Origin of the sequence: Companilactobacillus tucceti DSM 20183 (assembly GCF_001434665.1) — a bacterium.
Classification (GTDB): Bacteria; Bacillota; Bacilli; order Lactobacillales; family Lactobacillaceae; genus Companilactobacillus; species Companilactobacillus tucceti.
Genome location: NZ_AZDG01000008.1, coordinates 1 through 43,697 on the forward strand (window position 1 = coordinate 1; position 43,697 = coordinate 43,697).

The 43,697-nt window shown below is 33.2% G+C and carries 40 protein-coding genes and 1 pseudogene; 37 read left to right on the forward strand and 4 right to left on the reverse strand.

Annotated features, from left to right (window positions below; all coding sequences use genetic code 11):
* Nucleotides 1-104 precede the first annotated feature (104 nt).
* Nucleotides 105-1,514 (reverse strand): C69 family dipeptidase, encoded by a 1,410-nt coding sequence (locus FC72_RS04655; protein ID WP_057765270.1) that lies wholly within the window; start codon nt 1,512-1,514, stop codon nt 105-107.
* Nucleotides 1,515-1,613: 99 nt separating this feature from the next.
* Entirely contained in the window at nt 1,614-2,123 is a 510-nt protein-coding gene (locus FC72_RS04660) for an aminoacyl-tRNA deacylase (RefSeq protein WP_057765271.1), read from the reverse strand.
* A gap of 183 nt (nt 2,124-2,306) precedes the next feature.
* On the opposite strand from FC72_RS04660, the gene FC72_RS10895 reads away from it, so the two are divergent.
* From FC72_RS10895 to FC72_RS04720, 12 genes are all read left to right on the forward strand, one after another.
* The gene (locus FC72_RS10895) at nt 2,307-2,483 is read left to right on the forward strand and encodes a hypothetical protein (RefSeq protein ID WP_164477887.1); all 177 of its coding nucleotides are present in this window, start codon (nt 2,307-2,309) and stop codon (nt 2,481-2,483) included.
* A 147-nt stretch (nt 2,484-2,630) separates the two neighbouring features.
* Entirely contained in the window at nt 2,631-3,032 is a 402-nt protein-coding gene (locus tag FC72_RS04665; RefSeq protein ID WP_057765274.1) for a hypothetical protein, read from the forward strand.
* A 69-nt stretch (nt 3,033-3,101) separates the two neighbouring features.
* A complete protein-coding gene (prmA, locus tag FC72_RS04670) occupies nt 3,102-4,019 on the forward strand; it encodes a 50S ribosomal protein L11 methyltransferase (protein ID WP_057765276.1) in 918 nt (305 codons plus the stop codon).
* Nucleotides 4,000-4,752 carry an RsmE family RNA methyltransferase gene (locus tag FC72_RS04675; RefSeq protein ID WP_057765278.1) on the forward strand — a complete coding sequence of 251 codons (753 nt, stop codon included), beginning with the start codon at nt 4,000-4,002 and terminating at the stop codon, nt 4,750-4,752. Before prmA ends, FC72_RS04675 begins: the two co-directional genes overlap by 20 nt.
* A gap of 494 nt (nt 4,753-5,246) precedes the next feature.
* A complete protein-coding gene (locus FC72_RS04685) occupies nt 5,247-7,418 on the forward strand; it encodes a RelA/SpoT family protein (RefSeq protein ID WP_157051113.1) in 2,172 nt (723 codons plus the stop codon).
* A gap of 1 nt (nt 7,419) precedes the next feature.
* Nucleotides 7,420-7,857, forward strand: coding sequence for a D-aminoacyl-tRNA deacylase (gene dtd, locus FC72_RS04690; protein ID WP_057765284.1), 438 nt, complete (start codon nt 7,420-7,422; stop codon nt 7,855-7,857).
* 1 nt (nt 7,858) lies between these two features.
* Nucleotides 7,859-8,482, forward strand: a complete 624-nt coding sequence (locus tag FC72_RS04695) for an HAD-IA family hydrolase (RefSeq protein WP_057765286.1) — start codon at nt 7,859-7,861, stop codon at nt 8,480-8,482.
* Nucleotides 8,483-8,673: 191 nt separating this feature from the next.
* Entirely contained in the window at nt 8,674-10,299 is a 1,626-nt protein-coding gene (locus FC72_RS04700) for an APC family permease (RefSeq protein WP_057765289.1), read from the forward strand.
* 89 nt (nt 10,300-10,388) lie between these two features.
* Nucleotides 10,389-10,691, forward strand: coding sequence for a hypothetical protein (locus FC72_RS04705; protein WP_057765291.1), 303 nt, complete (start codon nt 10,389-10,391; stop codon nt 10,689-10,691).
* Nucleotides 10,692-10,852: 161 nt separating this feature from the next.
* A complete protein-coding gene (locus FC72_RS04710) occupies nt 10,853-11,392 on the forward strand; it encodes a DUF1836 domain-containing protein (RefSeq protein ID WP_057765293.1) in 540 nt (179 codons plus the stop codon).
* Nucleotides 11,392-12,246: a DegV family protein gene (locus FC72_RS04715; RefSeq protein ID WP_057765295.1), complete on the forward strand. Its 855-nt coding sequence runs from the start codon at nt 11,392-11,394 to the stop codon at nt 12,244-12,246. Before FC72_RS04710 ends, FC72_RS04715 begins: the two co-directional genes overlap by 1 nt.
* 143 nt (nt 12,247-12,389) lie before the next feature.
* Entirely contained in the window at nt 12,390-14,042 is a 1,653-nt protein-coding gene (locus FC72_RS04720; RefSeq protein WP_057765297.1) for an alpha,alpha-phosphotrehalase, read from the forward strand.
* 29 nt (nt 14,043-14,071) lie between these two features.
* On the opposite strand, the gene FC72_RS04725 is transcribed toward FC72_RS04720, so the two are convergent.
* Nucleotides 14,072-15,370, reverse strand: coding sequence for an N-acetylmuramoyl-L-alanine amidase family protein (locus FC72_RS04725; RefSeq protein WP_057765298.1), 1,299 nt, complete (start codon nt 15,368-15,370; stop codon nt 14,072-14,074).
* A gap of 439 nt (nt 15,371-15,809) precedes the next feature.
* On the opposite strand from FC72_RS04725, the gene hisS reads away from it, so the two are divergent.
* From hisS to FC72_RS04755, 6 genes are all read left to right on the forward strand, one after another.
* Nucleotides 15,810-17,081, forward strand: coding sequence for a histidine--tRNA ligase (gene hisS / locus FC72_RS04730; RefSeq protein ID WP_057765300.1), 1,272 nt, complete (start codon nt 15,810-15,812; stop codon nt 17,079-17,081).
* 2 nt (nt 17,082-17,083) lie between these two features.
* Nucleotides 17,084-18,853 carry an aspartate--tRNA ligase gene (aspS, locus tag FC72_RS04735; RefSeq protein ID WP_057765302.1) on the forward strand — a complete coding sequence of 590 codons (1,770 nt, stop codon included), beginning with the start codon at nt 17,084-17,086 and terminating at the stop codon, nt 18,851-18,853.
* Between the two features lie 143 nt (nt 18,854-18,996).
* Nucleotides 18,997-19,437 (forward strand): peptide-methionine (R)-S-oxide reductase MsrB, encoded by a 441-nt coding sequence (msrB, locus tag FC72_RS04740; protein WP_057765305.1) that lies wholly within the window; start codon nt 18,997-18,999, stop codon nt 19,435-19,437.
* On the forward strand, nt 19,437-19,955 hold the full coding sequence (gene msrA, locus FC72_RS04745) for a peptide-methionine (S)-S-oxide reductase MsrA (RefSeq protein ID WP_057765307.1): 519 nt from the start codon (nt 19,437-19,439) through the stop codon (nt 19,953-19,955). Before msrB ends, msrA begins: the two co-directional genes overlap by 1 nt.
* 70 nt (nt 19,956-20,025) lie before the next feature.
* The gene (locus FC72_RS04750) at nt 20,026-20,904 is read left to right on the forward strand and encodes a YitT family protein (RefSeq protein WP_057765309.1); all 879 of its coding nucleotides are present in this window, start codon (nt 20,026-20,028) and stop codon (nt 20,902-20,904) included.
* Nucleotides 20,905-20,980: 76 nt separating this feature from the next.
* A complete protein-coding gene (locus tag FC72_RS04755) occupies nt 20,981-21,877 on the forward strand; it encodes a deoxyribonuclease IV (RefSeq protein ID WP_057765311.1) in 897 nt (298 codons plus the stop codon).
* Between the two features lie 7 nt (nt 21,878-21,884).
* Here the strand turns inward: FC72_RS04755 and FC72_RS04760 are convergent, their stop codons facing one another.
* Nucleotides 21,885-22,706, reverse strand: coding sequence for a pyruvate, water dikinase regulatory protein (locus tag FC72_RS04760; protein ID WP_057765313.1), 822 nt, complete (start codon nt 22,704-22,706; stop codon nt 21,885-21,887).
* Between the two features lie 124 nt (nt 22,707-22,830).
* Here FC72_RS04760 and rpsU point away from each other — a divergent pair, with 124 nt between their 5' ends.
* The 19 genes and pseudogenes from rpsU to FC72_RS10750 all read left to right on the forward strand — a co-directional run.
* Entirely contained in the window at nt 22,831-23,013 is a 183-nt protein-coding gene (gene rpsU / locus FC72_RS04765) for a 30S ribosomal protein S21 (RefSeq protein ID WP_057765315.1), read from the forward strand.
* 99 nt (nt 23,014-23,112) lie between these two features.
* Nucleotides 23,113-24,087 carry a PhoH family protein gene (locus tag FC72_RS04770; RefSeq protein ID WP_057765317.1) on the forward strand — a complete coding sequence of 325 codons (975 nt, stop codon included), beginning with the start codon at nt 23,113-23,115 and terminating at the stop codon, nt 24,085-24,087.
* A 16-nt stretch (nt 24,088-24,103) separates the two neighbouring features.
* On the forward strand, nt 24,104-24,574 hold the full coding sequence (gene ybeY, locus FC72_RS04775; RefSeq protein ID WP_057765319.1) for an rRNA maturation RNase YbeY: 471 nt from the start codon (nt 24,104-24,106) through the stop codon (nt 24,572-24,574).
* 17 nt (nt 24,575-24,591) lie between these two features.
* A complete protein-coding gene (locus FC72_RS04780) occupies nt 24,592-24,987 on the forward strand; it encodes a cytidine deaminase (protein WP_083480752.1) in 396 nt (131 codons plus the stop codon).
* Between the two features lies 1 nt (nt 24,988).
* On the forward strand, nt 24,989-25,897 hold the full coding sequence (era, locus tag FC72_RS04785) for a GTPase Era (protein ID WP_057765321.1): 909 nt from the start codon (nt 24,989-24,991) through the stop codon (nt 25,895-25,897).
* Nucleotides 25,897-26,652 carry a DNA repair protein RecO gene (recO, locus tag FC72_RS04790; protein WP_057765323.1) on the forward strand — a complete coding sequence of 252 codons (756 nt, stop codon included), beginning with the start codon at nt 25,897-25,899 and terminating at the stop codon, nt 26,650-26,652. Before era ends, recO begins: the two co-directional genes overlap by 1 nt.
* A 221-nt stretch (nt 26,653-26,873) precedes the next feature.
* Entirely contained in the window at nt 26,874-27,782 is a 909-nt protein-coding gene (gene glyQ, locus FC72_RS04795) for a glycine--tRNA ligase subunit alpha (RefSeq protein ID WP_057765326.1), read from the forward strand.
* Nucleotides 27,775-29,841, forward strand: a complete 2,067-nt coding sequence (gene glyS / locus FC72_RS04800) for a glycine--tRNA ligase subunit beta (protein ID WP_057765328.1) — start codon at nt 27,775-27,777, stop codon at nt 29,839-29,841. The genes glyQ and glyS overlap by 8 nt, the downstream gene beginning before the upstream one ends.
* Before the next feature lie 81 nt (nt 29,842-29,922).
* Nucleotides 29,923-31,743, forward strand: a complete 1,821-nt coding sequence (dnaG, locus tag FC72_RS04805; RefSeq protein ID WP_057765329.1) for a DNA primase — start codon at nt 29,923-29,925, stop codon at nt 31,741-31,743.
* Between the two features lie 21 nt (nt 31,744-31,764).
* Nucleotides 31,765-32,877: an RNA polymerase sigma factor RpoD gene (rpoD, locus tag FC72_RS04810; RefSeq protein ID WP_057765331.1), complete on the forward strand. Its 1,113-nt coding sequence runs from the start codon at nt 31,765-31,767 to the stop codon at nt 32,875-32,877.
* Nucleotides 32,878-33,002: 125 nt separating this feature from the next.
* Nucleotides 33,003-34,199: pseudogene (locus tag FC72_RS04815) on the forward strand (class I SAM-dependent methyltransferase).
* Nucleotides 34,200-34,208: 9 nt separating this feature from the next.
* Entirely contained in the window at nt 34,209-34,898 is a 690-nt protein-coding gene (locus FC72_RS04820; RefSeq protein ID WP_057765333.1) for a tRNA (adenine(22)-N(1))-methyltransferase, read from the forward strand.
* Complete coding sequence (locus FC72_RS04825; protein ID WP_057765335.1) at nt 34,898-35,689, forward strand: Nif3-like dinuclear metal center hexameric protein; 792 nt, start codon at nt 34,898-34,900, stop codon at nt 35,687-35,689. Before FC72_RS04820 ends, FC72_RS04825 begins: the two co-directional genes overlap by 1 nt.
* Before the next feature lie 12 nt (nt 35,690-35,701).
* Nucleotides 35,702-36,946: a peptidase T gene (pepT, locus tag FC72_RS04830; protein WP_057765337.1), complete on the forward strand. Its 1,245-nt coding sequence runs from the start codon at nt 35,702-35,704 to the stop codon at nt 36,944-36,946.
* Between the two features lie 144 nt (nt 36,947-37,090).
* Nucleotides 37,091-39,445: an L-type lectin family protein gene (locus FC72_RS04835; protein ID WP_057765339.1), complete on the forward strand. Its 2,355-nt coding sequence runs from the start codon at nt 37,091-37,093 to the stop codon at nt 39,443-39,445.
* Between the two features lie 188 nt (nt 39,446-39,633).
* Nucleotides 39,634-40,986, forward strand: coding sequence for a hypothetical protein (locus FC72_RS04840; RefSeq protein ID WP_057765341.1), 1,353 nt, complete (start codon nt 39,634-39,636; stop codon nt 40,984-40,986).
* Nucleotides 40,987-40,995: 9 nt separating this feature from the next.
* Complete coding sequence (locus tag FC72_RS04845; RefSeq protein WP_057765343.1) at nt 40,996-42,369, forward strand: hypothetical protein; 1,374 nt, start codon at nt 40,996-40,998, stop codon at nt 42,367-42,369.
* Between the two features lie 274 nt (nt 42,370-42,643).
* Nucleotides 42,644-42,778 (forward strand): hypothetical protein, encoded by a 135-nt coding sequence (locus tag FC72_RS11075; RefSeq protein WP_268871655.1) that lies wholly within the window; start codon nt 42,644-42,646, stop codon nt 42,776-42,778.
* A gap of 72 nt (nt 42,779-42,850) precedes the next feature.
* On the forward strand, nt 42,851-43,697 hold an 847-nt coding region (locus FC72_RS10750; protein ID WP_201781796.1), incomplete at its 3' end, for a MucBP domain-containing protein.

Below are 43,697 nucleotides of genomic sequence, written 5' to 3' on the forward strand. Positions count from 1 at the left end.
AAATCTTACGATTTCCACGTTCTGATCTTTTTTCTTAGGACTTTTGTCACAGCCTCTCTTTATTTACCTAATGTTCGAAAGCTGACAATGTGTTGTCACACTCTCTAGTCATTTAAATTGTATCTTAACTTCATTTGTTCAGATCCAGAGATAACCATGTTACCAAGCAAAGCTGTTTGACGTTCAAATGCTTCATTGGCTAATTTTTCATTAGCTGATGTTAAATATTCATTTACGTTGTCATGGTTATCAATGTCTTTATCAGTTTCGTTTTGGATCTTATGATAGGCACTCATTGCCTGTAGTTCGTAATCGTTTCTCATATCAACATAGAAATCATAATTAGTATCGCCAAGTAAGGCAGTTGTACAACTTAACCAATACATATTATTCATGTTAAATTTACCAGTAGCATTTTTGAATGAAGCAGGTGTATCAGTTACATTGCTGTAGAAAGGTACAACAGTATTAAATGTATTTGCTCCATAAGCTAACCAATGGATACCTGCGATTGAATCAGGTACGTTATTTCTGATTTGTAAAATATGAACGTTATGGTTTCTGTTTATACCGATTGGACGGAATAATTTCTTTTCTGATTCTGTACCATTTCCATAAACATCATATTTTGTATTTTCAAAGTGTGAGCTCAAAACAAATTTTACATCTTCAATTGAGATTTTACGATTTGCATGGCAGATAAATGGTAAATCTTGATCCATTGGATCTTCAGGTGTGGTACCAGGACTGAAGAATTTTTGACCGTACCAAGCACGTGGGTTGTTATATACAGTATCTTTGACTGAAGAACTACCAAGAATATGTCTCAAATTATATTTATCAAAATCTGGGTTCAAATTATTTTCATCAATCAATGATTTAAGATCATCTGAACACATAGTGTCATCAGAACTAAAGTCAAAATTATCGATGTTCATGCGATTTGGAGCTACTACATAAGCATCATCAGGGATGCGGACCGCAGCCCAGTGATGACCACCGATTGTTTCTAACCACCAAACTTCTTCATTATCAGAAAATGAAATACCATTTGGTTCATAAGTTCCGTATTTTTCTAATAGGGAGCCTAGTCTTTTAACACCCTCACGAGCACTTGAAACATATGGAAGAACCACTGTAACTAAATCTTCTTCACCTAATCCACCGTCAATAAGTGGATCCAATCCTAAAACTCGAGGATTAGTTGTGATAGTTTCGGTAGCTGACATAGCAACATTTTTACTATTGATTCCTGCAGCAGGCCAAATTCCATTAGTTAAAATTGAATTAGGAATTGATGTATAACTAAGTGGTTTGTCAGGAAGATCAATTTCAAGTTTACTTATAACTGAAGTATATTCTCTTGGTTGATCTTCTGGTTTTACAACTACAAAACGTTGTGGGTCAAGAGCTTCATGACCATCATCATTACGTGAAATAATTGTTGAACCATCGATAGAAGCATCCTTACCAACTAAAATCGATGTACATGAGCCCTGAATGCGTTTTTCCATTTTAATAATCTCCTTCTTTTTGTTAAATATTATTTAATTCTATCTTTTTTTATTAAATAATCCAAATAAGAGTAAGCACAAAATGATATGATGTGTCGTCTATTCTGGGTCATCAACAGCAAAGTCACCAAATTTTGCATCGACAACTTTTGCCAAATCATGTGGTTCAATTAGAAGTGACTGACCTAATTTTCCCGCTGAGACGATTATTTTCTCAGATCGTTCAGCCTCATTATCAAAATAAATAGGGTAATTATGTAATGAGCGAATACCTACCGGACTATTAGCTCCATGCTCAAAGCCACTTGTTTTTATCAGGTCTTTTAAAGGAACCATACCAACTTTTTTATTTCCAGATATTTTAGCTAACTTTTTGTAACTAAGATGTTTATCTAAGGGAATCATGCCGACTAATGGTCCGGTTTTATTTCCAGTCAAAACTAACGTTTTATATATTTTGTATCCATCTTGCATACTTCCGTCATGAACTAATTCTTGAGTATCGCCTTCGGCTTTTGTTGGGAATGTCATTGCTTTATATTCAACATTTTCCTTATCAAGAATTTTTTCTACTAAAGTTTTTGAAATCTTTTTCTTTTTCTTACTCATTTTCCTCACCAGACTAATAGATTACTTTCTTCATCATAACAAATAATATAAACTTTTAATAATCTGAGAAAGGAATAAGCATTTATTGCTTATTATTATTTTTGACTTTAATTAAAAAAATGAGTAATTTTCTAATGACTTGTTATATAATAACAACGTTTAATAGTTGAAGGAGCGAAAAGAATGAGTTTTTTTAAACGCAATAAAAAGGATAATGATCCTATTAAAAATGATTTCAGTAAAATTTCTCAAGAAATCAAAAAAAGCCCAGAAAAGTTATCAGAAGCACAAAAGCTATTTAAGGATAATGAATCTTTAAGAAAAGTCGCTGCTAAAGAAAAACTTAAACAAGAAGAATAGTCATCAAAAGACTGTTATATAAGACGTATTGATCAAAAATGGTCAGTACGTCTTTTTTTACAAATATTTTTATTTTATTTATAACTTATAGTTTGCATAAGTAAAAATGTATGATATATTATAAAAAACAGAAATGAGGTGTTTTAAATGGGAAAAACAATTGCTAGAGGTCAATTATTGGAAACTAATGTATTCGTGGAAAGATTCTTAACATATCGTGAGGTATTCGTTGAATATTTCAAGACAATGAATCTAATTGAACGAGGAGAAGCTTTGACACATGAAAATTATTCTCGTTTAACTTACAATTATGTAATCAATGTTAAAAGGTTCAGCCAACTTTGCAATTCGTACATTACTAAGTACCATCTTGAGAGTTCTAAATTGGATCAAACATTAAATAGCTATTTTATTGAGTTGATCAATGGTTTAGATTGTATGGATCAAAAACATAATGTATTAAATAGGGAATTGTCTATTGAAGCACAACAAAAAATTAAGAATTGTGAATCGAAATTTATGGAAACAATCGGTAAATATATCGGCTAAGACGTGAAAAACGTCTTTTTTTTATACCCAATTTTTAGTAACCTTAATAGTAATTACGGAGGAATTTTTATGATTTGGAAAAAATTAAGTGTTTCAATTCCTAATGATTTTGATCAAGAAATCATTTCTGATGTTTTCATGAAAATTGGTGCTAACGGTACTGAGCTAGTTGATGATGAAGATGAATCAGTTTCAACAAAGATAAATTCATATTTTAATGAAGATAGTTATCGAGATGGATTAAAAGATGAATTAATAAATGAAATAAAAAAATTATCCAATTTTGGATTTGACATTTCAGATGTAGAAGTTTCGGAAAGTGATGTTGATGATAGTAGTTGGGTCGATGAATGGAAACAATACTACCATCCAGTTCATATTAGCCGTTATTTAACTGTTGTTCCTAATTGGGTAGATTACAAACCCAAATATAAAGATGAACATTTAATAGTTATGGATCCTGGTAAATCATTTGGAACAGGGACCCATCCAACTACCTATTCTTGTATGCAGGCGCTAGAACTTATCTTAGGAGATGCCGACTCATTATATGACGTTGGTACTGGTTCAGGAATACTCTCTATTCAGGCGCGCCAACTTGGAGTTTCTAAGATAAAGGCTTTTGATTTAGACCCTGAAGCTGTTGAAGCCGCAAAAATGAATTTAGAACTAAATGATGGTTGTGACGACATTGAAGTTTATGAAAATTCATTATTAGATGGTGTAGATGGTAAAGTCGATGTAATAGTAGCTAATATTTTGGCGGATGTTATTATGAAATTTATTCCTGATATTGACAGTCACTTAAACAATAATGGATTTGTAGTTTTATCAGGTATAATTAATGAGAAAGAAACCTTAATAACATCTGAAATGGAAAAACATGGATTTACAGTATTAGAGGCCTTTCATCTTAAGGGATGGTCAACTTTGATCTGTAAAAGAGTAAAGGACGCTGAATTACAAGATGGAGCAATACTTCGTTAATCAAACATTTACAACTAATTTAGTTACAATTGATGACACTGAAATTTTTAAGCATGTTGTTACAGTTTTACGTCATAAAGTATCAGATCAAATTTATTTTGTTGATAAACTTAAGGAATTATACTTAGCAACTATTCAAGAAATAGACAAAGATAATAAGACCATCAAATTTGAGTTAGTTAAAAGTGACAAACCCTCCACAGAACTTCCGGTTGAAGTTACAGTTGCTTGCTCACTTTCTAAAAAAGATAAAGTCGAATGGATCACACAAAAAGCAACGGAATTAGGAGCTACTAAGCTAATTTTCTTTAATTCTCAATATTCAATCATGCATTGGAAACAAAATGTAGTTGAGAAAAAACTAGCTAGATTACAAGAGATTGCTAAAAATGCCGCACAACAATCAAAAAGAAGAATCATTCCAGAAGTTATCTATTTAAGTGATTTGAGTAAATTAATAGGTGATAATTCAGATTTAAAATTTATTGCTTATGAAGAATCTGCTAAAAAAGGTGAGAGTAGTTTGTTGGTTAGATCTTTAGATAAGGAATCAGCAAAGTCAATAATTGGTGTATTTGGACCAGAGGGTGGATTTTCACCCAAAGAAGTAGATTTATTGAATGAGCATAATTATTTATCCGTTGGTTTAGGACCAAGGATCATGAGGGCGGAAACAGCTCCTATGTACTTCCTTTCAGTGCTATCATATAATTATGAATTATCATCAAAATGAGGAATATAAAATTGAAAAATCTTTTAAAAAAAGCGGAACATTCAAAAACAACGTATATATCGCTTATCTCTATTGTTTTGGTTTTTATTATGCCAATAATTTTTAATATGTTTCATTTAGGTAAATCCAATAGAATTATTTGGTTATTTTTTGTTATTAATATTTTCTTTTCAGGATTCATTGGCTGGTTTTGTCGAAAATATGAATTATCGTTCTATAACATGATAATTTTCCCAGTTATTTTTGTGATTAGTGTTTTTATAAAGTATGGAAGATATGGATACTTTTTAGCGGGAATCTATTTAATTTTAAGTATTTTGATATATTTCTTATTTGATAAGGAAAATTAATTGTTTTTTGTCAATAAAGCAAGCATAATAATACGTAAAGAAAAGCACTCGTAGAGTGCTTTTTATTGTAGAAGGGGTGGGACAAAATTGAAAAAGAATAGAGATTATACTCCTGATGAAGTCCTAGATATTTGTCGCAAATATATGAATGACGAACATGTCGATTTCGTCAATAAGGCATATACATTTGCTGCTTATGTGCATAAGGAACAAAAACGTGCAACCGGTGAACCTTATATCATTCATCCAACACAAGTAGCTCAAATTCTTGCATCGCTACACATGGATCCATATACCGTAGCGGCAGGCTATTTACAGGATGTTGTTGAAGATACTAATATCACACTAGGTGATGTTAATGAATTGTTTGGGGATCAAGTTGCTACGATTGTTGATGGTGTTACGAAAATAAGTAAGTATAAATATCATTCACATCAGGAATTATTGGCCGAAAATCACCGTAAAATGCTCTTAGCAACTGCTAAAGATTTGCGTGTTATTATGGTTAAATTGGCTGATAGATTGCACAACATGCGCACTCTTAAAGCTTTACGTCCCGATAAACAACGTAGAATTGCCACAGAAACTTTGGAGATATATGCTCCATTAGCTGATAGATTAGGTATCAGTAAAATTAAATGGGAACTTGAGGATCTATCACTTCACTACATTAATCCTCAACAGTATTATCGAATCGTTCATTTAATGAATAGTAAACGTGATCAAAGAGAGGCTTATATTGCTGAAGCTATTGATTACATTAAAACTAGTGTTGATGCCCTAGGTATTAAATATGATATTTACGGTCGTCCAAAACATATTTATTCGATTTATAAGAAAATGCGTGATAAGCATAAGCAATTTTCTGAACTTTATGATTTGTTATCAATTAGGATCGTGGTTGATTCAGTTAAAGATTGTTATGCTGTCCTAGGATCAATTCACTCGAAGTGGAAGCCTATTCCGGGACGTTTTAAGGACTATATTGCCGTCCCTAAGGCAAATGGATATCAATCACTTCACACAACTATCATCGGTCCTGGTGGTCAGCCTTTGGAAGTACAGATCAGAACATATAAGATGCACGAAGTTGCTGAATATGGTGTTGCTGCTCACTGGGCATATAAAGAAGGTAACTTTGAAGGTGTCAAATTAGACGAAAATGAACAGAAGATCGATGTCTTTAGGGAAATTCTAGAATTACAAGAGAATTCTGATAATGCAGCTGACTTTATGAAGTCAGTAAAGGGTGAGATTTTTAATGACCGTGTTTATGTATTTACGCCTCAAGGTGAAGTTGTAGAGTTACCAAAGGGTTCTACGACATTAGATTTTGCCTACCAAGTACATACTGAAGTTGGTAATCATGCTGTCGGGTCTAAAGTGAATGCTAGAATGGTTCCTTTGAACTATCAGTTGAAAAATGGTGACATTGTTGAGATCATGACTAGTGCTAATGCTAAACCAAGTCGTGATTGGGTGAATGTTGTATTTACATCCAGATCGAGAAACAAGATCAAACGTTACTTTAGAGTTAAAGATCGTCATGAAAATATTGATATTGGTAAAGAGTCGATTGAAGAGGAATTAAAGAATCGTTCGTTGTCTTCTAAGAAGTATCTAGATAAAAAGCACTTGGAATTAGCAATGGATATCTTTAATTTTACAGATCCTGACGAATTATTTAATGCCGTTGGTTATGGAGAATTATCTGCAATCAATGTGGTTCATAAGTTATTAAGTGAAGATCCTGATCGTAAGAAGCAAGCAGAGAAAAAAGAGCTTGAGGAATCTTTAATAACAGATGACGATGAAAAGAAACCTCAACAAACTGAAAGTACGCAAGTTAAAAAAACGCAAGACAATCCTAACAATAGTATTTCAGTTCAAGGAATTGATAATCTTTTGATCAGATTGGCAAAATGTTGTAGTCCAATTCCTGGAGATGATATTGTTGGTTATATCACTAAGGGACGCGGATTAACTATCCATAGAGCAGATTGTCCAAATGTTCAAAGTGAAGAAGCTAAGCGTAGATTTATTGAAGTTAGTTGGGATAATGTTACTCAAGATAAACGTTATTCTGCTGAACTCGATATTTATGCCTTTAACCGGAATGGATTGTTAAATGAAGTATTGCAAGTTATAAATTCAACAACCAATTCATTAAACAACGTTAATGGCCGTTTGGATAAAGCCAAAATGGCAATTATACACGTTAGTGTTGGGGTGAATAATAAAGAACATCTTGATAAAATAATTTCTAAACTGAATAATATTCCAGACGTTTATGAAATAAAAAGGACGATAGAATAATATGAAAGTAGTTATCCAGCGAGTTTCAGATGCAAAAGTTTCAGTGAAGGGGGAAGCTCTAGGCCAAATCGATCAAGGACTTTGTCTTTTAGTAGCTTTTGCAGATGAAGATACAACAGAAACATTAAATTACGTGGCTCATAAGATTGCTAATATGCGTATTTTTACTGACAGTGAAGGTAAGATGAATCTTTCTCTTAAAGATATTGGAGGAAGCATCTTGTCTATTTCACAGTTTACTTTATATGCTGATACTAAAAAGGGTAACCGACCAAGTTTTGTAGGTGCGGGAGAATTTGATTCTTCAAGTCAAAAATATGATCAATTTAACCAAACCCTTAGAAGCTATGATCTAACTGTTGAAACTGGAGAATTTGGTGCTGATATGCAAGTGGCATTAACTAATGATGGACCAGTAACAATAATAATGGAGCGATAAAATGACAAGTATAATTTGGGATTTTGACGGAACTTTAGCCAACAGTTATCCAGGGATGGTTGCGGCGACGCAAAAGGCATTGGCTGAAAATTTCAAAATAAAAATTTCAAAAGATACCATTTACAATGGTATAAAAGAAACTTCAATCAGAAAATTTGTGGCTGATTTACTAGAAAAAAATGATGATACTTCTGCGGACGATTTAGATACTTTTTATAAAGCATATACTTTATATGAAAGACAATTCCATGATCAAATTAGATTGATGCCACATGCCAAGATAAGCTTGGACTATTTGAAGTCAAAGAAATTTGATCAATTCATAGTTACACATCGAGATCAGTCTATTTCTGATATAGCAAAAAAACTAGGCATAGCTGATTATTTTGAAGAAATGGTTAGTGTTAGTGATGACTTTAATAGAAAGCCTGATCCAGAAATGCTAAATTACTTGATCGACAAATATAAGCTTGATCCTAAAGATATGTTTGTTATTGGTGATCGAAAGATCGATATTGATTTCGGTAAGAGTGTTCTTGCAAAGACAATTTTGTTAAGTGAGGATGAAGAAACTGATGCAGATTATCAAATTAAAAGTTTAAATGATTTAAATGGAATTCTATAATTAAGGACGTGCAAATAATGCGCGTCTTTTTTTGTCGTAATGAGTTTATCTTTAGTAAGGTATCTAAAGTCAAAATTATTTAGATATTATATTAATTTTTAAAACGTTTTCTGCTCCTTTAATTGACAATAAGTTGTAAAATATTAAGTTGCACGTTATATATTTTATATTTTATTATCGGGGGATTTATTATGGAGAGTTTAGAACCGAAGAAGTCCTTCATTAGTTGGCCCGTATTGGCCCTAATGAGCTTCGTTACGGTAATTGGTTTTGATGACTTAACCTATAACTTTCAAAACCAAGGAATGGGTGTTATTACCTCTTGGGTTATCATGTTATTCCTATATGTCATCCCATATTCACTTATGGTCGGACAGTTGGGATCAGTTTTTAACCACGAAGGTGGTGGATTATCATCTTGGGTTCGTGGAACTAGTGGCGAATTTCTAGGATACTTTACAGCTTGGACTTATTGGGCTGCTTCTGTTCCATACGTTGTCGATACTGCCAATTCAATTGTTGTTGGATTAGGTTGGGCTTGGTATGGAAATGGTAAATTACAGAATACTATGTCTAATGGATGGTTTGCTTTTTGGACAGTTATAACATTTATTGTCTTTATATTTGTTCAATCACGTTTCAAGCATTCTTTGGAATTTCTAAGTACTATTGGTGGAGTTGCAATGTTTGGAATGACAGTTTTGTTCGTTCTTATGACTTTTGCTGCTCTAGGTATGGGTGGACATATCGCCACTCAACCAATGAATATTCATACAATTATTCCGAAATTTGATTTACATTATTTAACTACTTTAGGACTATTGATTTATGCCATGAACGGGGCAGAACTTATTGCACCATTCATTACTAAGATGCGTAAACCAAAGAGCGAATTTCCTAAAGCAATGATTATGTTAGCTGTTATGACAGCTTTCTTAACAATTTTTGGATCATTCTCATTAGGTGTTTTCTTTAATGCCTATCATTTGCCAAATGATTTGAAGATGAATGGTTCATATTATGCTTTCTTAGCTCTAGGTGAGCAATTCCATATGGGAAGTACTTTGATGTATATTTTTGCATGGACAGAGGTATTTTATTTAGCAGCACTATTAGCCGTTTTACTTGATGCCATGACAAGAATGTTGATTTCTGATACTGGTGCGAAGTTTATGCCTAAAGTTCTTCGTAAGAAGAATAAATCTGGATTACCTGTAAATGGTTATCTATTAACTTGTGGTTTAAGTGCATTCATAATGTTACTTGGTATTTTTTTACCAAGTATGAATGATATTTTCAACTGGCTATTAAACCTTAACGGTATTATTTCTCCAGGTGTTACATGTTGGATATTCTTTGCTTTCATTAAAATTCGTATGGATAGCAAGAAATTCCCATCAGATTACGTATATATTAAAAATGATAAGGCCGCTTTAGCTGTAGGTTGGTGGTGCTTGGTCGTTACTGCTATTGCTACTATATTTGGTATCGGACCACAAGACGTTGCCTTTGGAACAAGTACATGGTGGTATGAATTAATTATTAACTTTGTTGCCATTATTGTCTTGATAGGTCTGGGTACGATCATGCCTTATGTTACTCGTCGTGAAGAAAGAAGTAAGACTGGTTCTGCCTTTACACGTTTACAATGGACAGGTATTCTAAGTGCGCTATTAATAGTTATCGTAGGTGACCTATATTTAGGTGGATCAAAGATTGCTAATAACATTGCTATGGTTGCCGGACTAAGTGTTATCGGTATTCTTGTTATTATTGCCATCGGTTGGCATGAACGAGATTTAATAACAGAAGACTAATAAAAAAGTTGAGAGAAATCTCAGCTTTTTTATTTTGGTATAATTGTATTGGATAAAATATTTAACGTAGATAAGGAGAATGGTCCAATATGAATAGAACAGATTATGAGCAGGTCTTTGAAGTTGTTGACGATATGTATAACTCTTTATCGAAGAATCCCGATTCAGATCCAGACGTTTTAAAAGTTTTAATTACTGCTGCTACTTATTTAAATAATAAAAAAAGTTCACCACAAATAATTGCTTCAAAAACGGTCAATGGAATTATGTTAGCTAATGCGTCTAATAAAACAAAACTTGATCAAGATAATTGGAATCGATTAAAGCAATTGCTAGAGTTTGCTAAGAATGGTGGACCTATGAATCCAACTGATTTTAGAGCACAATTTTAAATTGAAGATTTAATAGATTTATCGTTTCAGCAAAATTTATAAACTATGACTTTTATCATAGTTTTTTTATTTATATTTTTTCACCTAGTTTTTAAAACTAGATTGAATAGTAATTAATATTATGATAAATTGTATTGGTAATCACAAAGAGGTGCTTTTTAATGGACGAATTGCAAAAATGGTTAGATAATCTAGAAAAATTCAAATTGCCTAGATGGAATGAACTTCCAGAATTAGATTTATATCGAGATCAATTATTAACGTTGCTCGATAAATATTTAAAACCAATCTGGATCGAAGATGGTCCAATTGTTACTACATCAATGGTTAACAATTATGTAAAAAATGGGTTATTACCACATCCAATCAAGAAAAGATATACCAGAGAACATTTGGCATATCTGATTGCCATTACCTTTTTAAAGCAAGTTGTTTCCATTAATGAAATTAAGTCAGGATTACAAGTTATGACTGATTTAAACGGTGGTATTGAAAAGGCATTTGATTTCTTTTGTGAAAAACAAGAATTAGCATTAAAAATGCTAAATTATCGAAATCAAGAACAGAAGATTTCTGAAGATAATTCAACATCAGCCTACTTGATGGTTGAAATGGTTACTGTATCTTTTGCCACCAAGTGGATGACACGTAAAGTATTAATGCTTGAAAATGGAGTATCAGAAGAAAAGAGTAAAAAATAATGACTGAAAAAATTGCTGTATTGGTAGATTCTTGCTGTGATATACCAGAAGAATACTTAAAAAAAGATGGTATTTATGAAATACCTATGCAGATCATTTACAAAGATAAAACATATCTTGATCGAGTAGATATTTCGGCTGTTGAAGTTTATGATGATCTGGAATCAGAAATACCAAAGACATCTTTGCCATCAGGTGAAGTTATTCAAAAGACTTTAGATAAAATTTACGATGATGGATATACTCACATTATTTCAATATCGATTTCATCGGGGTTGAGTGGAACCTATAACTTTTTGAAAGTTTTACTGGAAGATGATGGTAGGTTTACCTATACATCATTTGATACAAAACAAGTTGCTGTAGCGGCTGGACTTATTGCCGTTGGAACTAAAGATGCTATCGATTCCGGAGTAGTCTATGACCGAGTTCTGGAGAGAACTAAAAAAATGATCGATAATACCGTTGTTTATTTTTGTATTCCGACTCTTGAATATTTAAGAGCTGGTGGAAGAATAGGTCTAGTTACCTCTGTAGTTGGTAGTATGCTCAAGTTGGCACCAATTATTACATGTAATTCCGATGGTATCTATACAACCGCTGCTAAGGCACGTGGTATGAAAAAAGGTCAAAAGATGATGTTAGACATGGTCAGCAAGTTCATAGGTGACCATAAAGATTATCTTTTAGCAGTTGGACACGGTGCTGATGAAGTTGCTGGTGGTAATATGATGGCTTTGTTAGACAGTAAGGGTATTAATGGATCTAAAGAATTCTTTGGACAAGTTGGTCCCGCACTTGGAGTCCACACAGGACCTGGTTTGGTTGGTGTTGGAGTTTGCTTAGTTGATTAGAATAAAGCAGAACTTTTGTTAAGTTCTGCTTTTTATGTGCCTAAAAAGGAAGAAAAGTTAATTCAACAAAGTTGACATATGTTTAGACAAATCGTAATATACTTGTGAAAATGTGTTTGAAAGAAATCGAGGAAATTACAGAAATGCAACAATGGCAGAAATCTACCGTTTATCAGATTTATCCAAGGAGTTTTCAAGATTCAAATGGGGATGGAATTGGTGATATAAATGGAATTATCTCACGTCTGGATTATTTACATGACCTGGGAATTGAGTTGATTTGGATCACACCAATGTACGTTTCACCAGGCAATGATAATGGTTATGATATCGCTGATTATTATCAAATTGATCCAATTTTTGGGACTATGAAAGATTTTGAAAATCTTTTGAAAGAAGCACATAAACGCAATATAAAGATAATTATGGATATGGTATTAAATCATACTTCAAATGAACATAAATGGTTTAAAGAAGCTATCAAATCAAAAGATAATCCATATCATGATTACTACCTTTTTAAAGATCCAGTGGATGGTCATGAACCAAATAATTGGGTGTCTAAATTTAGTGGTAGTGCATGGGAATATGTTCCTTCATTAAATCAATATTATTTACATTTATACGATGTAACAATGCCTGATTTAAATTGGCGTAATCCTAAACTTCGTCAAGACATATTTAAGATGTTAACTTTTTGGGCTGATAAAGGTATTGATGGATTTAGATTAGATGTAATTAATAATATTTCTAAAGATAAAAGAATGCCAAATGACACCTTTGAAACGCCCACAGATGATGGTCGTAATTTTTATACTAATGGTCCACATGTTCACGAGTATATTCATGAAATGTATCGTAAAGTTTTTGGACCTAATGACTTTGTTACAGTAGGAGAATTGTCCTCTACACCAATTAGTGAGGCAGTCAAATATACTAATCCTAAACGACAAGAACTATCAATGGCTTTTACATTTCATCATGTAAAAGTAGACTATACCAATGGCAAGAAATGGACTCTAGGCAATTACAAATTGACTGATTTAAAGAGTGTCATAAGTGACTGGCAAGTAAAGATGCATCAAAATAATGGTTGGAATGCATTGTTTTGGAACAACCATGATCAGCCACGTGCAATTTCAAGATTCCTAAATGACAATAAATATCGTGATGAGTCAGCCAAATTGTTAGCAATAGTACAGTTTGGACTTCAGGGAACACCTTATATTTATCAGGGTGAAGAAATAGCAATGAAGAATTCCTATTTTACGGATATCAAACAGTATAAGGATCATGAATCGATCAACGCTTATCATGATTTGATAAAAAATGGTACAGACAAGGGAACAGCAATTAAAGTATTGCAACAAAAGTCCCGTGAGAATGCACGTATACCAATGCAATGGAACTCAAGTAAAAATTATGGTTTTACGACAGGTATACCTTGGTTAAAAGCAATCAAAAAAGATAACTATTCAGTTGAAGCAGTCAGAAAATCTCCCAATAATATTTTTGAGTTTTATCAACGATTGATAAAGTTAAGAAAGAAAAATGATACTTTAATTGAAGGAAGTTATAAACTACTCGATCATGATGATAATAGTGTTTATTCTTATGTCAGAAGTAAGGGTGATAATAAAGTATTAATTATGGCAAACTTTACTGAAGAAGAACAAATAAGAACAATCCATAGTGATTATGATTTGATTTTAGGTAATTATGGAGATATTGATTCAAATAAGAATATGGTGAAGTTACGTCCGTATGAAGCATTAATGTTAGAGAAAAGTGTGTAAAAAAAGTCATTCTTAATTGAATGACTTTTTTACTTAAAATATTCTTTTAGCCCATTTGTAACATCTTGAGCAACTTTTTCTTCATAACTATCAGATTTAATATGCTTATAGTCTTTTGAGGAGTTAATATATCCAAGCTCCAACAAGACAGAAGGTTGACTATTGTAATGAAGTACGTATAAGTCTTTTTGTTGAGTACCACGATTATCAATAGCTAAATTCTTTAATTGATCATTAATGTCTGTTGCCAACTGTCCATCTTTATTTTTCTCATAATAATATGTAGTGACACCAGAACCTGAATCAGATTGATCACTTGAATCAAAGTGCAAACTGATATATGCATCAGCTTCGATTTTACTTGAAAGTCTAGCACGATCACCAAGTGATTTAGTATTATCACCAGGACGCGTTAGAACAACGCGAGCACCAGTTTTTTCTAGATCAGCTTTAATAGCTTTGGCATATTTTAATGTAAAATTCTTTTCATAAGTTTTACTTTGAGATTCTGCACCGACATCAGTACCACCGTGTCCAGGGTCAATAACGATCGTAGCTTCTGAAATATTTGTGGCGGCTGATTTCACAGCACTCTTAGTTCCAGAAATGGTGACAAGCCAACTGGCAACATAACCCACTGATCCATCACTATCACGAACTTTGTACCAGTTACCAGATTTACTTAAATAATCAAATTTTTTACCAACGGAAACACTTTTGACTATTCGGCCACTGTCATTAGGCTCAATACGTAGTTTAGTATTTGCTTGGGTTACAGTTACTGTTTTTATGTCATTATTGGAGTTTGAACTATTTGAGGAACCCGATGTCTCTTGAGTACCTTGGATAAATTGTGTTTTTACCCAAGCAGCAGTACCCTTATAAAGAATTTGAGACCAATCCTGTTCTTGATACATAACGGTGACTTTTTGAGATTGTTCAATAGTTCCTAGGACTTCACTATCAGAGTTATTTTTCTTAAAAACAGTTGTATTAGGGACTTTTACGATTCCTACTTTATTAGTTGCTGAACTGACCTCGGTATTATCGATTAACCAACTTGCAACCCAACCGATTTTATCGCCGGAAAGACGAACTTGATACCATTTATTTTTTTCAGCCAAAATGGCCAATTTATCGCCTTTTTTTACTTGACCCATATTGGAATAGGAGAGTCCTGGTCCAACACGGACATTAACCGAATCTGATTCAACAACAACCGAATTGGCATTTGCCAAGGCTACAGTTGACCAGCTCGATAAGGAGATTAAAAAAACAATGGCAACAAATAGCTTATTTTTAATTAAAAAAGTTATTATCTTTTTCATTTAAAGGATTCCTTTGTTGTCGCTATAGTGATTACATATGTATATCTTACTGAAAAAAGTCAAAACTTAAAAGATAGAAAGTAAAAAATTCACAGAAATTTGACATTTTTATTTAAAATATCTTAATTAAAATGAATTATAGTTGAAAAATAAGAAAAAAACAGTTTTCTAAACCGCTTACTATACTCAATTCAACTAAAACCAGCTTGACAATTAGCCTTATTTTGATTAGTTTATATTTATATTCTTAATCAGATCAAAAATTACTGTACAGAGAACCTGCGGGCTGAGAACAGGTGAGTAATCAGATTGTGACGTTTTATAATCGTTTGACAGGCGTTAACTGTAGAAAAAATACTAGGTGGTACCGTGCAAAAAGCACCCTTGTCTATTGGCAAGAGTGCTTTTTTTCTGCGGTTATCAAAAAAAGGAGAATTTTATGCGTTACCAAAAGCCTAAGGGTACGATGGATATCTTACCCAGTGAATCAGTAAAGTGGCAATATGTAGAATCAGTTGCACAAAGAATTTTTAGTCGTTATCGTTTTTCTGAAATCAGAACTCCAATTTTTGAATCTTATGAAGTTTTTGAACGTTCTTCTGGTGATACATCAGATATCGTTTCAAAAGAAATGTACGATTTTAAAGATAAGGGTGATCGTCATTTAGCTCTTCGTCCTGAAGGAACAGCCGGAGTTGTTCGAGCTTATGTTGAAAATAAGCTTTATGGACCTGAACATATCAAACCATATAAAGTTTGGTATAAGGGACCTATGTTTAGATATGAGCGTCCTCAATCAGGTCGTCAAAGACAATTTCATCAAATTGGTGTTGAAGCGTTTGGATCAGATTCACCAGAACTTGATGTAGAAGTTATTACAATGGGTCTTAATTTCTTGAATGAATTAGGAATAAAAAACCTTAAAGTAGCTATTAATACATTAGGTGATCCAGAATCTCGTTCCAGCTATCATAAAGCTTTAGTTGATTACTTCACACCATTTAAGGACCAACTTAGTGATGATTCTAAAGTTAGATTGGAAAAGAATCCATTAAGAATTTTAGATAGTAAAGACGCAAATGATAAGAAAATCGTTGCAAATGCTCCTTCAATTTTGGACTATTTGAATGATGCTTCAAGAGAACGTTTTGAGTATTTAAAGAAACTTCTAGATGATTTGAATGTAAATTATGAAGTTGATTCTACAATGGTTCGTGGTCTTGATTATTACAACCATACGATCTTTGAATTTATGGTAACTGATCCAGCATTTGACAATAAAGAAATTACAGTTCTAGCTGGTGGTCGTTACAATGGATTAGTCGAAGAGTTAGGTGGACCACAAACACCTGGTATTGGTTTTGGACTAGGTGTTGAACGTTTGATGTTGTTATTAAAGGATGAAGATCTTGTTATTAATAATGATTTGGATGTTTATCTTGTAACTATTGGTCAAAAAGCTGAGCAAGCTTCTGTAAAGATACTATCTAATCTTAGACAAGTTGGATTTACAGCCGATAAAGATTACTTACAAAGAAAGATCAAGGCTCAGTTCAAAACTGCTGATCATTTGCAAGCTAAATATACAGTTACTATTGGTGACGACGAGATTGAAAATAATACAGCCAATGTTAAAAATATGGCTACTGGTGATCAAATCAGTGTAGCCTTGGATAATTTGGCTGAAGAATTGAAGAAAATCGAGGGATAATAATGGAAAAGAGAACAGATTACTGTGGCAGCATTACTGAAAAATATGTTGGTCAACGAGTATCTCTAGACGGTTGGGTTCAAAAACGACGTGATTTAGGTGGATTGATTTTTGTCGATCTTCGTGATTACAAAGGTATCGTTCAACTAGTTTTCAATACTGATCATAAAGAGGTATTGGAAGTCGCTGAAACTTTACGTTCAGAATATGTTATCAATGTATTGGGTACAGTTAGATTACGTGAAGAAAGTGCCATTAATGACAAAATGACAACTGGTAAAGTTGAAGTTGTTGTCGATACAGTTGAACTTTTAAATAAATCAGTTACACCACCATTTGAAATTACTGATGATGTTGATGCATCAGAAGAAACAAAATTAAAGTATCGCTACCTTGATTTACGTAGACCAGAAATGCAAAAAGCTATTAGAACAAGAGCTCAAATCAAGCATTCAGTTCATGAATATTTACATGATAATGGATTCATTGATATTGAAACACCTAATCTAACACCATCAACTCCAGAAGGTGCTCGTGATTACTTAGTTCCTTCTCGTGTTTATCCTGGACATTTTTATGCTTTACCACAATCACCTCAATTGTTTAAACAATTATTGATGGTGGGTGGATTTGATCGTTATTATCAATTAGCTCACTGTTTCCGTGATGAAGACCTTCGTGGTGATCGTCAACCAGAGTTTACTCAAATTGACCTTGAAATGAGTTTCATGTCTGCTGAGGAAATCCAAGAAGTTACAGAAGGCTTGATTGCTCGTGTTATGAAAGACGAAAAGGGTATTGATGTTAAGTTGCCATTCCCAAGAATTGATTGGGATGACGCTATGGCTAGATATGGTTCAGATAAACCTGATATTCGTTTCGGTATGGAATTACAAGACTTAAATGATGTTTTCGCTGATAGTGAATTTAAAGTATTTAAGGGAACCATTGATAACGGCGGACATGTTAAGGCCATTGTAGTTAAAAATAATGCCGACAAGTATTCAAGAAAGAATATCGAAGCTTACCAAGAATACATCAAACGTTTTGGAGCTAAAGGCTTAGCTTGGCTTAAGTTTAATGATGATAAGATCACTGGACCAGTTGCTAAGTTTATTACTGCTCAAGAAGATGCTTTAATTAAGCGTTTAGGCCTTGAGAATAATGATTTAGTATTATTTGTCGCCGACAAGAAGAAAGTTGTTGCTGATTCACTTGGATACTTGCGTACAGCAATTGCTAAAGAATTAAAACTATATGATCCTAATGAATTTGCCTTTACATGGGTCGTTAACTGGCCACTATTTGAGTATGACGAAGGTATTAAGAGATGGACAGCAGCCCATCACCCATTTACAATGCCAAACGAAGAGGATATTCATTATCTTGATGAAGATCCACATAAGGCATATGCTCAAAGTTATGATATCGTATTGAACGGTTATGAATTAGGTGGAGGTTCGATCCGTATTCATAATGCTGAAATCCAAGAAAAGATGTTAAAAGCTCTAGAATTTACTAAAGAAAAAGCTTATGCACAATTTGGATTCCTATTAGATGCTTTACAATACGGTTGTCCACCACATGGTGGTTTGGCTATTGGTTTGGATAGATTTGCTATGCTTCTTTCAGGTAAAGATAATATTCGTGATGTTATTGCTTTCCCTAAGAACTCAAATGCTACAGAACCAATGACACATGCTCCACGAGCTGTTGATCCTAATCAATTGGTTGATCTAGGTATCGAAGTTTCAAAAACAGATGATAAATAATAATTAGTTCAAAATTAGAGATGCTAAGGGGCGATTACCCTTATAGCATCTCTTTTTTAATAATTATTTAATAAATATGAGCTAAATTATAGAAATACAAATATACTTGGTTATACTAAATAATACAGTTAGGAGTGATATGGTTGGCAAATGAGTATAAAAAAGATCTGAAGAACCTAAATGATATTCAATATAATGTTACCCAAAAAGCCGCTACAGAAAGACCGTTTAGTGGTGAATATGACGATTTTTATAAAAAGGGTATTTATGTTGATGTTGCAAGCGGAGAACCGCTATTTTCATCTGCAAAAAAATTTGATGCTGGTTGTGGATGGCCATCATTCAGTCAACCAATTGCTAGATTAACTGAAAATAAGGATAATTCATTGTTGGTTCAAAGAACTGAGGTAAGAAGTAAAATTGCAAATTCACATTTAGGACATGTGTTTGATGATGGTCCAAAAGAACTAGGTGGACTAAGATATTGCATTAACTCTGCTGCTTTAAAATTTATCCCATATGATGAGATGGACAAAAAAGGCTACGGTGAATTTAAGAAGTACGTTGACGAGGGGGATAAATAATGAAAAAAGAAACAGCTATTTTTGCAGGCGGATGTTTTTGGTGCATGGTAAAACCATTTGATACACAACCGGGCATAATCTCGGTTATTTCTGGATATACAGGTGGACATGTACCAAACCCAACATACGAGCAAGTATGTACTGGTACAACAGGTCATACTGAAGCGGTCAAGATAACGTATGATGCTGATGTTTTTTCTTACAAGCAATTAGTAGAAATATATTGGCAAGTTGCTGATCCAACAGATGCTACGGGTCAGTTTCAAGACCGTGGTGATAGTTATCGACCAGTAATTTATTATTCTAATGAGGAACAAAAAGAAATTGCTGAATCCGAAAAAAAGGCTTTAGTAGAATCAGGCCAATTTGATGAACCTATTGTTACTCAAATTTTACCTGCAAAAGAGTTTTATGTTGCTGAAGATTACCATCAGGACTTCTATAAAAAGAATCCAGAGCGTTTTGAAATGGAAGAAAAAGGTGGAAGAGGAGATTTTATCAAAAAACACAGCAAATAAGCTGAAAAATGACGTATCTGTGCTAAGATTACATTGGTGAAAATGAAATTATTATAGGAGTAATCTTAATATGGATGAAATAGATAAGTTAATTGAGAGGCATCAAAACTTATCAAAACTTTCAGTAGCTTTCTTATATTCAATTACGGTTTCAATTGCCGTTAATATGTTTTGGACTCCTGGTGGGATATATGGTTCTGGAGTAACCGGTGCAGCACAGTTGGTTTCAACGGTCACTGGACGCTGGTTCCCATTCCATATTTCTACAGCTGTCATGTATTTTGCATTAAATGCTCCATTATTTGTTTTGTCTTGGCGCAAGATCGACCACAAATTCACCCTTTTTACAGTGGTTGCAGTCGCTTTAGCCAGTACAATGATGCATTTATTACCAGGTACTAGAATTACAGCTGATCCACTTATTTGTGCCATTTTTGGTGGTGTAGTAAATGGATTTGGTACTGGGATGTCCCTTAGAAACGGTATATCTACCGGTGGAATTGATATTTTAGGAATTATTTTGAGAAAGAAGACGGGAAAGAGTGTTGGGACAATAAATATTATCTTCAACATCTTTATCATCTCCTGTGCTGGACTAATATTTGGCTGGGTTCATGCCTTATATAGTGCGGTAAGTATTTTTATTAATGGTCAAGTTATAGATATGGTTTATAACAAGGATCAAAAGTTACAAGTTATGATCGTAACTTCAAAACCCAAAAACGTAATTACACAAATTCAAAGTGAAATGCGTCGAGGTATAACAATTGTTCATGATGCAGAAGGTGCCTATAAGCATGAAGAAAAGACAATTCTTTTTACAATTATTTCTCGATCAGAATTACATGATTTAGAAACAGCTATGGAAGCGTCTGATCAACATGCCTTTGTTAGTGTTACTGATACAGTTAAAATTATGGGTAGGTTCTATCAAAAACATATTTATTAATAATAAAAGAAAAAAGCTGTTAGCTTTTCTCTTTTTGATTTAAAATTAGAATATCTTTTCAAAAAGGAGCTTAATTATGATAATTGGATCACACGTTGCAATGAAAGCACCAAAAATGTTGGCAGGATCTGCCAAAGAGGCGCACAGTTACGATGCAAATGCGATGATGATTTTTACAGGAGCACCTCAAAATACTCGCCGTAAAGATGTTTCGGAAATGAATATTGAAGAAGGGCAAAGATTATTAAAATTATATGGCATTGACCATATAATTGGTCATGCTCCTTATATTGTTAATTTGGGAAATACAGTTAAACCTGAAAATCTTCCATTTGGTATTTCGTTTATGCATGATGAAATAAAACGTGCGGATGCTTTGGGAATTGAGGCACTCAGTTTTCATCCTGGAGCTCATTTGAAACAAGGTCCAGAAGTTGCCTTAAAACAAATTGCAGAAGCCTTAGATGAAGCAATCGATGAAAATCAAAAAGTTACAATTGCTTTAGAAACAATGGCTGGTAAAGGTACAGAAGTAGGAATAAATTTTGAACAATTAGCAATGATTTTTGACCATTGTCAGCATAATGATAAATTGTCTGTAACTATGGATACCTGTCATATGAATGATGCTGGTTATAATGTCAAAGATGATTTTGATGGTGTTTTAAATGAATTCGATCATATTCTAGGTATTGATAAAATTTCAGTGATCCATTTGAATGATTCTAAAAATGAACAAGGTTCACATAAAGATAGACATGAAAACATTGGCTTTGGAACAATTGGATTTGATACTTTAAATTATGTTGCTCATCATCCCCAGTTAGAAGAAGTACCTAAAATAATGGAAACTCCTTATGTTAAGAAAAATGAAGATGATAAAAAGGGCGTTGCACCATATAAGTTAGAAATTGAGATGTTACGTAATCAGAAATTTGATCCAGAAATGCAAGAGAAATTAAAAAAGAGCTAGCCAAAGGCTAGCTCTTTGTGTATCCATTAATATTTAATTGTTCCATAATGAGTGCAGCAGTTTCTTCAATGGAACGATCAGCAACATTGATAACTGGACAACCAAGTTCTTTGTAAATCTTGTTAGAATAGTCTAATTCTTTTTGAATTTCATTTTCTTCTGAGTAGGTAGTATCAGGATCTAATCCATAAGCTATCATTCTCTGACGTCTAATTTTTGTTAAAACGTTCATATCATTTGTTAGTCCGACGATTTTTTTAGGATTTACTTTCCACAACTCATCTGGTATTGCAGCTGTTGGTACCAGTGGGAGATTAGCAACTTTAATATTTTTGTTTGCTAAGTAAAGTGATAGAGGAGTCTTAGATGTTCTAGAAATTCCTAATAGAACTAAGTCAGCTTCTAAAAGTCCCTTAGAATTTTTACCATCATCGTTATTGACAGTGAATTCCATAGCTGAGATCATATCAAAGTAATTTTGGTTTAGTTCATGAATGAGTCCCTTTTGACGTAAGGGCTCTTCATGAGTTATCTGACCAAAAGTACCAATAATAGGGTTAAGAATGTCATAATAAGTAATTTGGTGTTCTTGGCAATATGTATTAATGATCTCACTTATTTCCTTAGAAACAATTGTATGCAGTATAACTGCTCTTTTCTCATTCGCCAGGTTTAAAATATTTTTTAATTGGTCATCATTTTTTACGAAAGGATATTTGGTGTATACAATATCCAATTGCGGGAACTGTGCAAACGCTGCTTTAGCAACACGTACAGCCGTTTCTCCGGCAGCATCTGATAGGGCAAATACATCAACTCGTTGGGACATAACAAATTCCTCCTAAAAAATTTAAAAAATTGTTTGAACATTACCTTCTTTTTGTTATAATAACATATGAACTGTGAAAGAAATAGACAGTTACGCTTTAAATCGGAAGGAGGGATATCATAATATGTCAAAAACAGTCGTTCGTGAAAATGAATCGCTAGATGATGCTCTTCGTCGTTTTAAACGCTCTGTCTCAAAAAGTGGTACACTTCAAGAATATCGTAAGAGAGAATTTTACGAAAAGCCAAGTGTAAAGAAAAAGCTTAAGTCAGAAGCTGCTCGTAAACGCAACAAGAAACGTCGTTAATATAAAGAAAGGGTTAAAACATTATATGTTTTAACCTTTTTTTTATAAGTTTTTTACATTCTTGTGCTATCATTCAAGATAATAGGAGGGTGTGTGTTATTGACAGAAAATAGCGAACAAGTTAAGCAAAACATTACTATTAGAAACCAACAAGATGCCGCAAATATATTTGGTATCAATGATAGCAATTTAACACTTATTGAAGAAGGTATGAATGTCAAAATACATGCCTTTGGCGATCAGTTAGATGTTACTGGTGACGAAGACGACGTAAATAAGACTATTACTTTTTTACGGATCCTTATCAAGTTATCAGGTAATAAGATCAGTATAGGTGCCCCTGATGTCGTTAGTGGGTTAAAAATGATCGAGCGTGGAACTTTAGATTATTTTGAGGACCTCTATAAAGATGAATTGATCAAAGATTATGGTGGTAAACCAGTTAGAGTTAGAAACTTTGGTCAGAGACAATATATCAATGCAATTAAGCACAATGATATAACTTTTGGTATTGGACCAGCGGGTACAGGTAAAACTTACCTAGCAGTCGTTATGGCCGTAGCAGCTCTAAAAAAGGGAACAGTTAAAAGAATTATCTTAACTAGACCAGCTGTAGAAGCTGGAGAAAGTTTAGGATTTTTGCCAGGTGATTTAAAAGAAAAAGTTGATCCATATATGCGTCCAATTTATGATGCTTTATATGCTATTTTGGGTACAGAACATACTGGCCGTTTATTAGAGCGAGGGGTCATCGAAGTTGCTCCATTGGCTTATATGAGAGGTCGTACTTTAGATGAAGCATTTGTCATATTAGATGAAGCTCAAAATACAACTCAAGAACAAATGAAGATGTTTCTTACTAGACTAGGTTTTGGTTCAACAATGATAGTTAATGGTGATATTTCTCAGATCGATTTACCTAGAAATGCTAAAAGTGGTTTAGTTCAAGCAAAGAAAATCTTAAATAATTTACCACATATTGGGTTTATCAACTTTACTTCAGCCGACGTTGTAAGACATCCAGTCGTGGCTGAAATTATTGATGCCTATGACGAAACAGATAAAACAGAATAATGATACGGGGATAAAAATGGATTTAGAAATTTTTAATGATGATAAATTAATTGATGAAAAACGTGAAAATTGGGTAAAAGACTTAGTTAAATTTACTTTTAATGATTTGGAATTAAAAGATAGTACAGAGCTTTCAATTCATTTCGTAACTAAAGATAAGATTCATGAAATAAATAAAGAGTACCGTGATGTTGATCGTGCAACTGATGTTATTAGCTTTGCTATTAATGATGGTGAGGATTCATTAGATTACATTGAGAGCCAGATCCCAGACCTACCTGTTGATTTAGGTGATTTATTTATTAGTGTTGAAATTGTAGATGAACATGCTAAGGACTATGGGCATTCTTTTGATCGTGAACTTGGATACACTATCGTTCATGGTATTTTGCATCTTAATGGTTATGACCACATCAAACCAGAAGATGAAAAAGTTATGATTGGATTACAAGAAAAGATTCTTAGTGCCTATGGCCTAGAAAAATAAGGAGTCTACTATTGGAAATTAACGAAAAAGAGTTATTCGATGTTGCAATAAAAGCAATGGAAAATGCCTATACACCTTATTCTCATTATCACGTTGGAGCTGCATTGGTGGCTGACAATGGTAAAATTTATTCAGGTGTTAATATAGAAAATGCTTCGTATGGACTCACAAATTGTGCTGAGAGAACGGCTATTTTTAAAGCAGTTTCTGAAGGTGTGCGTTCAATTGAAGCAATCATTGTTGTTAATGGAACTAAAGAAATGTCTAAACCTTGCGGAGCATGTCGACAGGTTATGAGTGAATTTATGGGCGGATCAGCACCCGTGTTTCTTTCAAATAATAGTAATGATTTTAAAGAATTTAAATTTAAAGAAATTTTGCCGCTAGCATTTAGCGATAAGGATATGGATTAATATGGATAAAAATTTTCGTTCAGGTTTTGTAGCAATAATTGGTCGTCCTAATGTAGGAAAATCAACTTTTATGAATCGTATCATCAAAGAACAAATAGCAATAACATCACCAAAAGCTCAGACAACTAGAAATAAAATTCAAGGAATCTATACATATGATGAACGTCAAATCATCTTTTTGGATACACCAGGTATTCATAAACCACATAATGGATTAGATCAATATATGGATAAGGCAGCTGTTTCGGCATTAAAGGAAGTAGACGCTGTATTATTTATGACGGAAGCCGGTCAGAGTGCGGGACCTGGTGATAAATTTATAATTGAAGAATTGAAGAAAGTAAAAGCACCTGTCTTTTTGATTCTTAATAAAATCGATTTGATCAATCCTGATGAAATGGCTCCACAAATCAATGAATATAAAGATTTATTAGATTTCGCTGAAGTTATTCCAATTTCAGCTACTAATGGGAATAATGTTGAAGACTTAATTGACTCACTAACAAAAGCGTTGCCAGTAGGACCTCAATATTATGATGATGATCAAATTACAGATCATCCTGAATATTTTGTTGTTGGAGAATTGATTCGTGAAAAGATTTTGGAAGATACTCGTGATGAAATTCCTCATTCAGTTGCCGTAATCGTCGATTCGATGAATCAGCGTAGTGAAACAGGTAAGCTTCAAGTAGAAGCTACTATTTATGTGGAACGAGATACCCAAAAGAAAATCGTTATTGGTAAAGGTGCCAGCATGTTAAAGAATATTGGTATCGGATCTCGTATAAAGATTGAACATTTATTAGGTGAAAAGATAAATCTAAAACTTTGGGTAAAAGTTAAAAAGAATTGGCGTGACGATGCATTATTCTTATCACGTGCAGGATATTCGGTTAAGGATATTAACTAATGAAGTTTCCATCTAACTTTTTTGGTATTGTCGTTAAACGTCAACGTTATCGTGAAAAAGATGCGTTGGTGACGATTATTACTAAAGAATATGGTTTTAAAACTTTTTTAGTTAGAGGTACTCAAGGTCCTAAGTCTAAAATATCTGGTTCTGTCATACCTTTCTCATATGGAGATTACACAGGTTTAATCAAAGATGAAGGTCTATCATATTTAAATTCAGCAAGTAATGTAAAACAGTTTGACGAAATAATTCAAGATATTGAGTTAAATGCATATGCTACATTTTTATTTGACTTAATGTCCAACGCTTTTTTGAACGAAGTTATTCCGGAAGATTGGTATAAAGATTTTTTTAAGGCTTTACTTTATATTGATAACGGATATGATGCTCAAATAGTTGTAAATATATTGCAAATGCATTTATTGAAAGTGTTTGGTGTTGAGCCCAACATGGATTCTTGTGTAGTTGGTGGAGAAAAAACAGGACGTTTTGATTTCTCGGTTATTTTAGGTGGGTTGTTGTGTTCGAAGCACTTTAATCAGGATGTTCATCGTTTACATTTATCAGAAAAAACAATCTATTTTTTAAGATTGTTTAGTAAAATTTCTCTAAATCAAATTAGCAGTATCAATCTCAAAGAAAGCAATAAAGATTTGATTCAGCACGCAATAGATTCTATTTATATAGGATCAGTTGGATCTTATCCTAAAAGTAAAACTTTTATTGATAATATGCATACATGGCATATTTAGAGAATTGACATTTTTTGCAAAAATGGTTATTATTTAAATTATAAAACAGCGACACGGGGCAGTGAAAGCCGTGATAATTCTATGGTGAATCAAACTTAATTTTTATATAAAAGTGCAGGACTTATGTCCTGAATAAGGGTGGAACCGCGATCAATCGTCCCTTGCATGTATTTAGTATACCTGCAAGGGCTTTTTTTGCGTCTATCTGAGAGGAGAAAGTAATGGATAAGAAATTAGATGTACAAAATATGATTTTGACATTGCAAAGTTTTTGGAGTGAAAAGGGTTGTATGTTGATGCAAGCCTACGATACTGAAAAAGGTGCTGGAACAATGAGTCCTTATACCTTTTTGAGAGCTATCGGACCTGAACCTTGGAATGCTGCATATGTTGAACCATCAAGACGTCCAGCAGATGGCCGTTATGGTGAAAACCCTAACCGTTTGTATCAACATCATCAATTTCAAGTTGTAATGAAACCAGCTCCAGAAGATATTCAAGAATATTATTTGGATTCTTTGCGTGCGTTAGGAATTGAACCATTAGAACATGATATTCGTTTCGTTGAAGATAACTGGGAGAACCCCTCAATGGGTTGTGCCGGTGTTGGTTGGGAAGTTTGGCTTGATGGTATGGAAGTTACTCAATTTACTTATTTCCAACAAGTAGGCGGTCTACAAGTTCATCCTGTAACAAGTGAAATCACATATGGTGTTGAACGTCTAGCCTCATATATTCAAGATGTTAACTCAGTTTACGATCTTGAATGGGGAGATGGAGTATTGTACGGTGATATCTTCAAAGAACCAGAATATGAACATTCTAAATACTCATTTGAAGAAAGTAATCAAGATATGCTATTCAATTTCTTTAATGAATATGAAAAAGAAGCTAACCGTTTAATGGATCTAGGTTTAGTTCATCCCGCATATGATTATATTTTGAAATGTAGTCATACATTTAACTTGCTAGATGCAAGGGGAGCTGTTTCTGTCACTGAAAGAGCAGCATACTTATCCAGAATTAGAAGAATGGCCCACAAAGTTGCCAAGGCTTTTGTTGAAGAACGTAAGAAATTAGGTTTCCCATTGTTGGCAAACAGTGAAGCAAAGGAGAAAGAAAATGACTAAAAATTACTTATTAGAAATTGGGCTAGAAGAGATGCCTGCTCATGTTGTTACTAAGAGTGAGAATCAATTAGCACAAAAAGCAGCTAAATTTTTAAAAGATAATCGTTTATCTTTCTCTACAATTGAAAAGTATTCAACTCCAAGACGTTTAGCAATTTTGATTAAGGATATTGCTGAGAAACAAGACGATATTGACGTTAAAGCAAAAGGACCTGCCAAAAAGATTGCTCAAGATGCTGATGGAAATTGGACTAAAGCAGCTCAAGGATTTGCTCGTGGACAAGGAATGTCAGTTGATGATATTTTCTTTGAAGAATTAAAGGGTGTTGAATATGTTTATATCCAAAAACATGAAGCAGGAAAAACTGCTGAAGAGATTTTAGGAAATATAACAGAAGTTATTGAATCACTTACATTTCCAACAAGAATGCGTTGGGGATCATATGATTTTGAATACATTCGTCCAATTCATTGGTTAGTTTCATTACTTGGAAATGAAGAAGTTCCTTTGAAGATTTTAGATGTTGAATCAGGACGTATCAGTAGAGGACATCGTTTCTTGGGTGAAGATGTAGAGATCGATAACGCTGATAATTATGTTGAAAAGTTACGTTCACAATTTGTGATCGTTGATGCTAAAGAACGTAAAAACATCATCAGTGATCAAATTAAAAAGATTGCTAATGATAATAATTGGATAATTGATATTGATAGTGACCTTCTTGAAGAAGTTAATAATCTTGTTGAATATCCAACAACATTCTATGGCTCATTTGATAAAAAGTATCTTGAAATACCAGAAGAAGTATTGATTACTTCTATGAAAGATAATCAAAGATATTTCTATGTTAGAAACCAAGCTGGAAAACTAGAGCCAGATTTCATTGGTGTAAGAAACGGTAATTCAGAACATATTGAGAATGTTATTCAAGGTAATGAAAAAGTTTTAGTTGCTCGACTTGAAGATGCAGATTTCTTCTTTAAAGAAGATCAAAAGAAAACAATTGATGATTACGTTGAAAAGCTTAAATCAGTTAACTTCCACGTTAAAATCGGTACAATGTTTGAAAAAATGCAACGAGTTCATGCAATTTCAGAACATTTGGCTAAATTGTTTAATTTAAACGAACAAGAAACAAAAGATTTACTACGTGCTAGTGATATTTATAAGTTTGACCTAGTTACAAATATGGTTGACGAATTCCCAGAATTACAAGGTACTATGGGTGAAAAATACGCTACTATAATGGGAGAAACTGATGGAGTAGCTAAAGCAATTAGCGAACACTATATGCCAATCTCTGCTGAAGGAGATCTTCCAAAGACAAAAGTTGGAGCTACTTTAGCACTTGCTGATAAGATTGATTCTTTGAAGACATTCTTTGCAGTTGATCTTATCCCTAGTGGTTCAAATGATCCTTATGCTTTGAGAAGACAGGCCTATGGTGTTGTTAGAATTTTAGATCAAAATCAATGGTCATTAAATCTTAATGATATTCAAGCATTCCTTTCAGGACTAGATGTTAAAGAAGGACTTGATCTATCTAAGAACCAAACAGAATTTACTGACTTTATGATTGATCGTGTTCGTCAATTATTAAATACTTCAGATATTAGAAATGATGTTATCGATGCTGTTAGTGAAGGTTCAAATGTTGATCCAATTGCTATGATAAATGTTGCCAAAGTTTTACAAAATCATGTTGAGGATGATGACTTCAAGCAAGTAATCGAAGCATTAAGTAGAATCGTTAATCTATCACAAAAAGCTGACTTTAAGTTTAGTGAAGAATTAACAGTCAACTCTGAATTATTTGAAAATCCATCTGAAAGTAAATTAAATGAATCAATTGATTCTATAAGCAAATCTGATACTAGTGATGCTGAAAAGTTGTATACTGCATTAGCTAGTTTGAAACCAGTTATCGACAGTTACTTTGATGAAAATATGATTATGGATAAAAATGAAGCAGTAAAGACAAATCGTCTTACTCAATTAGTGATTGCAAACCATTTAATTGCAAAATTAGGAAATCTATCTAAAATTGTAGTTAAGTAGTTATATTATTTGTATTTTATAAATCCATGTGTTAACCTATAGTTTACTGTTTTTATAAACATTTTTGAGGAGGTGACAGCCATGGCAACTCGAATTCCACAGGAATTTATAGATGAAGTTACCTCGAAGACAAATATAGTCGATGTTATAAGTAAATACGTTCAACTTAAGAAAGCAGGAAAAAACTTTGTAGGTTTATGTCCATTTCATGAGGAAAGAACGCCTTCGTTTACCGTTACCGAAGAAAAACAATTCTTTCATTGCTTTAGTTGCGGTCGAGGAGGAAATGTTTATAAATTTATTATGGAAATGGAAAGCAAATCCTTCCCAGAATCTGTAATTGAAGTGGCTAAAATGGGGAATATTCCTATTCCTGATAGCTACCAAACCGAAAATACAAATTACCAAAATTCAGATAGTAGAACTTTACTGAAAATGTACGAGGAAACTGCAAAGTTATACAGCCATATTTTGCTAAAAACAGAAAATGGAAGTAAAGCTTTAAAGTATCTAAACAATCGTGATATTGATAAAAATTTGATAGAAACTTTTAATTTAGGATATGCTCCTAATAATTCAGATTTATTACTTCAATTTTTCAGAGACAGAGACATTTCAGAAGATATTCTGAAAAAGTCTGGATTATTTGCTGAAAATCAGCAAGGACAATTATTCGACCGTTTCAGGGATCGAATGATGGTTCCCATAACTGATGAGGCTGGTAATATTGTTGCATTTTCAGGTAGAATTTTAGATAAAGATGCTAGTACGGCTAAGTATTTAAATAGTCCTGAAACAGAGATTTTCAGTAAGAGTAAGGTTCTCTTTAACTTAAGTAATGCTAAAAAGAGTATTAGAGATAATCAGAATGTCATCTTATTTGAAGGTTTCATGGATGTTTTAAGTGCTTATAAGTCTGGTGTAACTAATGGTGTCGCCTCAATGGGTACTAGTTTGACCGATCAGCAGCTTTATACTTTAAGTAGACTGACTAATCAAATTAATATTTGTTATGATGGCGATGATCCTGGTGTTGAAGCAACTTATCGAGCGTTAACACAGCTTAATGATGATCGCTTTACGTACGGAGTTATTAGTGTTCCTGATAAAAAGGATCCAGATGAATATATTCGTAGTGAAGGATCAGAGAAGTTTAGAAATTTAGTCAAAAATGGTGTTCAAACGCCAATATCATTTATACTTAATTATTTCCGCAGACATTATAATCTCAACAATGAACATGACCAGCTAGAGTTTTTGAATCAATCTCTTCAAGAAATCGTTAAATTGGATTCTCCAGTTGAAGTTGATATGTACGTTGGTCGTGTTGCTGATGAAATGAATGTTTCAAAAGAGTCTATTAATAAAGAATTAGATGCTTTGAGACGAAGTAATGCAATTAAGGCACCGGCCAATAATAATGATAATGTAAAAAGAGAATCATTAATAAGGTCAACAGCATCGGCTGAAACAACCAAGTTCAATCGAATTGAGATGTCTGAACGTTGCTTACTTTATTGGACGATCAACTTCCCGGAATTGAAAGCTAATCTTAAAGGAAATGATTTTCATTTTGTTCATGATAAATATCAAAAGATGTATGAAGCACTTTTAGCATTTGGTGATATTGATAATAATGTGCAAATGTCTGACTTTACGAATGGTTTAGATGATAACAGTAAAAACTTATTGGCTGAATTAGTAATGATGAAGATGCCTGAAGAATATTCGGAACAGGAAATTGATGATTATATTAGTAATGTCAATAATTCTGGTCTGGAAGATAAGGTATCTAATATCAATCAACAACTTAAACAAGCTGCAATGGTAGGTGACGATAAATTACAATTAGAGCTAACAAAGCAATTAATTAATTTAAGAAAATTGTTAACTAGTAATTAGAAGCATACTGGAGGAAAATACATGGCAACTAAAAAAACAACAGTATCAAAAGAGCTTAAAAATGCTACAAAAAAGCTTGTTAAAGATTTAAAGAAAACTGGTAAGATCACAGAAACTGACTTAACAGAAAAAATCATTACTCCATATAAACTTAAGGGTGATGCCCTTAATACATTTATCGAAGAACTAGAAGACCAAGGTATTGGTGTTGTTGATGATAAAGGTAATCCAAGTAAACTTTCACTTCTAAAAGAAGAAAAGAGTGCTAAGAAAACTAAAAAAGAAACTCCAGCTCCAACAGATATTAAGGTAAACGATCCAGTTCGTATGTACTTAAAGGAAATTGGACGTGTTCCTTTGTTGAACGCTCAACAAGAAGTTGATTTAGCATTGAAAATCGAACAAGGTGATGAAGAAGCTAAGCAAAGGCTTGCTGAAGCTAACCTACGTTTGGTTGTTTCTATTGCTAAGCGTTATGTTGGACGTGGTATGCAATTTCTTGATTTGATTCAAGAAGGAAATATGGGTCTGATGAAGGCCGTTGAAAAATTTGATTACCGTCTAGGATTCAAGTTTTCTACATATGCAACCTGGTGGATCAGACAGGCTATTACGCGTGCTATTGCTGACCAAGCTAGAACAATTCGTATCCCTGTTCATATGGTTGAAACTATCAACAAATTGATCAGAATTCAACGTCAATTACTTCAAGATCTTGGTCGTGAGCCATTACCTGAAGAAATTGGTGCAGAAATGGATATGGCAACTGGTAAGGTTAGAGATATTCTAAAAATTGCTCAAGAACCTGTATCATTGGAAACTCCTATTGGTGAAGAGGATGACTCTCATCTTGGTGATTTCATTGAGGATTCTGACGCAACAAGTCCTGAAGACCATGCATCTTATGAATTGTTAAAAGAACAACTAGAAAATGTTCTGGACACATTAACAGATCGTGAAGAAAATGTACTTCGTTTACGTTTTGGTTTAGATGATGGAAGAACAAGAACCCTTGAAGAAGTTGGTAAAGTATTTGGTGTTACTCGTGAGAGAATTCGTCAAATTGAAGCCAAAGCTTTAAGAAAGTTACGTCATCCATCAAGATCAAAACAATTAAAAGACTTTTTGGAATAAAACTAAGAAAAGAACAGTATATAAATTGCTGTTCTTTTTATTTTTTCTAAAATATTTAAGTTAAATTGTTATGTTTTTTCACAAGTTGCGTTAACATTAATATATCTACTTTTTGGAGGGTTTATATGCTAGATAGAAAGATTTATGACGAGATTTTTTCACATTCATTCACAATACCTATTAAGGTTATTTTTTGGGATGGAAAAGAAAAAAACTATGGACCAGAAGGAAAGTCTGACATAACGATTAAGTTCAACAAGAAAATTCCAATTTCCGAAGTTGTTAAACATGCCACACTTACTTTAGGTGAAGCCTATATGGATAAGGATATTGAAATCGAAGGTTCGATTCAAAAGCTTATTACATCTGCTTACACACAATCAGATAGTTTTATGTCGAGTAGCAAATTAAAGAAAATTGTTCCTAAATTTAGTCATAGTGAAGAAAATAATAAAAAATAAATTCAAGAGCATTATGATATTGGTAATGACTTTTACAAATTATGGCTTGATAAAACAATGACATATTCATGTGCATACTTCCGTACTCCAGAGGATACCTTAGAACAAGCACAAATGAATAAAGTTCATCATATTTTAAATAAATTGAACTCAAAACCTGGCGAAAGCATTATTGATATTGGCTGTGGATGGGGAACAATGATGTTCACTGCAGCTAAAGAATATGGTCTAAAAGCTAAGGGTGTTACATTGAGCCAAGAACAATATGACTATGTTAAAAATAAGATCGAAGAAGAAAATCTAACTGATCAAATGGAAGTTATTCTTGAGGATTACCGTGAAATTGATGAAAAATTTGATCATGTAGTTTCAGTCGGTATGTTTGAGCATGTTGGTGAAAAACACCTTGAGGGTTACTTTAAGACAGTTAAGAAGATGCTTAAACCAAACGGTAGTGCATTGATCCATGGTATTACAGGTCAACATGAAGGATTGGGTGTTGATCCATGGCTAGTTAAATATATTTTCCCAGGTGGCTATATTCCTGATATTAAAGAAAACATTGGTCACATCATGGATGCAAAATTACAAATTGATGATTTAGAGCCACTACGTCGCCATTATCAAAAAACTGTTGAAATCTGGCGTCATAATTTCTTGAAGGTTGAAGATAAAGTTAAAGAAATGTACGGCGAAAGATTTGTACGTATGTGGGACCTCTATCTTCAAGGTTGTGCTGCTTCATTTGAAAGTGGTAATATCGATGTGATTCAATATCTATTAACAAATGGACCAAGTGGTACAGAAATGCCAATGACACGTGAATATATGACAGACTTAGATCGTAAGACTGCAGAATAGAGGTTTAATTTGACTTTACTATCAAACAGACTGCAAGCCGTAGCTAAAATGGTTGATACTAATGCTAGAGTGGCAGATATAGGTTCTGACCACGCTTATTTGCCAGTGGAATTAATTGAAGATAAAAGAATTGATTATGCAATTGCTGGAGAAGTAGCACCAGGACCAATGTCTCGTTCTAAAGCAGATATTGATAAATTTGGCTTAAGTGAGAAAATTGATGTTCGTTTAGGTGATGGTTTAGCCGTTATTAACTCAGCGGATAAAATAGATACTGTTGTTATTGCAGGTATGGGAGGAATCCTTATCTGTGATATTTTGACACGGGCAACTAAAGAACAATTATCAAATGTAAATACTTTAATATTACAGCCAAATATTGGAGAACCTCTGGTAAGACATTGGTTGGTCGATAATGGTTTTGAAATAGTTGATGAAAATATTTTAGAAGATGAGCATCATGATTATGAGATCATTAAAGCTAATAGAACTAAAAATTCTAAAATACTAACTGATGCTCAATACTTAATGGGGCCCGTTTTAATGGAAAGAAGATCTGCTGACTTTCTAAAAAAATGGCAACGAAAATTAGGTGGATATAAAAAGGCAATTGATAATATGCAACATGCCAAGAAAATCGATAATGACAAGATAAATAAAATGCAGCAATACATTAAATATGTTGAGGAGATTTTATAATGGTCAAAGTACAAGATATAATTAATCATGTAGAAGAATTTGCACCATTAGCTATCAAAGAAGATGGAGACCCAACAGGTTTTCAAATTGGGGATCGTAATCAAGAAGTTCATACTATTATGACAACTTTAGACGTTCGTCCTAAAGTTGTAGAAGAAGCTATCGAAAAGAACGTAGATATGATTATGGCACATCATCCCATCATGTTTCATGCAGCAAGAAATCTAGATTTATCATCTCCACAAAATAAGATGTATAGAGATTTGTTATCACATAACATCGCAGTTCATTCAGCACATACTAATATGGATAAAGCCCATGGTGGTATGAATGATTGGTTAATGGAAAAGTTGGAACTAAAAATTGCACGTTACCTTGATCCTAATGATGATTATTCAATTGGACGTATGGGTGATCTACCTGAAGAAATGGATCTATTAGACTTCGCAAAAAAAGTACGAGATACATATAACTTGCCAAATTTGCGTTATGTGAAATCAGAACTTGGAGAACCTGTTAAAAAAGTTGCCATTATTGGTGGGGATGCTGGTAAGTTTTATCCTGAAGTATTAAAAGCCGGTGCTGATACATTTATTACTGGTGACGTTTATTACCATACGGCTCATGATATGATGTCAAATGGATTGAATGTCATTGATCCAGGTCATCATATTGAAGCTATCTTTATAGAAAAAATGGCTCGCTTATTAAATGACTGGAAAAAAGCTAATAAGTGGGATATAAATATTATTGAATCAAAGGTTAATACTGAACCATATAATTTTATTTAGGGAGTGAAAGTCATGGCAGTAAAATATGAAAAGTTGATTCCACGTTTTTTGAGTTATGTTAAGCAAAATACTCGCTCGGATGAAAACTCAACATCTGTTCCATCAACTGAAAGACAAACTATTTTTCTTAATAAATTAGCAGATGAATTAAAGAGCATCGGTTTAAAAGATGTAAAGATAAGTTCTGTTGATTCTTATTTAACAGCAGAACTCCCTTCAAATTTAGACTATGATGTACCTGTTTTGGGATTGATTTCTCACGTTGATACTGCGGACTTTAATTCTGAAAATATTAAGCCTAAAATTGTAGAAAATTATGACGGTGGCGTTATAAAGTTAGATGATGATGGTAAATATACACTTGATCCTAAAGTATTTCCTTCATTAAACAAATATCACGGTCAAACGTTGATCACAACAAGTGGCGATACATTGCTTGGTTCTGATGATAAATCTGGCGTTAGTGAAATAATCACTGCTATGGAATACTTGATAGATCATCCTGAAATTAAGCATGGAAAAGTAAAAATAGGTTTGGGTCCTGATGAAGAAATTGGAACTGGTGCTGATAATTTTGATGTCAAAGACTTTGGTGCAGATTTTGCCTATACAGTTGACGGCGGTCCCGTTGGTCAGCTTGAGTATGAAACTTTTAGTGCTGCGGGATTAAAGGTTTATATTACAGGTAAAGATGTACATCCCGGTTCTGCAAAAGGCATCATGATCAATGCCATAGGTGTTGCTAACGAATTTCAAAATGCATTACCTAGTGATGAAGTTCCAGAAAAAACTTCAGGTCGTGAAGGCTTCTTCCATTTGTTAGAAATTAAAGGTACAGTCGACTCCGCTTATCTTTCATATATTATTCGTGATTTTGAACGTGAAGGATTAGAAGATCGTAAGAATAAAATTAATCAAATTGTTAAGAATTTGAATGATAAGTATGGTGAGGGAACAGTAAAAATTGATATGAAAGATCAGTATTACAATATGGTCGATGTTATCAAAGACCATATGGACGTGGTTAGAATTGCTGAAAGGGCTATGAAGAATCTGAATATTGAACCTGATGAGGAAGCTGTTCGTGGTGGAACAGATGGTTCTAAAATTTCATTTATGGGTCTTTCAACACCAAATATGTTTGCTGGTGGAGAAAATATGCATGGACGTTTTGAATATGTTGCCGAAGAGTCAATGGAAAAAGCAGTCGATGTTATTCTCGAAATTATAAAACTTAACAGTAACGCTGATAAATAAGAGTTTTAAATATAAAAAACGACACTTTAAAAGTGCCGTTTTTTTTATGCTATTTTATAAAATAATCGTATACAAGATGAGATTCATTATTTGATACAATTAATTTGCAAAATTGATTTTTGATAATAGTGAAGGGGATATTTTATGCACGTAGGCGAAAAAAATAAAAAATTGTTGTTTATATTTTTATTATTATTGTCGTTGGTAACGACTAAATTGCTTGATAATAATCATTTAAGTATAAATGCAGCTTCAACAGAGAGGGTTTCGCCTGTGGATGAGCCTCCAGAAGATCCTGACGACTTACATAATGCTTTAGCCACGGCTCCAAGAGGATTGGATATTTCAGATCCAACATTTCAAAGAGGTTTTTTCACTAAAGTAGGATCATCTGAAAATATGAATGCCTCAAAAGTTATCAAAAGGAACGATTCTGATCCAGCTGATAATACGCGCATTTTGAGAGTTACTCATAGAACCTACCAACTAGGTTCTATTTGGAGTAATATAGATCAATCTAATTTTCTTGACATTTCAAAAGACCAAACAATGTCGATGTGGCTTTATTTCGGACGTCCAATAAATCCTGATAATCCAAAGGAAGTAGGGGATGGTATGGCCTTTGTATTGCAGAATGCCCAAGATGATCCAACTAATATTCAAAATCCCCTTGGTGGTATAAGAGCAATATCAAGGTTTAAAGGAAACCCTGCTCCTGGGCAGACTCTAGGTGTTTGGGGTGCTGATATGGACAACGATAAGTCAAATTACGTAAAACCTTATGGCATATTACCAACAGCTATACAAAATAGTTTTGCCATAGAATTCGATACTTTCTTAAACGTTTTGAATAAGTATCAAGATATAAGTGGGGAAGGGGTATCATTTGATTATAGGTTCCCTAGATTTGGTAAGCCAATAAATGGTCAACATATTAATATGGATTATCCTGATGGGACAGAGGCAGATAAGTCATTTGATTCAGATGGACCAGAGACGTATATGCCATTTTCTTCTAGTGATGTTGGTGGTACAAAAAACTATTATATGATGAATCATAATAATTTGGTTGATGGATTAAGTTTAACCGATAGTAAATGGCATCATATGACAGTTAAATTTAATCATTCAACTAGCACTCTTTCTTATACTTTTGACGATAAAGATAATACTACTGGAACGTCAATACCTAATCCTATTAGTAAATCAATAAAATTAGACATGTCTCACTTCAAATTAAGTGGTAATAAATTGAGATGGGGATTTACTGGCTCTACTGGTAAGTATATGGAAAACAACTTGATTGTATTTGAGAGTATACCGTCATTTGTTAGTGCTGATTCCAATACTAAAATAAAAGATAATACTAAAAATAAAGTTTTAACTTCAACTGATAAGCACGTTGATTCAGGCGATGATCTTAGTTTTATATATGATTTGAATTATAAAAATGGTTCTAAAGATTGGTCTGACATTTTAGCTAAGATGAATTTACCAGAACAAGTAACCTTCACTTCTGGTACTATCCATTACGAAGATGGTTCAAGTGAAGTAATTCCTTTAAAAGAATATAGCAACAATCAAGTCAAACATCTTCTAGGTAAATCATTATCTAATAATATGAATCACGCTCAAATTGAATTACATACAACTGTTAACATGGTGGATTCGCAAACTAAAGTACCTTCTACTCACGTGAAGTTTGAGAGTGATAACTTTATTATTGATGATGATAATCAGGACTTTATCATAGATATTCCTGAAATGATGATAAGTGCCAGATCACTAGTTAATATCGATGATTCTTCGATGGATCAAATACCTGATCAAATTCCTATAAATGGGGATGTTTGGTATACAAATGGAAATTCAATCGTTCCAAGTAATGTAACTCTTCATGCAAATATGGGTAGTTATAATAATGAATTTCAATTGACTAAATACAATGGAACAAAAGCAACATTTGATTTTGATATTCCTAAAACTGAATTGATCAAGGGGCAAAATATTTTAACAGTTTATGCTACGGACAATGTTGGACGCCAAACAGGTAAAGTACAAATAGTTTTCACTGTGGCTGGTAACTTAGAGTTTGGTAATTTTGACCGGATGGTTTTTTTTGAAAATGTTAAGCAAAACCAGTCAGATGTATTTATAAAAAGACAAAATGGTTGGCATATGGAAATCATTGATGGTCGTAGTATCGGAAGAAGTTGGACGCTTCAAGCAAAAGCCACTGATTTAATTGATGAAACCAATGGACATAAGTTCAATGGTAATATTGTCTATCGTTGCGCAGATGGATTTGTTCATTCTTTATCGAATTATCAATCGATCTTCTCGAATACAAAAAATATTGAAGATACTCAAAAAATTGACGTAGCAAGCAAATGGACGGACGATAGTGGAATATTGCTTCAGTCAGGAAAAAGCAACTCTCCAGGTGCTTATACAGGGACGATTTTTTGGTCATTAGTAGATGGATTACCTAATTCCTAATACAAGAATATTTTCCTATAAAATTTTAAACGACTTCATATATTAATAATTTTGGTATATACTACGTGTATATGAATAGTAGAATTATAAAAAGACGAATGTAGCTGACATATTTATGTACAGACATGTCACTGCGTTTGTCTTTTTTGTGTTTTTGCTATTGTAATTATTTTTTGAGGGGGGGAAGTATGAGACACAAAAGTTATCTATTAATGTTCATTAGTTTATTATTTTTGTTTTTCGTCGCTGGCTGTAACAATAATTCATCGCACGATTTAAATGAAAATAATTCTAGTGGCAATATAGTAATCAAAGGTCATAACTTCAGAGGATTACATCAGGGTAATGGTACTGTTAAAGATCCTGATTACAAATATTCAATGTATTTTGATAAAGACGGAAGTTTCGTTCAAGATATTATTAGTTCTAAAGGATTCTCTGGAATATTTACCGAAGAGGGTACTTATACGATCGATAAAAATGGGGATGTTACGATGAACATCGATCGTGTGACTGAAGAACGTTTTAATGATGACTCAGATTTAAAAAGGGGAGTTGCACCAGTAAGTATTGTTCAAAGACAAGGTGATACGCTAAATGAAGCCGAGGATCACCTTATTAAAATTGAGAATAAGAAATCTTACTTACTAGGAACCGTAAATAACGTTAAATTGTATCCTACAAATAATCAAACAGTCAGCTATGGTAAGCATTATCGTCGTGAGATGAAGAAATATGACAACACTAATAATAAATTTTCAGATCATGGTTTTAGTTCAAATGGAATGGACACACCGATGAACGCTATTGCATTTAAAGGTAATAAGTTTATCTGGAGATATGTTTATTTAGGTAAGAATGCTGATAAGGATAATGCGGTAATGGCAGTTTTTCAAGGTACATATTCTTATAATTCAAAAAATAAAGTCGTAACTTTGAAAATTGCTGATCAATCTAATTCATATTACGGTAATTTAATGAAACTTAATGGATTTTCATATATTAAGTCAGGCAGTCCATTGGCTGGAAGTAAATTAAAATTAAGATATATTGATAATTCCTTATTGTTTATTAGTAATAAGTTTAAGAGTTGGAAAATGGAAGATAATTATCCAGATGACTCTACTCAAAGCCAGCCTAAGTATGAAGATTATATCAATAGCTATTCCGTAGCTACTTTTAATTCTCAGATGCATAAAGAGGATACTGAAAAATCGTCAGTTAAAAGTAAGTTTCCGACAAAAGAGGATTTTGCTAATTGGGTAACAGATTACTATCAAAATGAACGAGATGAACCAGATTTTAAGGTAAATGATTTATCTGAAGGTGGCAGAGTATCAGTAAGAGATTCATTAGATGGAGATCAAACTGAGAAATCTGTTGTTTATGGTTTGTCCTATTCAATAACTACTGATGATAGCGATGTACCTGATATTGGTAGAGCCGTTTGTATAACTTCCGATGGGAAGATTTATAGCGGTCATTTCAATGTTTTAGATGATGATTTGACGCAAGCATATTCAGATTATAGTAACGATTAAGGGGAATGTATGAGACGTAAAAGAAATCTTTTAATATTTTTTAGCATATTATTTTTATTAATATTAGCGGGATGTAGCAGTAGTAAACCAATTATTAAAGATAGCTCTAATAATTCAAATGGGGATTTAATAATTAAAGGTCACAATTTTAAAGGTATACACCATGGTAAAGGAACTGCGGCAGATCCAGATTATAAGTATTCGATGTTCTTTGGAAAAGATGGTAATTTTGTTCAGGATATAATCAGTTCAAAGGGATTTGCTGGAAGATTTACCGAGAAGGGTACATATACGATTGATAAAAGTGGCGATATTACGATGAATATCGATAGTGTCACAGAAGAAAGATTTAATAGTGACAGTGATTTACAAGATGGAATCGCACCAATAAGTATTGCTCAAAGACAAGGTAATACATTAAATGCTGCAGAAGATCATCCTATTAAAATAGAAAATAAGAAAACTTATCTATTAGGTACAGTAAATAAAGTTAAATTGTATTCAACTGATAAAAAAACAGTAAAATATAACAAACATTATCAAAGTGAAAAAAGAAAATATGATGATGTTTATAATAAGTTTTCAGATCACGGCTTTACATCTAATGGAATGGATACACCAATGAATGCGATTGCATTTAAAAATAGTAAATTTATTTGGAGATATGGATATCAAGATGCCAAATCAACAAGTAAGGATTCTGCTGTAATGGCAGTTTTCCAAGGAACATATTCATATAACTCAAACAATAAAATTATGACTTTAAAAGTAGTCAACCAATCAAATTCTTATTATGGTGATTTGATGAAATTAGGTGGTTTTGAGTATCAAAAATCCGGCAGTCCATTGGCCGGAAATACTATTAAACTAAGATATAGAAATAATACTTTGGCCTTGATAGGCAATGCATTTGATAGTTGGGATATGGAAGATAATTACCCTAATGACGCTACACAAAGCCAACCTAAGTATGATGACTATATTAGTAGTTATTCAGTAGCAGCTTTTGATTCACAAATGCATAAAGGTTCAAGTACTGATAATGGTTCTGGTGGATCAGTCAAAGATGTATTCCCAACTAAAGAAGACTTTGCTGATTGGGTAACAGATTATTATCAAAGCCAAGATGATGAATATTACGAGAACTTTCACGTATTAGAATCAGGGGATGGCGCCACATTACCAGTAACGGATGATAATGGAAACAAGAAGGCTTTGCCGATGGTTTATAGACTCTATTATTCGATTGCTGAAGAAGGAAATGAAATGTCTGATACTGGAAAGAATATTGGTATTTCTTCAGATGGAAAACTTTATAACGGTCATGACATTGTTTTTGATCCTGATTTAACGCAAGCTTATCAGGATTATGCTAATAATTAAAAAAACTGATTTTATCTTTTTAAAAAAGGTAAAATCAGTTTTTTTACATTAAATTGTTATTATTCATTTTTTTGAAAATTTTTATTGGATATTTGTTTAATTGTTGTCTTGTAAGGGTCTTCATTTATCAACTACTATGCATTATACTAGAATGTATACAGAGAAAGTTAGATGAAAAGTACGTATGACATTGAGAATATATTAGTTGTGTGTGGGTCGTATATACAATTTGTTTAAATTTTTCAAATTTTTTATTGAGGGGACGAAAATACATATGGATTTTAAGAGAAAACGTCTAGAAAAAGCATTAGAGGAGAAAACTTATCGTGTTAAGTTAGTACATGGTAAGAAAGGTTGGTTAGCCGTTGGGTTAACATTTGTAACCTTATTTGGTATATCAATTTTTTGACAAAAGACAGTTGATGCATCAGCAGTTAATAATGTTGCTGTAGTTAACGCAAAATCAGGTAGTTCAATTCATTTGTGGAATGACGTAACTACAAATAAGATACATAGATCTGATAGAGGATTACAAAGTGGAACATCTTGGAAGACAGCCAAAGCCGTTATCGGTGTTGATGGCAATACCTATGTCCAAGTAAGTACTAATGAATACGCTAATATCAACCAAATGGATCTTCAAAATGAAACATCTAAACAAGACTTGAGTGGTGTTGTTCATGTTGGTAACAATACTCAACTTTACAGTAATCCATTGGAAGGTGCTAAACCGATTTCTAACCGTGCTTTAGCAGCCAATACTGATTGGAAGACAGATGGTAAAGTGACAGTTAATGGTGTTACATACTATCGAGTTTCAACTGACGAATGGGTCAAAGCAGAGGACTCAAACTTAATTTCTGAAACATCACGTTCCGATAAAACTTATATAGCAAATGATCCAGATGCTGAGCCATTGCCGGATACTGATACAGATACGGATAATAACAATAATGGTTCTGGTGATAATAATGGTGGTGGTACTACTACTCCGACAGAAACAAAAGCACCAGTAACAATCAAATATGTAGACGACCAAGGTAAAACTATTGCTTCAGCACCTGATAAAACAACAGAAGGAACAGTAGGTCAAACATATACGCTAACAGATGCAGATAAAACAGTTGAAGGATATACATATGTATCAGCTGACAATGATGGAAAAGAAATCACAAAAGATGGACTAACAATCACTGTTACATTAAAAGCAGATACTCCCGAAGTAACAACAGCAGATGTAACATTACATTATACAGATGAAAATGGAGCTACAATTGATGGATTATCTGACAAGAAAGTTAGTGGAGATATAGGTAAAACATATACAC

Bases quoted from the DNA above. Each gene is read 5' to 3' on its own strand.
- FC72_RS04655 (WP_057765270.1), bottom strand. From the start codon at position 1,514: ATGGAAAAACGCATTCAGGGCTCATGTACATCGATTTTAGTTGGTAAG.
- FC72_RS04660 (WP_057765271.1), bottom strand. From the start codon at position 2,123: ATGAGTAAGAAAAAGAAAAAGATTTCAAAAACTTTAGTAGAAAAAATT.
- FC72_RS10895 (WP_164477887.1), top strand. From the start codon at position 2,307: ATGAGTTTTTTTAAACGCAATAAAAAGGATAATGATCCTATTAAAAAT.
- FC72_RS04665 (WP_057765274.1), top strand. From the start codon at position 2,631: ATGGGAAAAACAATTGCTAGAGGTCAATTATTGGAAACTAATGTATTC.
- prmA (WP_057765276.1), top strand. From the start codon at position 3,102: ATGATTTGGAAAAAATTAAGTGTTTCAATTCCTAATGATTTTGATCAA.
- FC72_RS04675 (WP_057765278.1), top strand. From the start codon at position 4,000: ATGGAGCAATACTTCGTTAATCAAACATTTACAACTAATTTAGTTACA.
- FC72_RS04685 (WP_157051113.1), top strand. From the start codon at position 5,247: ATGAATGACGAACATGTCGATTTCGTCAATAAGGCATATACATTTGCT.
- dtd (WP_057765284.1), top strand. From the start codon at position 7,420: ATGAAAGTAGTTATCCAGCGAGTTTCAGATGCAAAAGTTTCAGTGAAG.
- FC72_RS04695 (WP_057765286.1), top strand. From the start codon at position 7,859: ATGACAAGTATAATTTGGGATTTTGACGGAACTTTAGCCAACAGTTAT.
- FC72_RS04700 (WP_057765289.1), top strand. From the start codon at position 8,674: ATGGAGAGTTTAGAACCGAAGAAGTCCTTCATTAGTTGGCCCGTATTG.
- FC72_RS04705 (WP_057765291.1), top strand. From the start codon at position 10,389: ATGAATAGAACAGATTATGAGCAGGTCTTTGAAGTTGTTGACGATATG.
- FC72_RS04710 (WP_057765293.1), top strand. From the start codon at position 10,853: ATGGACGAATTGCAAAAATGGTTAGATAATCTAGAAAAATTCAAATTG.
- FC72_RS04715 (WP_057765295.1), top strand. From the start codon at position 11,392: ATGACTGAAAAAATTGCTGTATTGGTAGATTCTTGCTGTGATATACCA.
- FC72_RS04720 (WP_057765297.1), top strand. From the start codon at position 12,390: ATGCAACAATGGCAGAAATCTACCGTTTATCAGATTTATCCAAGGAGT.
- FC72_RS04725 (WP_057765298.1), bottom strand. From the start codon at position 15,370: ATGAAAAAGATAATAACTTTTTTAATTAAAAATAAGCTATTTGTTGCC.
- hisS (WP_057765300.1), top strand. From the start codon at position 15,810: ATGCGTTACCAAAAGCCTAAGGGTACGATGGATATCTTACCCAGTGAA.
- aspS (WP_057765302.1), top strand. From the start codon at position 17,084: ATGGAAAAGAGAACAGATTACTGTGGCAGCATTACTGAAAAATATGTT.
- msrA (WP_057765307.1), top strand. From the start codon at position 19,437: ATGAAAAAAGAAACAGCTATTTTTGCAGGCGGATGTTTTTGGTGCATG.
- FC72_RS04750 (WP_057765309.1), top strand. From the start codon at position 20,026: ATGGATGAAATAGATAAGTTAATTGAGAGGCATCAAAACTTATCAAAA.
- FC72_RS04755 (WP_057765311.1), top strand. From the start codon at position 20,981: ATGATAATTGGATCACACGTTGCAATGAAAGCACCAAAAATGTTGGCA.
- FC72_RS04760 (WP_057765313.1), bottom strand. From the start codon at position 22,706: ATGTCCCAACGAGTTGATGTATTTGCCCTATCAGATGCTGCCGGAGAA.
- rpsU (WP_057765315.1), top strand. From the start codon at position 22,831: ATGTCAAAAACAGTCGTTCGTGAAAATGAATCGCTAGATGATGCTCTT.
- ybeY (WP_057765319.1), top strand. From the start codon at position 24,104: ATGGATTTAGAAATTTTTAATGATGATAAATTAATTGATGAAAAACGT.
- era (WP_057765321.1), top strand. From the start codon at position 24,989: ATGGATAAAAATTTTCGTTCAGGTTTTGTAGCAATAATTGGTCGTCCT.
- recO (WP_057765323.1), top strand. From the start codon at position 25,897: ATGAAGTTTCCATCTAACTTTTTTGGTATTGTCGTTAAACGTCAACGT.
- glyQ (WP_057765326.1), top strand. From the start codon at position 26,874: ATGGATAAGAAATTAGATGTACAAAATATGATTTTGACATTGCAAAGT.
- glyS (WP_057765328.1), top strand. From the start codon at position 27,775: ATGACTAAAAATTACTTATTAGAAATTGGGCTAGAAGAGATGCCTGCT.
- dnaG (WP_057765329.1), top strand. From the start codon at position 29,923: ATGGCAACTCGAATTCCACAGGAATTTATAGATGAAGTTACCTCGAAG.
- rpoD (WP_057765331.1), top strand. From the start codon at position 31,765: ATGGCAACTAAAAAAACAACAGTATCAAAAGAGCTTAAAAATGCTACA.
- FC72_RS04825 (WP_057765335.1), top strand. From the start codon at position 34,898: ATGGTCAAAGTACAAGATATAATTAATCATGTAGAAGAATTTGCACCA.
- pepT (WP_057765337.1), top strand. From the start codon at position 35,702: ATGGCAGTAAAATATGAAAAGTTGATTCCACGTTTTTTGAGTTATGTT.
- FC72_RS04835 (WP_057765339.1), top strand. From the start codon at position 37,091: ATGCACGTAGGCGAAAAAAATAAAAAATTGTTGTTTATATTTTTATTA.
- FC72_RS04840 (WP_057765341.1), top strand. From the start codon at position 39,634: ATGAGACACAAAAGTTATCTATTAATGTTCATTAGTTTATTATTTTTG.
- FC72_RS04845 (WP_057765343.1), top strand. From the start codon at position 40,996: ATGAGACGTAAAAGAAATCTTTTAATATTTTTTAGCATATTATTTTTA.
- FC72_RS11075 (WP_268871655.1), top strand. From the start codon at position 42,644: ATGGATTTTAAGAGAAAACGTCTAGAAAAAGCATTAGAGGAGAAAACT.